We start from the raw sequence: 57671 nt of genomic DNA on the forward strand, positions 1-57671 counted from the left end.
AAGACCGTCTCCGACCAGGGCAGGAAGAACTCGCCGTCGCTGACGGGGAGCCCGAGCAGGGCGAGGAAGAGGTCGGTGGGGTAGCGGATCGCGAACTCGGCGACGAAGTCGCAGCTTCCCTTGGGTTGGAGTTCTTCGATCAGTTCGATGCAGCGTGCGACCGCCATGGGTTCCATGCGGCGGACTGCGGCTGGGGAGAAGAACGGGTTGAGGACCCGGCGGAGTTTGGCGTGGGCTTCCCCGTTGAGGTCTTGGGGCAGCAGTGCCGTGCCGGAACGGGAGTCAGGGTTGATGGCGCTGCGGACTTTGGTGGTCCACGTCTCGTGGTGCTGGAAGCCTTCGACGACGTCGTCGTAGCGCTGGATCATGAGGAAGCCGCGGTCGGTGGTGTCGTTGAACCGGAACCGGCTGGCTTCCCGCTCCGCGTCGAGCATCGCGTAGTGGCCGTAGATTTCCGTGTCCGTGCTGAAGTCGGTGTGGCTGACCGGGCACTGCTGGATGCGGATGGGTGCGGGCATGACAGGCTCCTCCTACTTCTGTGCGGCTGCCATGTCGGGGATGAAGGTGGCGATCTCCGGGACGAGGATGAGGATCACCGCGACAGCGATCGCCATGGGCAGGAACCAGCCGACGGAGACGAACACGTCTTTGAGGCTGATCTTGTGCCCCATGTTCACGTCGGGGTCTTTGACCATTCCGTGGATGATGAAGGCGAGGATGCCGACGGGCGGCGTGACCACGGCGAGTTCTCCCATGAACACGGTGAACACGCCGAACCACAGCAGGGAGATGTCGAGCGAGTTCAGGGTGGGGATCAGGATCGGAATGGTCAGGACCATGATGGCCATGGGGTCCATGAACATGCCGAGGATCAGGTAGACCACCACCATGACCAGCAGGAACTGCACCCGGCCCAGGCCGAGGCTTTCCACGGCGTCGGCCATGCCGGTGCTGATGCCGGTGAGGGTGAGCAGGCTGGTCAGGGCGGCCGCGGCGATGAGGATGAAGAAGATCGCGCCGACGCTGCTGACGGTGGCCACCGCCGATTCCACCACGGCGGCAAACGGCCGGTTCTTGCGCTTCCACATCAGGGCGACGATGAGCGAGAACAGGGCGGCGGCGGCACCCACTTCGGTGGCGGTGAACACACCGGAGAACATGCCGGCGATGATGAGGACGATCAGCAGCGGCACCGGCCAGATCCGGACGAGGCTGACCAGGCGCTCCTTCCAGGTGGTCTGGTCCTGTGCGACTGCCGCGCCTTTGGTCTTGCCGACCAGTTCCGGCCGCACGACGGCGAAGCCGACGATCATCAGGGTGAACATGACGGCCACGAGCAGGCCGGGGCCGATACCGGCGAGCAGTTGCGGGCCGATGGGCACCTCGGCGATGCCGGCGTAGATCACCAGCATGATGCTGGGCGGGATGAGCTGGCCGGGCAGGCCCGCGACGATGACCGCGCCGATCGCCATCCTGCGGTCGTATCCGGCTTTGAGCATCTCGGGGATGCCCATGCGGGCCAGGGCGTAGGCGGTGCCGACGGAGGAGCCGCTCACCGCGGCCAGGCCGGTTCCGGCGACGTTGGTGCCCACGGCGAGTCCGCCGGGCAGCCAGTTGAGCCAGTGGCGTCCCGCCAGGTAGATGCTGTCGGTCATGCCGGACCGCCACAGCAGCAGCCCCATGAGGACGAACATGGGGACCACGCTGAGGGTCCACTCGGCGACACCGTTGTAGACCAGCTTGCTGAAGGTGCTTTCGATCAGCGGCATCCCCCGCAGGGCGTACAGGCCGAGCAGTGAGGGGATGAGCATGGCCACGGCGACCGGCACCCGCAGGAACAGCAGGGCCAGCATCATGACGCAGGCCATGGCCCCGATGGCTTCGGGGACGAGGGGAAGGAACACGCAGACCGCGGAGCCGCCGAGGACGATCAGCGTCACTGCGGCCACGATCCACGGCCGGCGGCCTTCTTTCACCGTTCCGGTGGATTCCGTGGAGCGTGCCGGGTTGGTGTTGTCGAGGGTCGCGCTGGTTTCGGTTGCGCTCGTCATGGTGGTCTCCAACTACGCGGCAGCGGGCTCAGTACCCGGTTGCTCGTCGTCCTCGTCGGCGTCGGGGTGGCGGATAGCCCGCACGGTGGCCCACGCGAACTGCACGGTCAGGCTGGCGAAGGCGAGGGGGACGAGGAAGTAGACGGGCCAGGAGATGACGTCGCTGACCCCGGCGGTCATCGTGATCTCCCAGGCGTGCACGGCTTCCTGCCAGCCGTACCAGGCGAACCCTGCGGCCAGGAGCGCGCTCGCCGCACAGCCCACCGCGGTGACGTAGGGCTTGGCTGCCCGGGGCAGCATGCGGAAGACCAGGTCTGCCGCGATGTGCTGGCCGCGTAGTTGCGCGGCGACGAACCCGAGTAGGGCGACGATCGGCATGTACCAGTACTGCACGTATTCCAACGTGTTGGGCAGCGGGCTGTTGGCGAAGAAGCGCAGCAGGGCGTTGGCCGTGATGTGGAACATCATCACGAACATCACGACTACGGCGGGGACTTCGATGAGGAGTTCGGCGATGCGGCGGCCCTTGGGCTTCGATGGTGCGCTCATGGCATCTCCGCGGAATGGACAGCGGTGAGGAGGCGAGGGGGTCCGGGGCGGGGGTCCGCCCCGGACCGTGCGGGGGTGAGGGGCGTGATCACGACGGGCGGTGTTCGAGGAGGATCTCCTCGAAGACCTTGGCCACGTAGGGGTCGAGGTCGACCGCGTCCTCGGTGTACCACTCGGCGAAGCCGTTGTAGTCGGTCTCGTTGGTGTAGCCGAGCTCGTCTTCGACGATCGTCGACCATTTGGCGGACGCGTCCTTGATCCGCGCGACGAACGCGTCACCGTCCTCGATGGCCGGGGTGGTGCTCAGCTCCTCGAGGAGTTCGGCGTTGACGTCGTTGAGAGCCTTGCGGGCGTCTTCTTCGAAGACTTCGATGGAGCCGCCGGCGTCGGCGGCCTGCTTGGAGGCTTCGACGATGTTCGGCCAGATCTTGTCGGAGATGTTGCTGCTGAGGAAGACGTCGAGACGGTCCCACATGAGCTGCTGGGCGACGAGGGGCAGCGAGTCCCAGGTGGCTTGGCTGATGGCCATGGCGCCGGGGGCCAGCGCGAAGCCTGCCTCGGGGTCGACGACGACGTGCGGGGCGGCTTCGATGAATCCGCCGAGGACACCCACGGTGAGGCTGGAGACGCTGCAGTCGACGACGCCGCGCTGCAGGCTCTCGTACAGCTCGGGGTAGGCGACGGAGGCGGCGGATCCGCCGAGGGCTTCGATCTCCTTGGTCTGGGCTTGTCCGCCGGCCGCGGCCTGCATGCCTTTGAGGTCTTTGAGGCTGCGGCGTTCCTTGCTGCAGAACAGCGCGTTGGAGCCGGAGTTGTAGGACGGCAGCAGGAGTTTGATGCCTTTGTCCTCGTACTCCTGCATGACCTCGGGGGTGTTGAAGGCGACTTCGAGCGGCCAGGCGTTGGACTGCAGGGCGCCGACGACGACGCTGTGGTCGGAGAGGAAGCTGGCTTCGATGAGGGCCGCGTTGGCCGGGTATTCCGCTGGTTCGTAGATCGGCAGGACTTGGGCGATGTCGAGGCGGCCGTCGATCAGCGCGTCGTCGGCTTCAGCGGGGTCGACGATCGCGTTGGCGTAGGCGATGTCGAACTGCAGTTTGCCGCCGGACCATTCGGTGAGGGCTTCGAAGTAGGCTTCGACGTTCGCCCCGGTCACCGAGCCTTTGGGGGCGGGGCTCTGGGTGGTCAGGGTGATGGTGTCCAGGTCGGCGAAGGCGGCCTGGTACTCCTCTTTGCTGGCCCCGTATTCGACGCCCTGGCCGGAGCCGCCACCGGCGCTGGTTGCTGTGTCGGCGCAGGCTGTGAGGGTGAGTGCGCCCACCACGCCGAGGGCGAGACAGGATGCCGCAGTGGCGGCACCCTTGTTTCCACGTCGTGTGACCATGAGTGAACTCCGTTGGTTGGATTTGGGGGGTTGTGAGGCAACGGCTCCGCGGTGCCGACGACGCACAACACTCGACAAACGAGTGATCTATATCACCAAGCTAATGATCATCATTAGCCTTGTTTGGGCGTCGGTCAAGAGTTCCTGAGCAGCAATTTTCACTTCAGCCACTCCGCCCACATGTGATTACTTAGAGTGATATATGCTGGTCACGGCAGACTGAAGCGGTCTCCGTGTTCGTGTTTTCGCCACGGAGCACGCCCGCGTCCGACAGCCCTCGCCTACTCTCGAAGCCCGCGCCAGGCAGTTGTCCCCCCGTCCACGGGAAAAATCCCGCCGGTGACGAAGGAAGCATCGTCGGACGCGAGGAAGCACACCACTTTGGCGACCTCGCTGGGCCTGCCGAAACGGGGGATCAAATGCGCGCCGATCATGGAGCGCAGCCGCGCTTCCCGGTCCTCGCTCGCCTCCAGGTACGCCCGGCTCATCGGAGTCTCAATCGACCCGGGGCAGTAGGCGTTGCAGCGCACCTGCGGTGAGAGCGCAATCGCCATGGAACGGGTGAGCTGGATGACCGCGCCCTTGCTCGACGCGTAGGCCGGGGAACCGTAGCCGGTCATCCCCGCTACCGACGCCGCGTTCACCACAGACGGGCCGTGCTCCGAGGCCCGCAAATGGGGTGCCGCGAACTTGGTGGCCAGCCAGACCGCTTTGACGTTGACGGCATAAACCCGGTCCCATGCCTCCTCCGGCAGCTCCTCCACCGTGGGGGTGTCGGTGAAAGCCGAGTCCAGCACGCCAGCGTTGTTGACGAGTGTGTCCAGCCCGCCTCCCGCAGCCACAGCCTCCTCCACCATGCGCCGCACCTGAGCGGAATCCGCCAGGTCAACGGCGACCGCGTGAGCGCGCGCCCCGACCCCTGCAACCATTTCCGCGGTCTCAGCGGCCGCGGCCGGGTTGAGGTCCGCAACAGTCACCCAGGCCGCGCCCTGCCGGGCCGCTTCCACCGCGATCTCCCGCCCGATCCCGCCGCCAGCCCCGGTGACGAGGACTCTTTTGTCGGTCAGCATGCACGACTCTCCTTTCCCACGGCCGCGGGGGCGGCATCGCGCCAGGTGATGAGCGCGTCCAAGGCTTCGATGCGGTCCCCGGCAACACGCAGCGGATTGATCTCCAGGGATTCCAGGCGCGGCCCGAGCTCCTCGGCGAGCCGGCCGACCGCGCTGACCGTCGCAGACAGTGCGGCAAGATCAGCTGCCTGCTGGTCCCGCACCCCATGCAGCAGGGCGGCGCCGCGCAGACTCTCCACCAAGGCGCGGATCCGGTCCGGGGAGACCGGCAGCGGAGTGAGGGCGACATCGTCGAGGACCTCGACGAACACCCCGCCCAAACCGACAGCCAGCACCAGCCCCCACTGGGGGTCCCGCGTTACGCCCACCAGCAGTTCCAGTCCCGTATCCCGCATCGGGGAGACCAGAACCCCGTCAAGCCGGGCATGCGGGGCTTTCGCCGTGCACTCCGCCAGCAGGCTGTCGTAGCTAGCGGCTGCCGCCGCAGCGTCCACATTCAGCCGTACCCCGCCCACGTCGCTCTTGTGCGGCAGGTCCGCGGAGACGATCTTCATCGCTACCCGGCCCCCGAAGGCGCGGGCTGCCGCCTCGGCCTCCTCCGCCGAGTGGACGTGGCGGGCGGGCACCACGGGAACGCCGGCCTCCTCCAGCAGGGCGCGGACCGCAACCTCCGACAGCGGGACAGGATCCATGTCACGGATGCGCCGTGGCGGCGGCACCACCTCACGGAGGATCTGTTCGCGGTCCTGCGACCAGCGCGCCAGGTGCGCCAGGGCCGTAATGCCCAAGTGCAGGCCGGGGACAACGTGCGCCACCCCGCCCTCGTCGAGGACAGCCCGGGCCTGGGCGCCGATCGGCTGCGTCACCTGGGTGAGGTAGAGGACGGGGGCGGCGGAGCGTGCTGCGCCCGCACCGATCGCGTTCACATACTTCTGCCCGTAGAACGGTTCACTGCTGTCCCGCCAGGGCAGGCTGTTGACCGCGACCACGACCCCCACATTGGGGTCGTTGCCGACCGCGGCGACCGCTTCCTCCCACAGGGACGGGTCAAGGATGGCGGCGCCCGTGATGTCCAGCGGGTTGTGCACGCTCCCGTAGGAGGGCATCACCGTGCGCAGCCGCTCCGTCGTCTCCGCCGTGAACTCGGGGAGGGCTGCTCCAGCGGCCTGGGCGAGGTCCGCGAGAATGTCGCAGGCCCCGCCGGAGATGGAGACCACGCCCACCCCCGGCCGGGCCAAGGGCCCGGTGTGCGCTGCCACCCCGGCGGTGACCAGCATCGACTCGATCGTGTCGACCCGGATGACCCCGTGGCGGGCGAACACGGCGTCGACGACCCGGTCGTCGCCGACCAGCGCCCCGGTGTGTGAGGCAGCGGTCCGCGCAGCCAGTTCACTGCGGCCCGCTTTAAGGACGACCACGGCTTTGCCCGCTTCCGCGGCACGGCGGGCCGCCGCGGCGAACACCTCGGGTTCACGGATCCCTTCCATGAACACCGCGATGGCCCGAGTGTGCTCGTCGTCGACGAGGTAGTCGATCAGATGCCCGACAGTGATCATCGCTTCGTTGCCGACGGTGATCACATAGGACAGTTCCACCCCGGCCAGCGCCGCGAAGTCTTTCATTGCACCGCAGCTCGCGCCGCTCTGCGAAATAAGGGCAACCCCGCCGGGTGTCGTGGGCGGGTCGGCGAGCACCATGGCGGGCACGCCCGCCGCCACGTTGGTGAACCCCAGCACGTTAGGGCCGAGCAGCAGCAGGTCGAGCTCGGCGGCAAGCTCCACCAGTTCACGCTGGCGGCGCCGCCCTTCTTCGCCTGCCTCGGCATAGCCGGAGCTGAGCACGAGCGCGCTGCGCACCCCGGCCGCGGCGGCGTCGCGCAGGGCGTCGCCGACCGCGGGCGCGGGCACCATGACGAAAGCCAGGTCGACGGGGCACCCGATGTCACGGCAGCTCGCATACGCGCGCCGCCCATGAACCTGGTCCGACCGGCGGTTGACCAGGTAGGTCACCTCGCCGTGGCCGGCCGCGACCAGGTTGCGGTACAGCAGCGCGGAGAAGGTCGACTTGTCGCTCGCGCCGATGAGCGCAAACGAACGGGGGTGGAAGAACTCCCGCAACCGCTGGGGGGTCACCACGGCGGTCACTCCTCTCCTCCGATGCGCCGCCCGGCCTCCAGCAGGGCCACGGGCTTTGCGTAGCGTCCCGACGTGTAGGGCGAAGGCCAGCTCGCCCCGGTCAGCCCCGCATCCACCGGCAGGACCGCGCCGGTGACGAACGCGGCGTCGTCGCTGGCCAGGTAGAGGATTCCGGCGGCCACGTCCGCGGGTTGGATGGGGCGCCCCAGGAGCGCGGTGCGGCCCAGCACTTCCTGGGCTCCGGCGAGGTTGTGCGCATCGTCGACGACGATGCCCGCGGTCATGGGGGACACCACCGAGCCGGGGATGATCGTGTTGACCCGGATCCCGTGCTGGCGTAGTTCCGCGGCTACCGAGTTCGACAGGCCGATGATGCCGGCTTTGACCGCGCTGTAGATGTGCGGTCCGATCCCGCCGAGCACTCCAGCCGGGCTGGACGTGGAGATGATGACACCGCTGCGCCGGGGTTTCATGACGCGGGCGGCGTGCTTCATCCCGCAGATGACGCCGCGCAAGTTGACTGCGATGGTGAGGTCGGCGTCGGACATGCGGGTGGCGTCGATTGGGCCGAGCGCACCCATGATCCCGGCGTTGTTGACCATGATGTCGAGCTGCCCGAAGCGGTCCACTGCGGTGTCGACGAGCGCAGCCACGTCCGCTTCCTCGCTGACGTCGGTCCGGACGAACACTGCGCGGTCGCCCAGTTCGTCGGCCAGGCGCCGGCCCGCTTCCGCTTGGATGTCGGCGATGACCACGCTCGCCCCTTCGGTGTGGAAGCGCCGCACGGTGGCTTCCCCGATCCCGCTGGCTCCGCCGGTGATCGCCGCGACACGTCCTCGCAGGCGTTGGGTCATGGTGTCCTCCGAGGTCAGGAGCCGACAGCGATGGACATGGTTTCCAGGTAGGCGTGGAAACCTTCGGGGCCCATCTCCCGGCCGATGCCGGACTGTTTGAAACCGCCGAAAGGCGAGTTGGCGGCCTGGGGCCGACCGTTGATGCTGACCATGCCGGTGCGCATCCGCCGGGCGATCGCCAGCGCGCGTTCCTCGTCGCTGCTCCACACCGATCCGGACAGGCCGTAGACCGAGTCGTTGGCGATAGCGACCGCCTCGTCGTCCCCGTCGTATTCGATGACGGCGAGCACGGGCCCGAAGATCTCCTCTTGGGCGACGCGCATCGAGTTGTGCACTTCGGCGAGCAGGGTGGGGGCGACGAACCAGCCGCCCGCCAGCTCAGAAGGCAGGGAGGGCCGCTCGCCGCCGACAACGACCCGGGCGCCTTCCTGGCGTCCGGTGGCGATGTAGCCTTCGACGCGCTCCTGCTGGCGTCTGCTCACCATGGGGCCGATCTGCGTGGCCGGGTCGATCGGGTCGCCGACCCGCTGCGCAGCCACGGCTTGGGCGAACGCGTCAATGAACTCGTCTTTGCGGGAGCGGGGGACCAGCAGCCGGGTCTGGGCGATGCAGGCCTGGCCGTTGACCATGAACGCCATCGGCAGGAGCGCGGGGACGACCGTGTCGACGTCCGCGTCGTCGAGGATGATCGCAGCGGATTTGCCGCCGAGTTCCAGGGTGACGCGGGCGATCCGTTCAGCGCAGGCGGCCATGATCTTCTTGCCCGCGGCGGAGCTTCCGGTGAAGGCGACCTTGTCGACGTCGGGGTGGCTGACAAGGTAGGCGCCTTCCTCCCGGTCGGCGGGGACGATGTTGAGGACCCCGTCGGGCAGCCCGGCCTGGCTCAGCGCGTCAGCGAGGTTGTAGGCGGTGAGCGGGGTTTCCGGCGGCGGTTTGAGGATGACCGAGCAGCCTGCGGCGAGCGCGGGGGCGACTTTGAGGGACGGGGTGCTCAACGGCCCGTTCCAGGGAGTGATGGCGGCAACGACCCCGATGGGGACCTGGGTGACGAGGCTGGTGTTGGTGCCGTCGCTGCGGCGCTCGTCGTAGGCGAAGTCTTTGGCGAGGGTGCCGTAGTAGCGCAGGTGGCGGATGGGGTTGGGGACGTGGGCGCGCTCACTGAACCAGATGGGGCAGCCCAGTTCCGAGGTGATGAGCTTGGCGAGCTCCGGGGCGCGTTCCTCGAGCAGGTCGGCGGCACGGTGCAGGACAGCGGCACGCTCCTCAGGCGGAGTGTTGGCCCATACCCCGGAGTTGAAACTAGCGCGGGCTGAGGCGACCGCAGCGTCGATGTCGGCAGTCGAAGCCAGGACCGTGCTGCCGACGTAGGCCCCGGTTGCCGGGTTGTGCACGTCGACTTTCCGGCCGCCTTTGCTGTCAACCCAGCGTCCGCCGATGAAGAGCTGGGGACGCTCCGTGAGTGACACCTGTTCCTCCCCTCTCCTCACCCGAAGGTGACTCCCCCACACAAACAATAGTAATGATAATTATGATATTAATCACATTAATGAGGGTGGGTCAAGGGCTTCCGCTGCCCAACCGCCCCAGGAAACCGCCCGTCCGCGCACCCAAAGGAGAGACTGTGACCGCCGCAGACCCCACCCTGCACACCCTGGTAGAACGCCTCCGCCGCCTCGAAGAGATGGAAATCGCCCGCAACCACCTGCACCGCTACGCAGCCACCCTGGACAACCCCACCCCCGAAGCGGTCGCCGCCCTGTTCACCGACGACGGCATCCTCCGCACCGGGCGCGGCACCGCCGTAGGCCGCACCAGCATCGCCGACTTCTACCGCCGACTCCTGGAACGCGACCCCTCTGAGAAACGGCACTTCATCACCTCGCCCCACACCACGTGGCTGGCCCCAGGCCTGGTCGAGATCGCCTCCTACTTCCTCTTCACCGGTCGCGGCACCAACCGTTCGGTCCTCGGCTGGGGCACCTACCTCGACCGCATCCGCATCGTCGACGGCACCCCGCTGATCGCCGAGAAAACCATCGAGCTGCACGTCGGCACCGACCTGCACACCGGCTGGCCCGCCTGAGCCCGCGCCGCCTGGCCGAACCCACCCCGCCAGGCGGCTCTGCTCCACCCAGCCCACGGTCATGCCGCACCCCCGTGAATCACCCGCTGCAGGCCAGTGATGCACTCGGCACACTCCGCCGCCATGTCAGCGACAATCTGCGCTGCAGGACGCAACTCCCCGAACGACCCCACCACCTGGCCAACAAAAAACGACCCCAACGCGTTCGCGCCCGCCACCCCCTGCTCCGCCGCCGCATCAATGCGCTGCCACGCGTCCTTGGCCAGCATCATCTGCAACGGCATCCCCAACGGTTCCGGAGCATCCGGACGCTCCCACTCGTCATGCCAGGCACTCCGCAACTGCCGCGCCGGCTTACCGGTCCGCGTCCGCGACCGCACAGTGTCCGTGCTTTCCGCAGCCTGGAACTTCCGCTTGATGTAGTCGGGGGTAATGTCCTCCACACTGTTGAGCCACACCGACCCGCACCACACACCCGCCGCACCCAGCGCAAGAGCAGCGGCCATTTGCCGTCCGGAAGCGATCCCACCCGCCGCCAGCACCGGGGTAGCTCCCGCCAACTCCACGATCTCCGGGGTGAGCACCATGGTCGCCACCGTGCCGGTGTGTCCCCCCGCCTCCGTGCCCTGAGCGACCAGGAGATCCACCCCCGCATCCAACTGGCGGGCCGCATGCCGCGCATTCCCCACCAGCGCGGCCACCACCACCCCTTCCCGCTTGCCCCGCTCCACCAGGAACGGCGGTGCAGGGCCCAGCGCATTCGCGATCAGCGCAATATCGTGGGAGAACGCCACATCCACGAGGGCCTCCACCCCCTCAGGCGCAACCCCCACCACCTGGTCGTCAGCTGCACCATGTCCCCGGGCCAGATCCCCCGGTTCCACCCCGTACTTCTCCAGCAGTGAGCGGACGAACTCGATGTGCTCGGCAGGGATCTGCGCGCGCAGCCTCGCCACCAGTTCCCGCCGGTCCCCCACTGTCGATGCGGGCACCAGCACATCCACCCCGTAAGGGCGCCCCCGCACCTGCTCCTCAATCCACGTGAGCTGGACGTCCAACTCCTCCGGCCCGTACGCGGTGGCGGCCAGCACCCCCAGCCCGCCGGCCTTCGACACTTCCGCGACCACCGCCGGAGACCGACTGAACCCGACGAGGGGCACGTCGATACCGAACAATTCCGTCAACGCCGTCCGCATCTACCGCCCCTTCGCCCGCACCGCACGCTCTTCCCGCGGCAGCCCCAGGCCGCGCGCGATGATCGCACGCTGGATGTCGTTGGTACCGCCACCGATCACGAACATCGGCGACGTGCGCAAAGCCCGTTCGAACACTCCGTGGCCGGGAACCCCGGGCACTTCTGCTCCCAAAGCAGCCTCCGGCCCCAGCAGCTCCAGCACGCCTTGACCGAAATCCTCGGCAAGCTCCCCGCCCAACACCCCCGCCATGGGGGCAGCCAGATCCGACGCCTTGCCTTCCGCCATCGCCCGGGTCGCTTCCAACACCAAGGCCCGGGTCGCCTGCAGCCGGGCCGCCAACCCTTCCAACCGGTCCCGGGCTGCCGAATCCTCAGCACCGAGCAGCCGCTGCGGATCAGCACGCAGATAACCCAACAGGTCGTCGAGCTGCCGGAGCAGCGTGGCCGCAACCCCGCCCATGACGACCCGCTCGGCGGCCAACGCGTCCGTGATCACCCGCCACCCGCCGTTGACCTCGCCCACGCGCATACTGTCCGGCACCCGCACGTTGTCGTAGAAAACCGTGCAGGACACCTCGCCGGACAGCGCGGTGTGCTGCTGGACCGTGATCCCCGGCGTGTCCATCGGCACCAGGAAAATCGTGATGCCCGCGTGGCGCGGCACCGCATCCGGGTCGGTCCGCACCGCCAACCACACGTGGCTGGCCGTGTGCGCCCGGGTCGTCCACACCTTCTGACCGTTGATCACCCAGTGGTCGCCGTCCCGCACTGCCCGCGTCCGCAGCGACGCCAGATCCGACCCGGCCTCCGGTTCGCTGTAGCCCAAGCAGAAACGCAGCTCACCGCGCCGGATCAACGGCAAGAACTCGGCCTGCTGCTGCGGGGTGCCGTGCCGCAGGATCGAATGTCCGAGCAGCATGGTGGCGCTCATCGCCCGGTCCACCGGGCCGCACGCATACTTCATCTCCTCATTCAGCACGGCCCGCTCGGCAACCCCAGCCCGCCGACCACCCAGCTCCTCAGGCCAGCCGAGACTGAACAGTCCGCGTTCCGCCATGGCTGCGCGCAGACCTTCCCGGTCGTACTCCTCCCGGCCGTGCTCGTCCACCGTGCGGTGCTCGGCAAGCAGCGCACGCACCTCGGCGCGGAACCGCTCCGCAGCCTCCCCCAAGTGGAAGGACGGCAGGGAACGGCCCCGCTCCACCAGGGCACGGCTGACCCGCAGCGCGTACCGGGACACCGCGCGCAACCGGACCACATCGGCGTGCACGCGACGGAACAGCCAAGCCGCCTCGTGCTCCTCGAAAAAACCGACCGCGCCCAGGGTGTGCTGCGCTCCGAACATGATCGACGTAACCACATCGCTGATGTGGCGCACCGCCAGTGCCGCGGCCAGCGTCCACTCCCCGCTGCCCGCCAGGCCGTGGCCGACCGCGTCAGCCACCAGCGCGTTCGAGGCGGCCACGTCGATGTGGCAGGCAGCGGTCCGCTGCTGCACCGCCCCAAAACCGCCGATGACCCTGCCGAACTGCTCCCGCGTGGTGGCGTGGGCGACCGCGAGTTCGTGGCTGCGCTCCGCCGCGGCAAGCGCGCGCACCGCCAGTCCCAGCGTCCACACCGCAAGCGCGTCCTCGACCACCGCAGGCTCAACCCGCATCTCTGCTTCCGGTGCGGCGACCGTCACCCGTGACCAGGACGGCACGGCCAGCCCAGGTGTGGGCTCGACCTGAGCGATCGGGGCGAGCCGCACCCGGCCCGTTGCGGGGTGCAGCAGCAGAACGTGGGTGGCCCACGGCGCGGCCTCGCAGTGGTGGACCGTGTCCGTATCCACCGTGCCGGTGACCGCCACGACCGGTCGCACCTGCCCGGAAGCAATCCGCCGACTAACGTCGGCGCCGAGCAGCAGCCCGGCCACGTAGCCGTCAACGAGCGGCAGCGGGCAGGCGCGGACGCCAAGCGCGCGCACCGCGGCGATGAGGAAGTCCAGAGCCCGCTCAGAGGCGAGTTCGAACCAGCCGTGCTCGACGGCGGCCTGCCACACCCCGGCGAGGTCGCCGTGGGGAGCCGCGGTGGCATTCCCCCACCGGGCGTCGAGAACAGCAGCAACAGTGTGGCCGAAGTCCTCGGCCTCAGCGCGGATTCCGGTAGCCACGTCCCCTCTTTACTGAACGGTTGCCGTACATTAACCCTGATAATGAACGGCACCTGTTCAGTAAGTCAACCCCTGCGACCCGAGATATGCGAGTCTGGAACCCATGAACCTGCCCGCACCCAAAGACCGCGGCGGCCGTCCCCGCGACCCGGACGTCGACCGGCGCATCATCGAAGCCGCCCTGCAGGTGTTCGGCCTCTCCGGCTGGTCCGGCTTCAGCATGGAAGCCGTGGCACGCACCGCCGGAGTCGGCAAAGCCTCCCTCTACCTGCGCTGGAGCAGCAAAGCCGACCTCCTCACCGAAGCCGTCGCCAGCAGATTCGCCCCCATCGCTGAAATCGACAACGGCGACGTCCGCGCCGACCTCGTAGAGTTCGCCGACCTCCTCCTCGACCTGTTCTGCGGCCCCCACGGACTAGCTGCCCGGCGCATGGCCGTCGAATCGCACATCATCCCGGACATCACCGAACGCTGGAACCGGGTCCGCGAATCGCAGATCCGCGCCTCCCGAGCCATCGTCAAACGGGCCGTTGCCCGCGGAGAACTCAGCCCGCACACCCCCATAGGGGTGCTGCTCGACGCCCTCCACGGCGCAATCGTCAACCACTCGATCGCCGCCCCGGAGCACATCCGCTCCCAAACCGACGCGCGGCGCCGCTATGCCCGACAGCTCGTCGACTTCCTCCTCTCCTCCCTGCAGGAGTACACCGCGGAACGCGGCGTTGAGGAATCCGCCCGGCTATAGACACCACACCGATTTGCTGATAATCAAATGAACTGTTTTTGGTGTGTTGTCGGCGTTTTCAGGAGGCACCCATGGCCATTTCAGGCCGTTTGACGGACAAGATCGCACTCATCACCGGAGCCGGATCGGGATTCGGACGCGCCAGCGCCCTGCGTTTCGCAGCTGAAGGAGCCTCCGTGGTCTGCGTCGACCGCAACGCTGACGCTGCCCACAGCGCCGCTGACGACATCGCCGCCGCAGGCGGCACCGCCCTCGCACTCACCGCCGACGTGTCCTCCGCTGCCGACGCGGAACGAATGACTACCACCACGCTGGAACACTTCGGCCGCATCGACATCGTCTTCGCCAACGCGGGCATCCCCGGCTCCGGCGACGCCCACACCACCACCGAAGAAGAATGGGACCGGGTCATCGCCATCAACCTCAAAGGCGTCTGGCTGACCTCCAAATACGCGCTGCCGCACATGGTCGAACGCCGCAGCGGGGTCATCATCAACCAGGCCAGCGTCGGCGGGCTCATCGGCATCCCCGGCATCTTCCCCTACGCCGCAGCCAAAGGCGGCGTGATCTCCATGACCCGGCAAATGGCCGCCGCCTACGCACCCCACAACATCCGGGTCAATGCGATCTGCCCGGGCGGGGTCTACACCCCGCTGGTGGAACTGTCCCGTCAAAAGCGCGGCCTGACCGCCAGCAGCGTCGAGGAAGCCAACGCTATCGCCGCACGCAACTACCCCCTGGGCCGTCTCGGCACAGTGGAGGAGATCGCCTCCCTCGCCCTCTTCCTCGCCAGCGACGAAGCCGCCTGGATCACCGGGGGCATCTACCCCGTTGACGGCGGACGCGGCGCGGTAGGGACCATTCCCACCGACTGACCCTCGTGGCAGCCGCCCCAACTGCTTCCCCATCGTCAATCCGAAGGCGGCTGTTGAGGACGGTATCGATCCGCTATTCAGCGCGCAGCGGACTAACGGGTGCGGCAGGCCCTGCCGGTCGTTGCCGCGCGCTACCAACGCACTAAGGGAAGCGCGGGATGCTCCTCCCCCGCTTCCCGCCACTGATATTCAACGGCTTGAAGATAGCCCGTGAATCCCCACCCCAGCCAACGGACAACAGCCATTCTTAAATACACACAAAAAGGACAAATCAGTCGCGAGAGAGCGCATCCACTGAAAACGATCTAGAGTGATCTGTATGATGAAGCCGCCTGCAAGATTAATAACGAGGAGATAACGCTCCACAAAATTGCAGGTCAGCTTCTGTGAGCCCCACGCACGTGGGGATGGACCCGGTACGGCGCTGCGGCGGTGCTGCGGGCCGCAGTGAGCCCCACGCACGTGGGGATGGACCAGCGGGGGGTTTGACCCCCCGCTCAAACCGCGGTGTGAGCCCCACGCACGTGGGGATGGACCTTGGGGAAAACCGCGGTACCGGGTTGTGCGCTGGTGAGCCCCACGCACGTGGGGATGGACCGGACCACCACACCGGTCTGAAGCTGCTGGAGGTGTGAGCCCCACGCACGTGGGGATGGACCGGCGTGGTCCTGCTATCCGGGACAGGCGACCATGTGAGCCCCACGCACGTGGGGATGGACCGATCACAATCTCGCCGTCGACATCGACGGCGAGGTGAGCCCCACGCACGTGGGGATGGACCGGGAACCGGCCGGGAACAGGTGGTCGCCCCGACGTGAGCCCCACGCACGTGGGGATGGACCGAGGTTTTCCACGGCCCGCTTGGGGACATCGTCGTGAGCCCCACGCACGTGGGGATGGACCGCGGCCCACTCTGACAGCTCCTGGGAGTCGATAGTGAGCCCCACGCACGTGGGGATGGACCGCGGGCGACCGGTTTCCCACAGCCCCGGTCGCCGTGAGCCCCACGCACGTGGGGATGGACCACCCTCGGCGTGACAGCCACCCCGGGGGTGTGCGTGAGCCCCACGCACGTGGGGATGGACCGGATTGGCTCCCACTGGCCCTGGGCGACTTCCTGTGAGCCCCACGCACGTGGGGATGGACCCTGGGCGGAGATGAACCGGGCCCGCTCCAGCCCGTGAGCCCCACGCACGTGGGGATGGACCGGCATGGACCAGGTGCGCATGTGGACGATCGTGGTGAGCCCCACGCACGTGGGGATGGACCGACGACGCTGCTGCACGGGTTGACCGCGACGATGTGAGCCCCACGCACGTGGGGATGGACCCTGGGCGGAGATGAACCGGGCCCGCTCCAGCCCGTGAGCCCCACGCACGTGGGGATGGACCGTGGCGGGGCTGCATCACCTGGGCGTTGACGTCGTGAGCCCCACGCACGTGGGGATGGACCGCTGAGGTCCAGGCGCAGGGTAGCGGTTGAGGTGTGAGCCCCACGCACGTGGGGATGGACCAACGTGCAGCAGGCCCTCCTCCTGGCGGGGGGCGTGAGCCCCACGCACGTGGGGATGGACCTTTCGCGCCAGGTGGGCATAGGCCGGTCCCACACGTGAGCCCCACGCACGTGGGGATGGACCGTACCGGCGCACCGTCAAGTACGTGCAGACCTACGTGAGCCCCACGCACGTGGGGATGGACCGTACCGGCGCACCGTCAAGTACGTGCAGACCTACGTGAGCCCCACGCACGTGGGGATGGACCAACATGGACCGCGTCCCAGTGGGCGATAGGACGGTGAGCCCCACGCACGTGGGGATGGACCGCGCGTCATGGGCGCGGGATACGCACCGGTGGCGTGAGCCCCACGCACGTGGGGATGGACCGGAGGGCTTTATGGGTGATGTCCCGTGTCCGGCTGTGAGCCCCACGCACGTGGGGATGGACCGGTGACGCACGTATCCGGACAGGCTGCGTTTAGGTGAGCCCCACGCACGTGGGGATGGACCGTTACGAAACTGATACTCTATGAATCCCGGATTGTGAGCCCCACGCACGTGGGGATGGACCCTGATCTGCCGCCTAATCGTCTCCTCTGTAGGAGTGAGCCCCACGCACGTGGGGATGGACCAGAAGCACCCGGCCGGCGTCAACGCTCCCCTGGGTGAGCCCCACGCACGTGGGGATGGACCGCGGAGCTGTACAAGGCGCAGATGCGCAAAAACGTGAGCCCCACGCACGTGGGGATGGACCGTCCACAGCAAAGGAAAAGGCCGGGGTGCGGCTGTGAGCCCCACGCACGTGGGGATGGACCGCACCTGCGGATGTGGACGTGTCGGACGAGCAGGTGAGCCCCACGCACGTGGGGATGGACCGGGTGCGCACAAGGTGCCAGGCCAGGGCGGCGCGTGAGCCCCACGCACGTGGGGATGGACCGGGTGCGCACAAGGTGCCAGGCCAGGGCGGCGCGTGAGCCCCACGCACGTGGGGATGGATCGTCAGTGAACTGTGTCATAGAGACGACCGGGCCGCTGTCCCCTAGCCGGAACTATTGGCGCTCTGCACTAAGACGACAGTGCATAGCGGAGCACACACGAATCGCCGGCATAGTTCGGGAACGCTGTCCACTCTTCCCGTAGGTAATGCCGTTCCCGGAATCCGCGCTACGAGAAGAGCGGTCTTTGCTTCTTCGCGCCCCAGACCGACTTTGCGAAGTGATTCCTGGTCTTGTCAGCTCACCCCAGTATTCCTGCCTCGATCCTTGAGCTGCGTCACACCCACTTTTCGTGGAGGGCGTAGAGGCGACTACCTCTCAGGCAGCTTTCGGACCTTTCGGCTCCTGCGGTTTCTCCCCCGCTGCCAGGAGCAGACAGGCCTGGACGCGTTCACCCCGTGGCTGCTTGGTCATGGATGGTGACGGTGTTGTGGGCTGCTACTGGTCTGCCGTCGAGCAACGGAGCAAGGAAAGCCATCGAAGCGCGCAGGTCCTCTACCCCGCCTCCCTCATGGGCGTTGTAGGGCCACACGAGCAGGTCTTTCGGCCCCGCGTAGGCGTTGTAAGCGGCGAACACTGTTGACGGGGGACAGACCGGGTCCATGAGTCCGACGGTGAGCAGTGCAGGAGCGGTAGCACGAGCCGCGAAGTGGACGCCGTCGATATAGGACAAGGTCCGCAGGACGGCGGGTGCTTTAGTGCGGTGGATGGAGAGGTATTTGGTGATCTCCGCGTAGGGGTGGGCGTCGGTGATAGTGATGGCGCGGTCGATGTGGCAAAGGAACGGCACACAAGAGACCACCCCGGCGAGGCCGTCGACGAGTCCGGCGGCAGCGAGCGCCAGCCCGCCGCCTTGGGATCCGCCGACCACCGCCACCCGTTCCGGATCTGCGATGTCGAGGGCCCGTGCGGCTTCTACCGCCCGGACTGCGTCGACGATGACTCGCCGATAGTAGTAGGTGGCGGGGTCTTCGATGCCGCGGGTCATGAAACCGGGATGGGATGGGGCGCTGCCTACCGGGTCAGGGGTGGCCCCGGCACGGCTGCCTGCCGCGCCTTGGCCGCGGGCGTCCATGCTCAGGTGTGCGAACCCGGCACTAGCCCATTCCAGGGATTCCACGACGTCGCCGCGGCCGTTGCCGTAGCCGGGGAATTCAACGACGACCGGCAGCGGACCGGTGGCGTCCTTGGGGGTTTTCAGCCAGGCCCGGATCGGGTGCCCGTCGTAGCCGTGGAAGACGACGTCGTAGGTGTCGAGGGTGCGGATCGGCGTGTCTACCGCAGTGACCTGCAGGCCGAGAGGATGTGTGCGGGCCTCAGCGAGCGACTGTTCCCAAAACTCGGCGAAGTCTGCGGGGGCCTCGCGTTCTGCCCGGTACTCCCGGAGTCGGTCCAGGGGGAGGTCGACGTACATGCCGGTCCTTTCAACCGTTGAGGGCCGCACCGAAACGCCAGCAGGAACACCCGGAGTGGAGTGGGGGTTGGGTGGTGCCCCGCGGCGCACGCGCACCATTATCCGGTTCCCGGCGTAGGGCGTAGTTGCGTCACCGGCCGCTCCCCTACTGTGTCGGCTGGCCGGGTGCACCACCGTGGTTTGACGCCCGCAGCGGTCTGAGTGTGGCCGCATGCCACGGCCACACTCGACGAACATTCTGCGGGGAACGGGCTAGGAGGCGTCGTAGATGTTCTGTTCGACCCAGGCGGTGAGCGACTGGCCTTGGATGGCCGCAGCCATGAGGTCGGGGAACTTGTCGGGGGTGCAGGCGAAGGCAGGCACGCCGAGGGCGGCGAGGGCGGCGGCGTTGTCGTGGTGGTAGGCGGGTGCCCCGTCGTCGGAGAGGGCGAGCAGCACGATGACTTGGACTCCGGCCGCGGTCATTTCTGCGACCCGGCGCAGCATTTCTTCGCGGATTCCCCCTTCGTACAGGTCACTGATGAGCACGAAGATCGAATTGGCGGGGCGGGTGATGAGCCCTTGGCAGTAGGCGATGGCCCGGTTGATGTCGGTGCCGCCGCCGAGTTGGGTGCCGAACAGCACGTCGACGGGGTCGCTCAACTGGTCGGTGAGGTCAACGACAGCGGTGTCGAACACTACGAGGGAGGTGCGCAGGGTTCGGAGTGATGCCAGCACTGCGCTGAACACGCTGGCGTACACCACGGAAGAGGCCATGGAGCCGCTCTGGTCGACGGCGAGGATGACGTCGCGTTGCACGCCGCGGCTGCGGCGAGCGTAGCCGACAAGGGTCTGCGGGACGATGGTGCGGTGTTCCGGCAGGTAGTGCTGGAGATTGCGGCGGATGGTGCGGTCCCAGTCGATGTCGGAGACTCGGCGGGGGCGGGTGGTGCGGGCGGAGCGGTCCAAGGCGCCTTGCACGGTGGAACGGGTGTGGTGGGCGAGTTTCCGTTCCAGGTCGTTGACGACGCGACGCACGACGGTGCGCGCTGTTTCGCGGGCGCTTTCCGGCATGACGTCTTTGAGGGCCAGCAGGGTGCCCACCAGGTGGACGTCGGGTTCGACGGCGTCCATCATTTCCGGTTCGAGCAGCAGGGTGGTGAGGTTGAGCCGGGTGAGCGCGTCGTGTTGGATGACCCGGACCACGCTGCTGGGGAAATAGGTGCGGATGTCGCCGAGCCAGCGGGCCACGGTGGGTGCGGAGGAGTCGAGGCTTGCGCTGCGTTTCCCTGGGCCGCGGAGGCGTCCCCCGGTGTCGGAGTAGTTGTAGAGGGCGGCGAGGGCCGCGTCGATTCGGGCGTCGTCGCGGTTGAGCACGGTGCCTGTGGCGGGGGTTGTGGCTCCGGTTGCTGCGGCGCAGGCGTTTTCGGCGGCTTCGCCGAGGACGAGCCGCCAGCGGCGGGCTCGTTCGGGCAGGAGTGGGGTGGGTTCAGAACGGTTGGTCATGGGTCTTCCGGGTGTCAGGGGTGGGTGGGGAGGCCGAGGAGGGTGGCGACGGTGGCCACTGCGGGGGCGGCCTGCTGGGTGTCGACGGGCTGGTCGGGGGTGTGGCCGTCGAGGCTGCCGTGGATGACGTGCTGGGCGATAGCGCGGCGTTCCGCGGGTTGGAAGCTGCCGAAGGTACGGCGCAGCAGGGGGAGCACGGTGATGAAGGCGGACTCGTTGAGGCTGGTCAGCCATCGGTCGATCAGGGTGAGCAGGGCGGTGTCGTGGACGAGCAGGAGGCCGTTGTTGGCGACGAAGCCTTCGATCCATGCGGCGGTGCGGTCCGGCGGGGTTCCGGGTGAGGAGATCTGGCTGAGCCGCTGGTGCAGGGTGTCGGCGGTGAGGCGGCCGCTGTCGTAGAGGATGCGGTGGATGCGTCCGCTGATCCGGCCGGGGATATTCTCGCGGGGCGCTACTGCTTCGAGGGTGTCGAGCCATTCGGTTTCTGCGTCTCCGCCGAGCAGGATTACCGCGGTGTGGGTGGTGTCGATGTCAGTGGTGACCGCTGTGGCGGCGTCGTCGCTGAGGCCGGTAACGGCGAGGGCGAGGCCCGCGCAGATGCGGCTCAGCAGTTCCGTGGCGATGGTGCGGAGTGCCTTGGCGTCGAAGCGGCGCACGTTGCCGTAGCGGGCGGAGCGGGCCAGCGGGGGTAGGGCGCGCATCAGCCGTTGGATGTCGGTGTCTTCGGCGGCCCGCTGGGCGAGTTGGGCGACGGTGCCGGTGACGGCTTCGGGCAGGTCTGCGAGCAGGCTGTCTTCGAGGAGGCTGGTCAGCGTGGGAAGGTCGGCGTGCTGGGCACGGTCGTGGACGCACGCGGTGGCTGCTGCGGTGACCGTGGTGCCCCAGCGGCTCGCTTCGATGACCGCGATGTCGTATTCGGGTTCCCAGCGCAAGGTCCAGGTTTCGCGGAAGGTGCCGCGGGAGCGCACACTGTCGCGGGTGCGGGTGCCCCAGGGGATGCCGAGCAAGTTCAGCCGGTGCAGGAGGGCGCTGCGTTCCCGGTCCCGTTCTTCGCGCAGGTCGAGGACGAGTTCTCGTTCGAGTGCCTCGGGTTTGAGACGCAGCCGTTTTTGGTGGAGTGCCAGGTCTCGTTGCAGGGGGACGGTGGGGGTGGTGGGGGGAACGGTGCCGAGCCGCTCCCCTACCACCATTGCGTCGTGGACGAGCCGGGCCCGCAGTTCGGCGCCTTCGCAGAGCACTGCGGAGGTGGCGTCCGCGATTTCTTCGAGCCCGGGCAGGGGGCGGCCGCGCAGGGCTGCGAGAGCCTCGCACAGCCGCACTGCTTCGATGACGTGGGAGGAGGAGACGGGCTGGTCGTTGTCGCGTAGCTGTCGCGCCGCCTCGGTGAGCCACCGTTCCACGGGCCGGTCGGGGACGGTGAACAGGTGGTGGTACCAGCCGGGGGAGCGGACGCCGGCGCGGTATCCGGTGGCGGCGGCGAGCCGCCCGTGCGTCCAGGGGATCCACGTTGCGGCGACTTTGGTTTTCGCGAGTCCGCGCAGGAGCCGGGTGTCGGCGGTGGCGGGAGGCAGGTCGAGGAGGGCGGGCACGTGCCAGGCGCCGCAGACCACGGCGATCCGCTCGTATCCGGCGCGCAGCGTGGCGCGGAGCACTTTCCTCATGTGGGCTTCGCGTCGGGCTTCGCGTTCGGTTTCGGGGTCCGGGGCGAGTTCGGCGCGGACCGCGACCATGGCTTCAGCGATGGCGGGGAACGGGGAGGGTCCGCCGTCGCGGCGCTGTTCGATGACGTCGTCCCACCAGCGTTCCGCGTCGTCGTAGCCGGCGGCTTCGGCGAGCACGCTGAGCGGGTCGACGCGGACGCGGGACTCTTCGTGGTCGGTGTCGGGTTCGTCCAGGGCGAGGGTGTGGGCGGCAGGCAGGTCGCAGAAGCGGACGGGGATGCCGTGGGCGGCGGCGTAGCGGAGTGCCTGCCATTCCGGGGAGAAGACCGCGAACGGCCAGATCGCGGCGCGAGACGGGGCGGCCTGGTCGTAGGCGAGGAGGGCGACCGGGGGTTCCAGGCCGGGGACGTGCTCGAGAAGCGCATCCGCTTCCGGGGGTCCTTCGATGAGGATCACGTCGGGGCGGAGTCGGCGCAGCTCCGCGCGGACGGCGCGCGCCGACCCGGGCCCGTGGTGGCGGATGCCGAGGAGGTGGACGCGTTCGGTGTCGATCGGGGCCATCAGTGGGTTGCCTCCCGGCAGGCGGTGTAGAAGTCGTGCCAGTCGTCGCGGTCCCGGATCACGGTTTCCAGGTATTCGTGCCAGACCACGCCGTCGGTGGCGGGGTCTTGGATGACGGCGCCGAGGATGCCGGGCACGACGTCAGCGGGGCGCAGCACACCGTCGCCGAAGTGGGCGGCCAGGGCCATGCCGTTGGTGATGATGGAGATGGCTTCGGCGGTGCTTAGTGTGCCGCTGGGGGTTTTGACTTTGGTGTGGCCGTCTTCGGTGACGCCGTTGCGGAGTTCCCGGAAGACGGTGACGACGCGGCGGATTTCGGTGAGGGAGGCGGGGACTTCCGGCAGGTCGAGGTTGCGGCCTAGTTGGGCGACGCGGCGGGTGACGATGTCGACTTCGTCGTCGGCGGTTTGGGGGACGGGGAGGACGAGGGTGTTGAAGCGGCGGCGGAGCGCGCTGGACAGTTCGTTGACGCCGCGGTCGCGGTCGTTGGCGGTGGCGATGATGTTGAAGCCGCGTTTGGCTTGCACTTCGATGCCGAGTTCGGGGACGGGCAGGGTTTTCTCGGACAGGATGGTGATGAGGGCGTCTTGGACGTCGGAGGGGATGCGGGTGAGCTCTTCGACGCGGGCGAGGCGGCCTTCAGCCATGGCGGTCATGACCGGGCTGGGTACGAGGGCTTGCTCGGAGGGGCCTTCGGCGATGAGCCGCGCGTAGTTCCAGCCGTAGCGGATGGCTTCTTCGACGGTGCCCGCGGTGCCTTGGACGAGCAGAGTGGAGTCGCCGGAGATGGCGGCCGCCAAGTGTTCGGACAGCCAGGTTTTGGCGGTGCCGGGCACTCCGATCAGCAGGAGGGCGCGGTCGGTGGCGAGGGTGGCGACGGCGACTTCGACGAGACGGCGGGATCCCACGTATTTGGGGGTGATTTCGGTGCCGTCGTCGAGGGTGGTGCCGAGGATGTACTGGGTGACGGCCCAGGGGGACAGTTTCCAACCGGGCGGGCGGGGGCGGTCGTCGATTGCGGCGAGGGCAGCGAGTTCGTCGGCGTAGGCCTGCTCGGCGTGGGGACGCAGCACTGCGGTGGTGGTGAGAGTCACATCAGCTCCTTACGCATGGTGTAGCGGTATTCGAGAGTGGTGACGAGATGACGGAATTCGCGGCTTCCTTTGCGCTTCTCGGCAAGCGGGGCGAGGCGCTCGTAGAGGCCGGGGTCAAGCTTGTTTTCCGCGCCCGGCGCGATGACACCGAAGTGGTCAGGCGCGTCAGGGGACGTGAATAGCTGTTCGACGAGTATGTCGTTGAGCCGCCCCACCCAGGGGAATTCGAGCCGGTACAGAAGGTTCCAGGTCTGGGTTTCCGGAATGTCGGGGTCGTCGAGCCAGTGGGCGACCCGGTCGCAGCGTTCTTCAGCGGGAAGCTGGTGCAGGAGCGCGTCGAGCTGCTCGAACCAGTTGTTGGAGGCGAAAGTGTGGCGGCCGACGTCGTCGAGGAATGCCCGCACCCAGTCAAGGTCGCGGTAGCGGACGGCAGCGGCGATGAGGGCGTCGCGGACGGTGTCGTCCATCTTCTTGGACACCACGTCTGCGGGACTGCTGCCGAGGCGGCCGATCCACAGGCGCAGCGGAAGGTGGGAGAGCAGGGTGTGGGCGCGTTCCTCCGGTGTTTTCGTGGTGCGCCGGTTCGGGGAGAGCAGGGAGGCGAATTCGGCGTCGACGTCCCCGGGCGGGGTGAGGGTGATGGTTTCCTGCTCTTGGGCACCAGTGGTGCGGAGGAGGTGGGTAGCGTGGTGGGTGAGCCGTTGGCCGTCGTCACTGTCCGGGAGTTGGATCAGGAGGGCTGCGGCGAGGACGCGCACCGGGTGGCTGCGGTCACGGAGGGCAGTGAGGAGCAGGGGTTCGTCGTCGCGGGACAGGCCGTGCTCCCACGCTTTGAGAAGTTCGTAGCGTGTTTCGGCGCGCTCGTTCGCCCAGGTGCGGGCGACCAGGTCTCGGGCGTGCTCCGGGTCGGTGCGGCGCAGCCGCTCTAGTTGGATGCGGCGTTGGGTGGCGGTGCCGGTGGCCCACAGCTCAGGGTCGAAAAAATCGGGGTGGGCTTCTTCGAAGTCCAGGAGGTAGGACCACACGGAGCAGTGGCGGGCCAGCCAGCGGGCGCGGGCGCCGCCGACACGGGTGAGGGCGCGGGCCGCGATGGTGTTTCCTTTCGCGTGGCTGAGCACGTCAGGCAGGTATTCCGGGGGGAGGAGTTTGCCGGTGGCGGCGGCGTAGTGGAGCCATTCGGCGAGGAACACACGCCGTGTGTCGAGGATGGTGTTCAGCCGTTTCAGGGCTGGCCCGTCCAGGTAGGGGGCGGTTTCCTCGGGGGCGGGAGCGGGGGGCGGGGCGGGTGGCGGGGAGGGGCGCTGGCCGGCGCGGCGCTGGATGGCGGCGAGGGCGGCACGCTCCAGCAGGCGGGCGGCGGGGTCGCCGCTGGGTGTTTCCGCGTGGTCCGCGGCGGGTGGGAGCGGGCGCCGGGAGGTGCCGACCAGTGCGGTGGATACGAGGTCGGACCAGGAATCCGCGTATGTCACGTGACGGTTCCTCTTCTGTGCTTTCGAGGGTGGCGGGTGCGGGTCGGGTAGCCGAGGCGGGTTATGCGGGGAGAATCGGGTGCTTCCGGTGGTCCCACACGGCAAGCGGGCGGAGGCCGTCGGGGGTCCATTCCGCTACCACGGTGACGGGGTGGCCGCCGCTGACGCTGAAGATCTGCCATCCGAATTTCGTGTCTTGCCGCAGCAGAGGGAGGGCGTCTCCGGAGGAGTCGGTGAGCCAGAAGACGTCACCGCGGACACAGGTGACGTCGGTGAGGACCACCGGCCAGGTGTCTCGCCACGGGTCGGCGGCGAGGGCGCGGGCCGCGTCGGCGAGAGCGTCGGCGATGCTGCCGCCGCGCGGGGTGTCCGCGCGTTGTTCGGAGTAGCGGGTGGCGATGACGGCGCGGTTCTCTGCCGGGTAGAAGGCGAGTTCCGCGTCGAGGAGGGTGCCGACGCGGGCGGGGGTGTCGAGGGCGCGTCCTTTCGGGGCGAAGGACAGCAGCAGTGCGGTGCGTCCGGTGGCTTGTCCGCGCAGCCAGATGCGTCGGCCGCGCACCTGGTCAGCGGTGAAGTCGCAGCGTCCGAGCACGTCCCAGTGGTCGCGGACGGTTTCTTCCGGTTCGGGCAGCGGGAAGCCGATGCGGGCGCGGACGGTGGCGCGCAAGGGTGCGGGGAGGGTGTCGCTGCGCTGGTAGCTCACGCAGAGCAGGTGCAGCAGGGCGTATTCGGTGAGGAGACGGTCGGGCCAGTCGTCTTCGGAGGCGACGTGGTTGAGGGAGCGGAGTTGGTGGGCGAGACGGCCCGCTTGCGCGTCGACGAGGCGTGCGGCCATGCCGTCGCGCTGGGTGGAGTCGCGGCGGTTGGTGGCGAGCCCGGCACTGACCTGGTCGATGAGCCAGGTGTCGAGTTCAACGACCCCGTCGGCGACGCGTTGTTCGCGTTGCCGGGCGCGGCGGGCCACAGCGTCCGGGTCGGTGCTGGTCTTCGTGGTTTTCTGGGGTGCGGGTTTAGCCGCTGCTGCCCTGGCGGCACGCTGGTTCAGCCACTCGTCCAGCCAGTCGGGGCCGGTGTCTTCAGCGGCAACGTCTTCCGTCCAGAGGACGAGAAGCGCGAGCACGTGTTTGCAGGGGATTTTGCGGCTGGGGCAACTGCACCGGTAGGCGGGGGTGCCCGGTCCGATTAGGTGTACGGCGACCTGGTAGTGCTTGGCTCCGCTGCCTTTGCATTCGCCCCATACGGCTGTGGCGCCGCCGGGGGCGTCAGTGTCTGGCCCGGCGGGACGCCAGCCGAGCCGCGGCCACGAGTCGGGGTGGGCGATTTTTGTCGCGGCTTTGCGGGACGACACGTCAGGGGCGAGCGCCCACACGTCGTTGGCGGTCCATCGTTCGCTCACGGTAGGCCACCGTAGCGGCGGGGGGTGACAAAACGACCGCAACCGTGGTGAACTGCATCAACGTTCCGGGCGTCTGTGGGAGCTCGGGAGAGGGCTGCGGGTGTCCCCGCCTTCTGGTTGGGGAGCGGCTCGGGGTTGCTCCCCAACCAGAGGATGGCGGGTTAGTTCAGGCGAGCGCGTTCGTAGGGTTTCGGCCAGAGGTTGCCTGCGCGGAGCCGGTCGGCGGCGTGCAGCGGCCAGTGGGGGTCGCGGAGCATGGCGCGACCGAGCAGGACCGCGTCGGCTGATCCGGAGGCGATGATCTCTTCGGCTTGTTCGGGCGCGGTGATCAGACCGACAGCGCCGGTGGGGACGCGGGCTTCGGTTCTGATCTGGCGGGCGAAGGGCACCTGGTAGCCGGGGCGGACCGGGATACGGGCGTCGGGTACCGCGCCGCCGCTGGAGGTGTCGATGAGGTCGACGCCGCGGTCAGCGAGGAGGCGGGCCAGGCGGACCGAGTCGTCGCCGGTCCATCCGCCTTCCACCCAGTCGGTGGCGGAGATGCGGGCGAACAGGGGCCGGTGGGCGGGCCACACTTGGCGGACGGCCTCGGTGATCTCCAACAGCAGCCGGACCCGGTTGTCGAAGCTGCCGCCGTAGCGGTCGGTGCGGTCGTTGACGAGGGGCGAGTAGAACTGGTGGGCCAGGTAGCCGTGGGCGAAGTGGAGTTCGACGACGTCGAAGCCGGCGGTTTCCGCGCGGCGGGCGGCTGCGGCGAAGTGTTCCGGTAGTGCGGCGACTTCGTCGGTGGTGAGCGCCCGGGGCGCGGCGAGACTGCCGAAAGGCTGGTTGGTGGAGCTGACGGTAGGCCAGCCGCCTTCTGTTTCGGGGACGGTGTGTTCGCCTTCCCAGGGCACTGCGGTGGAGGCTTTGCGGCCCGCGTGCGCGAGCTGGATGGCGGGGACAGCACCGTGGGCGCGGAGGAAGTCGGTGATGCGCCGCCAGGCGGAGGCTTGTTCGTCGTTCCACAGTCCCGCGTCGGCGGGGCTGATCCGTCCTTCGGGGACGACGGCCGTGGCTTCGGCGATCACCAGTCCGGCCCCGCCGAGGGCGAATTGGCCGAGGTGGACGAGGTGCCAGTCGTTGGGGACTCCGTTGTGGGCGGAGTACTGGCACATGGGAGAGACCCACACCCGGTTGGGGATGAGGGTGTCGCGCAGTTTCAGTGGTTCGAAGAGGTGGCTCACATTGAGCACGAATCACCGATGGTTTTTTCGCATTCCCGGGTGGGCCGTGACTCTGCTCACAGCAGGATGCCGGGCTGGTTCCAGTCTTGGTGGCGGTGCCGCTCCCCGCTCAGTTTCTCGCAAACACCACACGATTCTCATTTCCTCCCAAACCCGCATACTCCCCCCGGGTCGTGGTAGAGGCTCTCCGACATCAGGTGGCACACGCCGCGGCAGCGGTCCGCGGCACAGCAGCCCACCACCGCGGAGACACGCACAAGGGGAGAGCAATGCAGCACGACGCGTTCATCGGACAAGTGCAGGCGCGGGCTCGACTCGACAGTCGCGGATCAGCGGAAACCGCGACCCGGGCCACTTTGGAGACGCTGGCGGAGCGGATCCCCGCTGACCTTGCCGAGGACCTCGCTGCCCAGTTGCCGCGGGAGATCAGCGAGAACATTCTGCGCATCACGTCCCAGCCCGGGGAAGAACAGGGGCACCGGTTCGACCGGGACGAGTTCATCGCCCGGGTCAAACAGCGCTCGCACACCGACGAGCCGAAGGCTGCGCACATCGCGCGGGTGGTATTCGAGGTCCTCGACGAGGCGACGACCGGCGGCACGATGGAGAAAGTCCGGCAGAGCCTGCCTGAAGACCTGCGTCAACTGGCGTTGGCTGGCAGTAAGGGCTGAGCACCGGCACGGCAGGGCGGTGCCGGGGGTGTGCTGGGGCCGCGGTGCCGCCGCCACGGAGAGGAGAGACATCGTTGATCGCACACCAGGACCTCGTGGACCGTGTCGCCGCCCATGAAGAGATCGCCGACACCGAAGAGGCGCAGCGCGTGGTGCACGCGGTCATCACGTCCCTGTCTCCTCACCTCGCTCCGGAGGCCCGCAAGGACCTGCGGCGGGAGCTCCCGAAATCCCTGTGGGAGGACATGGACCGGGGCCAGGCTGTTTCCCCGCAGCGCTCCGGCACCCTGGCCCAGCAGGTCGGTGAAGAGTTGAACTGTCCGCCGGAGCGGGGACTGCAGTTGGCTCGAGTGGTGGTGTCGGAGCTTTCGCTCGCCTCTCCCATTCTCGGCAGGGAGATCGCAGACTCGCTCCCCGACACGTTCGGCTCCTAACCGGCGGGCCGTGCTGCGTGTGCGGCATTGGGGGTGCGTGGTCTGGGCAGGAGAGCACAGCCGTGGTCCCCGATGCAGCAGCGGCCAGGCGTGCCTTGCGAGGAGAACGGCTGCCGGGACCGGCCTCTGCTCGGGCGGACCGGGGCGGCGACGCCCGGAATCCTGGTGGCTGAGGGGAAGGAGGATCGGGCGGTTGCCGTGGCGGCACAGGGCAGGGGGACTGCTGCCGCCGAGAAGAAACCCACGCTAAGGAGGCACCATGGTGCTGCTCCACGACACTGACGAGGTCCGCAGGGCACTGTTCGACCTCGACTATCCCGCTGCCAAGGAGGCGGTGGTCGCGTGCGCGGAACGCAACCGAGCCGCACCTGAAGTGGTGAAGGCGCTGCGGGCCCTGCCCCTGGGCGAGTATGCCAACGAGGCGGAGGTACTGCGGTCGATTCCGCTGGATCCTGCTGCGCCGCGGCAGCGGACCCCGGCGGAGCGCAACGAGCAGGCCCGGAAAACACGGCACGGCCATCCGGGTGTGGCCGAGCACATGCACGAGGTCTCCCCTCCCCCGATCGAGGAGGAGCTCGGGGAGACGTGGGGACGCTGACCCGGAGGCACGGCCGGGGCGGCACGCTGCGGCCGCCCCGACGCTCCGCGGATCACACGGTGGCGAGCATTCGGCGGCCCATCTCGTGGGTGAAGCGCTCCAGTTTGCCTGCGGTCTCTTCTTCTTGCAGAAGGTTGGTTTCCAGCAGTTGGATGCAGGTGGTCTCCCCCATGAGCATGGCTTTGCCAACAAGTCCCCGGTAGGCGGCGATCTCATAGTGTTCGACCTTGAGGGCCCCGCCGAGCGCGAACATCGTCAGCACTTGCGGTGACGGGTTCATTCCGGCGAACTCTCGGAACTCTTGGCGCAGCGCTTCGATCGCCGCGCAGGGGACTCGCTGCGGTGTCGCACCGATCGCCCGGAAACACTGCTCGAGGTTGGCGATCTGCTGCTGGGTTTCCTGCTGGTGGTGGCGGAGCATGTCGGCGACGTTCTCGTCGGCGACCATACCGGACATCTCGTCGAGCATGTCGGCGATCACCGCCTCACCGGTGCGCATGGCCGACATTTCGTGGACGAACAGGTCTCTCGGGGTTTCCAGTTTCATCGCTGCTCCTTGTCGGATACGTTGCGGCGGCTGCGCGGCTACCCCCGCCCGGCAGCACCTCACCCCTTTTTGTGCGTGCTTTGCGGTTTCTTGAGCGGAATGTCCCACCGCAGTCTTGAGGACCGGGAAGCCGTTTCTGCCCGCGCATGCACCGGGAAGCAGCAAGGACTGCCTATGCGACGAGGGCGTCCACCAAGCGGTGGAGTTCGTCTGCGGTGACTCCGCGGCTCTGGAGGTAACCGTGGGCTCCGCCGTACTCGGCGGCGAGCCGGTCAAGGAAGATCTCCATGGTTTCGGGGAAGGCGCTGAAGGTCTCCTCCGGCATGGCGGCCAGCCGCTGCTGGTAGGCGGGGACCGTGCTGAGCTGGGCGTGGAGTGCATCGAGATGGTCGGCGGTCCGCGCGTAGTCGGCCACGATGTCGTCGCGGTCTGCTCCCGCTGCGGCGAGGATGAGCGCCACCGCGGCCCCGGTGCGGTCTTTGCCTGCAGCGCAGTGCACGAGGACGGGCAGGTTCCGGTGCTCTCCTAGCAGGCGCACGATGCGCGCGAACGTGTCCCCAGAGTGCTCCAGGTAGCCCAGGTAGTGGGCGGCGATGGCGGCACTGCTCGTAGGCTGGGCCTTCGCCATCCGGCGTGCCGCATACAGCGGCAGGTGTGCTGTGGCCATGCCGGTTTCCGCGAGCGCCGGGCTGGCGGCTTCGCGGGCCTCGCGTCGGCCGCGCAGGTCGACTCGGGTGCGCACCCCGAGACCGTGGGCGAGCTGGCGGGCTTCGTCAACGGTGAGGAACTGGGGGGTGGCACTGCGGTAGAGCCGTCCCATGCGAATCCTGCCGCCGTCCGTGGTGCGGACTCCACCCACGTCGCGGAAGTTCATCAGGGCCGTGAAGACGGGGGAAGCGGGGGGTTCACTGATCTGAGTCACTCCGCCATCTTCGCTTACGCCCCAATACGGGACAATCGGCGGTCCTACCGGTGTGGGCGAGAAGTCTCGGCCGCATTGCCGACCGCGTTCCTTCCTGCGGGCAGTGGGGTCACGCCAGCACGTCGCGCGCTCTCGCGAGATGGTCGGGCTCGTCACCATGGCGGGGTGGCCGATGCACGGGGGGCCGGCTGTCTGCTCTCGACAGGATCACGCTGCTGTGCGGAAGGACGATGACGGGGTGCTTCGCGCGGCGCTGCCGCACGCATGCCTGCGCTAGTGCCGGGGGACCATGGGGGCGCGGTGCGGGCCCTGGAGTTTACTGAAGCCCTCGTTTCTTTCCCCTCTGCAACGGAGTGGCCACAATCCCCTCCACGCATGGCGTCCGCTATCACCGGAAATATCCCGCAATACCCGGCGCAACCCACCCCACAAAGCAATTACATAATGAAAAAATCTATTTACCTTCTGTGATAAACATGAGGTTGTGGGCCCGCATTGGAGTCAGGTCAGACTTGGTGCAAAAATCCTCAGCGCCACCCTCACGTTCCTTGCCGGTCTCGCTCTCGCCGGACACGAGGCCGAGCTCTGGCAGTTCTCTCCCCGCGAGGAATTCCGACTCGCCTCGGTCAGCATCACCTTGCTCTTCTTGAGCTTGACCGCCTCAGCGATCCACCAGTGGCGTTCAGAAAAGTCTGAAGTCACCCTCCGCAACATCCGCCAGGGAGTCACCTACTCCCTGCACGCCCTCCTGTTCCGCATCCAAGACGAAACCGGGATCGACGTGCGGGACCTGGGCGCCACCGTGCATCTGCGGGTCCGCACCGGCATATGGCCGTTCCACCACGAACAACTCGTCCCGCTAGCGTGGGCACGGTTCCGAGCCACCAGTGTCTCCGGTATCACCTGGCGGCCCGGGGTCGGCGTCATCGGCCGCTGTGTAACCTTGGGCCGCCTGCTCATCGTGGATGTCGCCGCCCTCGACCGGCAACTGGAGAGCCTCACCGAAGCGGAATGGCACGAACTTGCCCAACGCGAACAGCAAGAACCCCCCGAACAGTCCCGGACACTCGGGATGAGTTACCGTGAATGGCAGCGGGCTCGGGGCAAGTTCAGCGTCATCCTTGCCACCCCACTGATCGGGCGGAGCTCCACCAGGTCGGAGATCCTGGGGTGCGTGTCGATTGATGTCATGACCCCCGATCCCAGCACCGACAGCTACGAGCTGCTGTCCGAGGAAGCCGTCCAATACGCCGTCAGCGCCGCGGCACGCGAGATCAGCAACGTGTTAGCCGCTTTCCTCTGACTCCTCGGACACAGCGGGGACGGAGTGGCAGACCGTGAACGACCGCAGCAGACCGACGCCCCGCATCCTGGTCGCCCAGCCGATGTGGACTGCCGAGTCAGCCAAACTCTTCACCGCGGAAATGGAACGGCTCGGCGCCCCGTCAGCACACGCCGCGGTCTGCTACTTCGACGCCCGCGCAGAGATCCGCAACGACTCTCTGCTGCGCCGCCTGTTCACGCGGCGCCGCCGCTGACACCACCGTCCACACAGCCCCGCCCCGGCCTCGCCAGAAACACCCAGACGGCTCTATCCGCACCCACAGCAAGGACACGGTGCCTGACGGGAGCCCGCCAGGCACCGCAGAAGACATAATCATCCCCTCTCCCGCTGGGGCCTGCCCCTTCCGAGAGGAGCCCGGCAGCATCAGTGCGCGCGACGCATCGTGACAATGCCCACCCACAGGCCGAGCACGGCCGTGACGACCGCCGACAGCGCGCCCCACGCAACCACCGACGTGTCCCACACCCCGTTGAACAAGGCGCGTTCCGCGTTGACCACGTAGGTCAGCGGGTTGAGCAGGGACATGGTACGCAACCATCCAGGACCGCCCTCGACCGGCAGCATGATGCCGGCCAGCAGCACCAGCGGGAACAGCACCGTCTGCTGAACCCCCCAGAACAGCCAGTGCCGGTCCTTGGACACCAGCGCCAGCGCATAGGAGAGAGCACCCACACCGACACTGAACACACTGATGATCAACAGGCCGCCGAGCGCCCCCACCACGTGGGGACGGAACCCGAATGGGATAGTCGCGGCAAGAATGATCACCGTCTGGGCGAGCACCGGCACGATCTCTTTCAACGCCCGCCCCACGATCAGCGACGAACGGCGCAGCGGCGAGACCAGCATGCGCTCGTGCGAACCGAGCTGGATCTCAAACAGCAGGTTCGCTCCGGTCGACATCGTGGCAAACAGGCACGACATCACGATGATGCCGGGCACAAACCACTGCAGGGTCGACTCGCCCGACAGCCCTTCAGGCAGCAGAGGAGCGAACAGGGCGAGGAAAACCAGCGGCTGCACCAGGCTGAAGACCACCGTGAACGGGTCACGCAGCACAGGCCGGAGTTCACGGACGAAAACGGTGATAGTGTCAGTGAGAGGCGTGGTGGGAATGGTCATGCCGGGACCTCCTGGGTAGCGGCAGGCTCCGAAGCAGCGGCGTCGCGGAGGCTGCGGCCCGTCAAGTTGAGGAACACGTCGTCGAGCGTAGGCCGGGCGATCTCCACCGCAGCGACCGGCAGGTCGGCTTCTTCGAGCTCCCGCAGCAGGGCGGGTGCGAGCCGGGAGCCGCCGTCAACCTCCAGCACCACGCGGACACCGTCGTGGGTACCCCGCGCGCTTTCCGCCCGGGCCATGAGATGGCCAAAAGCCCGCTTGGCGTCGTCGGCCCGGTCGAACGTGAGCGTGATGCGGTCGCCCGCGTATTCGGCTTTCAACCGTTCCGGGGTGTCATCGGCGATGATCGTGCCGTGGTCGATCACCACCACACGTTCCGCGAGTTGGTCGGCCTCGTCCAGGTAGTGGGTGGTGAACACGATCGTAGTGTCGTGCCGGGAACGCAGTTCACGGATGTGTTCATGCAGGTTGGCCCGGTTTTGCGGGTCTAGCCCGGTGGACGGTTCGTCGAGGAACAGCAGTGGCGGCGTGTGCATCAGCCCCAGGGCGATGTCCAGCCGGCGTTTCTGGCCTCCCGACAGGGAGGAGGAACGCCGGTCGGCGACATTGCTCAAGTCGAGGGAGGCGATGAGTTCCTCGGCGCGGCGGCGGGCCTGGTCCGTACTCATCCCGTAGGCGCGCCCCTGGCTGATGAGTTCGTCTCGACCGCGCTGGTTGTACCCCGATCCGGTGCCTTGGCCGACGTAGCCGATACGGGAGCGCACTTGGCGCGGTTGGGTGCGGATGTCGGCTCCCGCGACTTGGGCGGTGCCTGAGGTGGGGAGGAGAAGCGTGGTGAGCATCCGCAGGGTGGTGGACTTTCCGGCCCCGTTGGGGCCTAGGATCGCTACCATCTCCCCTGCTTCAACGTTCAGGTCGATGCCGCGGACCGCTTCCACCGTCCGTTTCCGGGTGGTGAAGTGTTTGGTCAACGCACTAGCGTGGATCATTGTCTCATTCACGACAAACCACTCTAAAGGTTATTGCGGTCATCGCGCGTCCGTAATATGCGGCATGCTGAAACCATGGCTAATACGAGCACGCGAATGCTGCGCTTGCTATCCCTGCTGCAGACTCAACGGTATTGGTCCGGTAGGGAACTCGCAGAGCAACTAGGGGTGAGTGAACGTACCCTGCGCCGTGACGTAGACCGGTTGCGGGAACTGGGATACCCGGTCGAGGCAACACGAGGAGTGGCCGGCGGCTACCAACTGCGGTCGGGTACGGCCCTCCCCCCGCTGCTCCTCGACGACGAGGAAGCCGTCGCCATCGCCGTGAGCCTGTGCACGGCCGCGCAGAGCACGGTGACCGGCGTCGAAGAAACAGCGGTGCGAGCCCTCGCGAAGGTCGTCCAGGTGATGCCGCCCCGGCTGAGCAAGCGAGTGGAAGCGCTGCGCCCCTTCACCCTGCCCGCCCTTCGCAGCAACGCACCAGCGGTCAACGCGGTCATCCTCACGGTGCTCGCGCAGACCTGCCGGGACACCGAGATCCTGCGCTTCACCCGCCTTGCCCGCGACGGCACACGGTCCTTGAAACTGGTGGAACCCCACCACCTGGTGTCGCTGTGGCACCGCTGGTACCTGATCGCCTGGGATGTGGGCCGGGGAGACTGGCGCACGTTCCGGGTCGACCGCATCACGGATCCGGAGGCGACAGGGGCACGGTTCATCCCCCGCGAGATTCCCGGCGGTGATCCGGCGGAATTCGTGCGAAAGCACAGCCGGGAGCTGCCCCCGCAGTACCGGGTGGTGGTCGAAGTGGCTGCAGCCGCCGACACCGTCCGGCGGGCTGTGGGTTCGTGGGGAACAGTGGAGGAACTGGACGGCGACCGGTGCCGGCTCACCTTGCACACGGACTTCTTCGACTGGCCGGCCATGCTCCTCGCCTCCCTCGACGCAGACTTCACCGTGGTGGACCCGCCCGAATTCCGCGACTACCTGCAGGCCTGTGCGGGACGGTTCCTGCGCGCCGCCGAGTCGGCTGGACCGCTCCCGTCCGAGTCATGAGCGGCACGGACAGCACGGTGCCGAGCCACCGAGGGCGCGGACCGTCCCGCCTTCGTGCGACAGCACGGAGGACTGTTCGAGGTAGTGGACTCTGGTGTGTTTTTCGGTCGCGATTGTGTGGGCGGTTGCTGGGGGTTGTCTGTAATCTTCACAACCCCCAGCTTTACGTTGTAGATTTTTGATTGGCTGCTGGAGGGCTGCCTGAAGGCGCCGCTCCCTCCCCCAGCTTCGCCGTGTTCCCGAGGTTCTCCCCCGTCGCCCCCCCTGCCTCGCGGCACTTGTTCCTCAAGCTCGACGGCCGCGCAGATGCTGCACTCCAAGGGCAACGAGCCCACACCCCGTCCCCCACGCGGCATTGACCGCGAAGAGCGCAGGGATCGCGAGCGGGTTGGCGACCGGTCCCCGCAACTCCCCCGCCAGAATCGGGGACAGCACCGCGCTCAGCACGAGGGAAGCCAGCGCATACCCCAACCGGTCGCAAGCAGTGTGACGTCCTCCCTTTTTGGAAAGACGGGGATTCCTGCCGTACCGCTTACGCGGCACCAGTGACGGGAACACGGAGACGATCGCGCTGCACTCTGACGTGATGTTCGAGTTTGACCGGGCTGATTTGACGCCGGAAGCCGAAGCCGTGGTGCGGCGGACCGCGGAAACCCTGGAACACAAGTCAACCCTGATCACCCGGCGCGAGATGTTCGCCAAGGTCTGCGCCAGCTTCGAGGCGCGCCTGATCGACGTGGATCTGCTCGCTAAATCCCCGCCGAAGGTCGCGGTGCGACATATCGCCATTACCTGTGGTCGCCTTCATACCTCGCCGCGTCATGCGGTGGCGCACCAACTAGAGATCATCTAGAGGTATATCGAACAGCAACGCTAGCCGCCTCGACCTGAAGACCAGGACTTGCGCTGCAGTCGTTCGAGTCACACACAGCGTGGGTGGGAAGGACCGTGCCGCCCGCAGGTCGACCTACTGTCCAGTACGGAACCCCCTATAGTCGGAGCTGTGACGCCGAACAGTCCCGCGCTGGCCGTGCCCTGGTCTGGCCCCCGTGCCGCCCCTGTGCTCTTGGCCGCGCGGCAGCGCTGCACCGGTGCTGGGGGCGCCTGCGGCGTACCGTGCCGAGGAAGGGGGCACCCGTTGTGCAGGACAGCACCGACGGCCACTGCTGTGGACCGGGGATTGCGGTGCGAGCCTTGGTTGCCTCTCCCCCACTGGCGGGCCGCGAGCCGGACATCCGCGCCCCGGCTCCTTCCCCCACCCTGCCCTGTACCGCGCAGCAGCGCTGGCGGCAATCGGCCACCGCCCCCGAAACTCAGAGAGGGAGTATGACTGCCGATCGCAGCCCTTTTGCCCTGTCCCTGTCCGTCTTCCTGCTTCTTTCGTTTGGCCTGTCGTGGCTGCTTGCGCTCCCGCTGTGGCTCGGCGACGGGCTTGAGGACCCGCTCTTCTACCCCATTGCCGTGGCCATGATGGGTACGCCCGCAATCGCGGCGCTCGTGGTCGTCTTCTTCGTGGAACGCCCACCGCAGCGGGCCCGCTCCCTTGCCCTGTGGCCGCTGACCCCCGCGGGCCGGTTGATCGGCTATCTCGCGCTCGCCTTGGTCGTCCCGATCCTGCTTATCCTGGTCGCACTGCCGGTCGGCGCCCTGCTCGGCGTGTACCCAGCGGACTTTGCCCACCTCTCCGGATTCCAGGAGCTCATCGACGCCGGCGTGGCAGAGCTGGGTATACCCATCCCCGACATTCCGATCGGTGTCCTGCTCGCCTTCCAATTCGTGAACGTCATCATCGGCGCGTTCCTCAACCTCATTCCGGCACTGGGTGAAGAGCTGGGCTGGCGGGGCTGGCTGCTGCCGCGCCTGTACCGGTTCGGTGCCGCACCTGCCCTGCTGATCAGCGGCATCATCTGGGGTCTGTGGCATGCGCCGGTGATCTTGCTCGGCTACAACTACCCGGATGCGCCCGGTTGGCTGGGCCTGCTCATGATGGTGGGAATGTGCGTCATCATCGGCGCTGTCTTCGGCTGGCTGCGCATGCGGTCCGCCTCCGTGTGGCCCGCAGCGCTCGCGCACTCCTCCTTCAATGCCGCGGCCGGATTCCACCTGGTGTTCGCCCAGGCCGGGCAGACAGTCAACACCGTGCACGCCTCCATCCTCGGGTGGAGCGGGTGGATCGTCCCCATCCTGCTCGTTGCGGTGCTGTGGGCTACCGGCCAGTTCCGGCCCGCTCCGGTGGAACCGGAGCGCCCTGAACCTCACAAGGAGCTCGAATAGCCTGGGCGGGCGGTGCCCTCCTCCAGGGCACCGCTCCGCTCTCCTACCGCGACGACAGCGCCGTTCCGGAGCCCAGGAAGTGCCCCGGAGCGGCGCTGTCGTGGTTGGGCCTGGGGCTTCCCTCCCCAGACGTCCCGCTCGCCTGGCCCACGGCGAGGCCGGACGAGCAGAGGTGGTGTCACCGGCGGCTCACAGGGAAGCGAGCAGTTCCCGGCAGACCATCTCGCAGCGGCGGCATGCTTCGGCACACACCCGACAGTGCTCGTGGTGGTCAGCGTGGCGGGCGCACTCGTCCGCACACACTTTGCAGGCTTCGGCGCAGGCCTCCAGGATCGCGCGGGTGAGGTTAGCGTCGTAACCGGTGTGCCGGGACAGCACCCGCCCAGTGGTTTCGCAGATATCAGCGCAGTCCAGATCAGTGCGGATGCACTTGGTGAGTTCCGCAACCCTGTCCTCGCTCAGGCAGGCGTCTGCGCATGCGGTGCACGCCTGAGCGCATTCGAAGCACGCTTCGATGCATGCCCGCAGTTTCTCCTGGTCGACTCCGCCCAGACTCTGCGGATAGGTCTCCAGCATCTGTCCCGCGACACTCATCGTGTTCTCCTTCCCGGGTGTACTGCGGCCTGTGCTGGTCCGGGCTTCGGCCAGACCGGACCGTGACCCATCCGCTATCCGCCTGGGACGGAGCCTAACCTGGTGATCTTTCCCGAGGCGGCCTAGGATTCCTCGGTTTTTGGTCCCCCGGTGGGAAGGCCGATGAGGAGCGCGGTCAGCCAGAGGACGATGGCCGCGGTGAAGCCCACGGCGAGGCGCGCGGTTTCTGCGTGCCCGCTCAGCAGCAGCGCGATCCCTGCGGCCCCGATCGCGCAGAGCAGCAGCCCGGCCCACAGGTACACCGCGCGCCGGAAAACAGCGGCGAGCGGGAGGAAGTGGAGTCCTACGAGAGCGCAGATGATTCCGGAGGCCAGCTCGGTCTGGTCCAGGAAGACGAGGACAGCCCCGGCCGCGATGCTCACCACAATCTGGCTTGCCGCGATGAGAATGAACCAGCGCCGCTGTTTTCGAGGGGTGGCTACAACCGATGTTTCGAAGATCCCCCCGCGGGTCCCCATCACGACGACGATGAAAGTAGCCAGAATCGATCCGCCGAGGGCGATCAGCAGCGATGCCGTGTCGGCCAACATGGAACTGGCACTCATCGCCGCGAAAAATCCGAGCAGGGCCATGAGAACCACACCTCGCGGCTGTGCGCGGTTCTCCGGAACCGATGAAGTAACGGGAGGTGAATCCATATCGCCCCTTCTTCCCCAACAATTTCCCGGAAAACCACTATCTCTTACTGTTGACCCTGTTTCGTCACTCGCTGTCACAGAAGTTCGCTGCTCTTCGTTTTTGTACGGTATCTCTGGCCACTTTCGGCCAACCTTTGTTGGCGAAAAACCGAAAAGAACGCTCTTCGGAGAATGGTGTTCTAGGGGTTGGGCGTGCTCTTCCCCGCAGGCGAACGGCGGCTTTTCCTTTGACTGGTTCTTCGCTTTGAGGCGTTTCCGCGGCTGGTGTGGGCTGCGCGGAACAGTTCTGCCCCGCAGTCACTTGCCCCTTGTCCGGCGGTGCGATGCTGCGGCCGCCGCCCCCGGTCTGGCGGGACGGTGTGTGCCGGGTCTCCCCTGCCATCAGGGGCGCGGGGTGCTAGGGCCTGGGCGGACTGTGGACTGCTGTGCTCTGCGGCAGTCAGCGCAGCCCGAAGATGGGCCGCTCCCGCTCACCGGTGAGGGAATCGGCGATGTCTTCGAAGACGACGAGGGCCCCGGGGACGGGAAGTACTCGCACCTGGGAGATCCCGGTGGCGGGGAGCATCCCCTCGAGTTCCAAGGTCAGCGGTTCGGTTTTGCTGTCCCACGCCGTCACGTCCACGTCGTATCCGCCTCCGGTCGCCGCGTCCTTGCTGAGGTGCACCATGACGGCGGCGTCAGCGAGATCCACCCACGAGGTTCCTGCGAGCACATGCGGATAGGGGGCGCCACTGGCGGCGCTCTGCACAAGCTGGCCGTCCAGGGAGCGGCGCTCGTGCACCAGCCGCCCGCCGTCTTCTGTGTCGATCCGTACCACGGAGACCGTGTCCGCGGTGAAATGTGCGCTGTGGCCGTGTTCGGTGAGGTCCAGGTCGTCGACCAGGATCTCGCCGGTGGCCCGGTCGACCACCAGGTAGCGGATGTCGGACCCCCATTTCTCCACGGCGACGACCGAGCCGTCGGAGGTGACCGGGTGGAGGTGGGAGCGGTAGCCGGTGTGGTGGTAGCTGATCTCCGGGTTAGGGCCGACCGGGCCTTCCCCCGGATATTCGGTGCGCCACAGCTCCTGGCCGGTGGCCGCGTCGAACGCGGTCAAGCGGCTCGTTCCTCCCCGCAGTTCGGTCCGTCCGCCGAGCACCCCGTCCTCCCAGTCGGTAGCGAGTCTGGTGGGGGCGCCCAATTCGTCGTGGCAGTCCTGGGAGACCACGACAGCGTCGGGGAAGGCGCGGATCCAGGTCCGCGGCCGCCGGTCGACCAGGCAGTGAGGGTCGAGCGGCGCGGTCCAGCGCTGGGCGTCGGTGTCGAGGGCGCGGGCGGTGAGCTGCCAGCCGTCGTCGCCGTGGTCCAGCAGGATCCGCGCATCCTTGGTGAGAAGGTCGATAGGGGCGATGCCTCCGATCCGACTGATCCGGCGCCGCTGTTCGGCGTCCCGCCCCAGGTTCATCGGAGTGCTGCTGCGGACCTGGCCAGTGGCGGCGTCCAAGGTGAGCAGCGTGTCCCGGTATCCCCGGTGGTCGTAGACGGTGAAGAAGAGGACGACGGTGCGGCCGTCAGGGGTGACGTTGGCGGTCACCTCTGAGCCCAGTCGGCGGTAGTGCCACGTCTCCTTTCCGGTGACGGTGTCCAGGGCGATCACCCCGTCGCCGACGTCGACGACCGCGCCGGCGGCAGTGGCCAGCACGCGGTGAGTGCGTGCCCCGTGCGGCGGGTGCCAGCGCCAGGCCACCCGTTCCACGGTGGTGGGGACGGGGCGTGCCTCTGCTGCGGTGGCGGTGGTGTGCGAGACGAGGGCGTCCGCGGCGGCCGCCCACACCCCGGTGGCCAGGAGCAACGCTGTTGCGGTGCCGCACGCCAGTCCAGTCAGGGGCATTCCCAGTGAGCGGGGCCGGTGGTTGCGGCCGCACACCGCCATGATCGTCGCGCCCCCGGTCATGGCCACCAGCCCGGTCCATCCCACCACCGACCAGGGGGTGCTGCCGGGGCCGGGGGTGGTGAGGCCGAACAGCCACCGCGGGGTCTCTACCAGGGCCATGAGCGCGGTCACGCCGACGAGGACCCAGCACAGGAGTACCGGGCGCCGCGAGGCCGCGTTCTGGTGCTCTTCCGGGACGCGTTCGAAGAGTTGCAACAGGGTCAGCCAGCCGAGGAGTCCGGCCAGCGCCCAGAAGAAGACGCGGATGATGGGGAGAAGGTCCGGGCCTTCGCCGCTGTCTCCGAAGAGCAGAGGGCTGACCAGGCCGACCAGGGCGCCCACCGTTAACAATCCCATGCCGACCCAGGTGAGGAAACGGCGGAGGGTATGGGAGAGGTGTAGCGGTACAGGGGGCATGGTCGTGGTTCGGCTCCTCGGCGGATATTCAGTGGTGCGGCGACGAGGGCTGCCGGGGGTGTGCCTCCATCGTCGACGAACCGACGAATTCCCGCCAATGGAACCGAACACGGATGGCGGAGTCCTCGTGGCCAGTTGGGTGGTCCCGCCACGGCGCTAGGAGGCCGCAGGTCGAAACCCCGCACCGTTTCCCGGGTGCATCGGCCACCGCGGTCATCGGTTCAGACGGAAGGCTTCGGCAGTCATCTTTCCCACCGTTTCTCCTATTGAAGGAAGTTTACGAGGATTTTGTCTCTGCGACTACCGTTGCGGGGAACTCTTTGCACTATTTCCGGGGGTGCGGCGAGTCTTCGCAGAGCCGCGGCTTCCGTATTCTCGCGTGAATTCCTGGAAAACAGTCCCGGCACCGGATCTGATGTCGTTTCCGGTGCGGGGCAGCACGGTGGGCCTGGGATGCACCCAGGCCCACGGCCACTTTTCGTCACCTGCGTGCCCGGAAGGCGGCGCGGCGACGGGGGTTAGAAGCGTTCGCGGCGTACGACGGTGCGGCGTCCTTTAATCGTGCTTTTCTTCAGTGCCGCGATCACACCGTCGGCAGTGGATTCGGGCACTTCCACCAGGGAGAAGCGGTCAGCGATTTCGATCGCGCCGATGTCCCGTCCGCTCAATGCGGTCTCCCCGGCGATCGCTCCCACAAGGTCTTGGGGGCGGACCCGGGCGTTGCGTCCAATGCCGACGAAGAGGCGGGTCATGCCGTCGGAGGGGCCTCGGCCGCGCCGTTCACCGCGGCCCGGTCCGCCGCGCCGTCCACGGCGTTCGCGGCGTTCGCTCCGCTCGGGGCGGAGCACCGGTTCGGGGATCTCCTCCTCTTCGGTGACGGCGCCGCTGGCTTCATGCGCCAGTTTCACCGCGGCCAGCGCGATCTCCATGATGTCGAACTCTTCGGCGAGCGACTCCACGACCACGCGGAACGCCTCGCGGTCGTCGTCCTCCTCCTTCAGAGCTTCGTGGAGCGCAGCACGGGTCAGTTCGACGCGGCGGGCCCGCAGGTCCGCGACGGTGGGGAGCTTCTCGACGCTGATCGGGCCGCTCGTGCTGCGCTGAATGGTTTTGAGCATCCGGTGTTCCCGCGGCTCGACGAGGGTGATCGCGACGCCTTCTCGGCCGGCCCGCCCCACGCGGCCGATGCGGTGCACGTAGGTTTCGGTTGCCGACGGCACATTGTAGTTGACCACGTGGGTGAGGTGTTCGATGTCGAGTCCGCGGGCGGCGACGTCCGTGGCGATGAGGAGGTCGGCGGTTCCTCCGCGGAGGCGCGCCATGACCCGGTCGCGCTGTTCCTGGCTCATGCCGCCGTGGAGCGCTTCAGCGCGGTATCCCCGAGCGTTGAGCGTCTCGGTGAGCTGGTCGACTTCCTCACGGGTGCGGCAGAACACGAGGGCCGCGGTGGGGGATTCCATGTCGAGGACGCGTCCCAGGGCCGCGGGTTTGTAGGGGCGGGCCACGATGTAGGCGTTCTGCCGGACTTTCGGCTCTTCTCCGGGTGCGGGAGAAGTGCGGGCGATGCGTACGCGCACCGGGTCGGTGAGGTGGCGTCGGGCGATGCCTTCGATGCGGTCGGGCATGGTTGCCGAGAACAGCACTGTCTGGCGGTTCTCCGGCACTTCTTCGATGATCGCCTCGATGTCTTCGGCGAAGCCCATGTCGAGCATCTCGTCGGCTTCGTCCAAGACGACCGTGCGCACCGTGTCCAGGACGAGGGTGCCGCGGCCGATGTGGTCGAGGGCCCGTCCCGGGGTGGCGACGACGACGTCGACACCGCGTTCCAGGGCCCGCAACTGGCGGCCGATGGGCTGGCCGCCGTAGATGGGGAGGATGCGTGCCTTCAGGTGGCGGCCGTAGCGGTGGAGTGCTTCCGATACTTGCAAGGCCAGTTCCCGGGTGGGCACCAGGATGAGCGCCGAGGGAGTGTCCCCGCGGTCGCTGTCCGGCAGCCGGTGCAGGATCGGCAGGGAGAAGGCTGCGGTCTTCCCCGTACCGGTTGCGGCCTGGCCGAGCAGGTCACGGCCTTCCAACAGCGAGGGGATCGCCTCGCGTTGGATGGCCGTGGGCTCCTCGTAGCCGACCTCGGCGAGGGCATCGAGCAGTTCCGGCCGGAGGCCAAGGTCGGCGAAACTGAACTGTTCTGTAATGGTCTTCTCCGTCAATTGCGGCTCCTCGTCGCTGAACACACACGCACGGGACTGGCCGACTGCGTCGGCGTCTCCCCGCGCTCACAACGGCCCCTTACCGTGCGCGATCTATCCCTCGTTCAGCACGGTCAGCAGCCGCTCACCCGTGGCGCGCGGAAGAACCGGGGATCAGGGACATCCGCGTCCGCCGTGGGGTGAGACGCGGAGAAGACCGCTCAATCAAGAAGCCGCTGTAGGTTTACCATTCTCCGCGTTGGAGGGCGGAGTCATGGGCCTACCGGCTCGGGTTCTCCTTCCAGATCGCGCCTGTGCGGCTTCGGCCGCTCCACTGAGCATGGCCGAGACGATCCACTCGTAAACGGTGACCCACGCCGAGCCTACTGAGGGAGCCCACTCAAGAGAGATGTCGCGGGCCGCCTCGATCAGCGCGTGTCCGACGCAGCGGTACTCCTCCAGTCCCAGTCCCCATCGGACGTAGTGGTACTCACCGAGCTTACGTAGGGTATCCCAAGTCTTTTCGGGTTCGTCGAGATGGTTGACGACTTCGACGAGGACGCGGGCCATCCGGACGTGCTGTTCCCCCATGTCCTCGGGGAACAGGTCGCGGCAGCTGGGCAGCAGCCGGAACAGGTGGTGGTAGAAGCGGTCAGCCAGGACTTCTGGCTGGTCCAAGAGGTCGGCGCAGAGGGCCTGGACGAGGCTGACCGTCCGGAGGTCGGGGCGCGGCAGCTCTCGGGTCACCGCAATAGCCATAACGTTTTCCTCCCCTTTTCTCCTATCCCCCAGAAATATCTTTTTGTCTCCCAGCAAATTTTCCAGGCAGCACAAATAGTTCCGGAAAATAAAACAGGATGTCGAATACCATCAAAAAATAGGAACGACAAACCTCTTGGAGACCTAGTCCTTGCTGGTGGGACAGGCTCTGACAGCTACTTTAGACCGTCGTTCACCGTGCTTTAATCCGGGGCACCCTTCGCGGACAGGAGGGTTTTTTCACACCGAAATTCCATGGTCTTTTTGCGGGACTTTGGACTCTAGTGCTCCCGCCTTGCTATCCGCTCTCTTTTCGGTGTTTCCGATACGCTGTGGAGCCTGTTCGATACTCAACAGGAAGATTTGCCAGAAAAGAGAAGAGTTTCCCCTGTTGTCCCTTCGGTTTTTTGTGAGGGAAGTCACGGGGGCCGAGCTGTGCACTCTTATGATCCGGAGTCAGCGTCTCGGTACTCCCCGCGCCTGAGGACGCTCCTGGGGGTACGTGCCGCGTGTGTCGTCTGTGCGGCCGTCCGGCGCTCCAAAGGGAATGCGGTGGTGCCGTGCCAGGCATGCCTGGCACGGCACCACCGCAGTGTTGAGGGTTAGGAAGGGGAGTCGTCCGCGGGCGGTGAGGTGTCCTGCTTGCGGGGGCGGCCCCGGCGGGGGATCGCTTTGACTCCCTGAGGCATACGGCCCGCGTCGATGAGCGCCCGACGTAAAAGAAACTCGATCTGCGCGTTCGTGCTGCGCAGCTCGTCACTAGCCCATTTGGCAAGCGCGTCATACACCGCCGGGTCGAGCCGGAGCAGAATTTTCTTACGCTCGCTTGCCACCGAACCAACCTCTACGAGTACAGCGTTCCTGTGTTGACGACCGGCTGGGTGGGACGGTCGCCGCACAGCACGACGAGCAGGTTGCTGACCATTGCGGCCCTGCGCTCCTCGTCGAGGTCCACCACACCCTGCTCAGCCAGCCGGTTGAGCGCCAGTTCCACCATGCCGACCGCGCTCTCCACGATCTGCTGGCGTGCTGCGATGACCGCCCCCGCCTGCTGGCGCTGCAACATCGCCTGGGCGATCTCCGGCGCGTACGCGAGGTGGGTAAGACGGGACTCGATGATGCGCACCCCCGCCGAGGCTACGCGTTCGGCGAGTTCCGCAGAGAGCTTCTCGGTGATCTCATCGGCATTGTCCCGCAGGGACAGGCGGTCAGTGCCCTCGTGGTTGTCGTAGGGGTAGTTGTTGGCGATGTGCCGGACGGCCGCCTCGGTCTGCGTGCTGACGAACTGGACAAAGTCGTCGACTTCGAAGACGGCGCGAGCGGTGTCCTCGACCTGCCAGACCACGACAGCGGCGATCTCGATGGGGCTTCCGTCCGCGTCGTTGACTTTCATGACGGCGGTCTCGTGGTTGCGGATCCGGGTGGACACCGGCTTGCGGGTCGTCAGCGGGTTGACCCAGCGCAGCCCGTCAATGCGGAGCGTACCGATGTAGCGGCCGAAGAGCTGCACGACACGTGCCTGGTTGGGGTCGATCATGGTCAACCCGCACAGGAGGAAGAGACCGGCGAGGAACAGCAGCGCGCCCACCACGATCAGCGCGACCGCGCTCACATCAGCCGCGTCCAGCGTGTTGATCCGCACCACTCCGCCGATGACCCCGCCTGCCCCGGCCAGCATCATGACCAGGGAGAAGATGAGGACCGGTATGCCGGATGCGCCTTCGATCAGGCGCTCTTCCACTTGAGTTTCCAGGTTCTCCACCGCCACCGCGGCTTCCCGAGCCATCCATCAGCTCCTCTCACTATCAGACTGATGACTCAAGTCTAGCATTGTGATATCACTTTTTTAAACTCGTTCGGAGGAAAGGGACAAGCGCGGTGATCCACGTACACAACCTCACCAAGCGCTATGGCGCCACCACTGTCGTCGACGGCCTCACCTTCACCGTCGCCCCCGGGAGGGTCACCGGCTTCCTCGGCCCCAACGGCGCCGGGAAGAGCACCACGATGCGGATGATCCTCGGCCTGACCTCACCCACCTCTGGCACGGCCACGATCAACGGCCGCCGCTACCGCACTCTTCCTGCGCCCCTGCGCGAGGTGGGCGCGCTCCTCGACCCCGAAGCAGCCCACCCCGGGCGCACTGCCCGCGCCCACCTGCTGTGGCAGGCCCGCGGCGCCGGACTGCCCCGCCGCCGCGTCGACGAAGTCCTCGAACTGGTCGGCCTGGCCGCTGTCGCCCACCAGCGCATCGGCAGTTTCTCCCTGGGCATGCGCCAGCGCCTCGGCATTGCCTCCGCCCTCCTCGGCGATCCCGCCGTGCTGCTGTTCGACGAACCCGTCAACGGCCTCGACCCCGAGGGCATCCGATGGTTCCGCGGCCTGCTGAGCCAACTAGCCGCCGAAGGCCGCACGGTGCTGGTCTCCAGCCACCTCATGCACGAGATCCAAACCGTCGCAGACCACGTGATCGTCATCGGCCGCGGCCGGCTGCTCGCCGACATGAGCATGGCTGAGCTAGCCGCCCGCTACACCGGCGGCATCCGGGTGGTCGCCTCGGACACCACCCCTCTGACCGCGGCACTCGTCTCCGCGGGTGCCGAAGTCCGCTCCGCGGACGGCGCCCTCCTCGTCAGCGGGCTGGAAGCCGCGCACGTCGGGGAGATCGCGCTGCGCTGCGGCATCGCATTGCGGGAACTCACCCCCCAGCACACCAGCCTGGAAGAGGTCTTCATGGAACTCACTGCCGCCGCCACACCCCACCGTTCCGGCAGCATCCCCGCCTCGGAAAGGAGCCAGGCATGACCGCATCCGCCACTGCTGTTTCCAGCCCTGCCCGTCCCCCGGCCTCCCCTGGCCTAGGGGCAGCTGTGCTCGCCGAGTGGACCAAGCTCACCTCGGTGCGCGCCACCTACGTCTGCCTCGCGGTCACACTGCTGCTCGGCGTCGGCTTGAGCTCCCTCGCCGCGTTGGGTATCGGCGCAGCCGGTACCGAAGCCCTTCCTCCCGGAGTGGACCCGGTCGAGCAGGCTGCCGCGCTCGCCCACGTCGGCCCAGTGTTCGGGGTGATCCCGCTCGTCGTCCTCGCCGCCCAGTTCTCGGCCCGGGAGTACCCCAGCCAGCTCAGGCTCACCTTCGCCGTCCACCCGCGCCGCGGACGTGTCCTGCTCGCCAAGACCGTGGTCCTCGTCGGCACCGTCCTCGCCGTGGGGGCGGTGACCGTGGCGGCTGCTTTCGCTGCCTCGCAGGCCATCCTCGAATCCTTCGCCATGCCCACGGTCAGCCTTGCCGAGCAGTGGCGCACCACGCTGGCCTTGGGGGTGACCCTGCCGGTCTTCCCCCTGCTCGCCTTGGGCCTGGGGACCATGCTGCGCAGTGTGGCGGGCACAACCGCCGCCGTCCTGGCGGCACTGCTGCTCCCCCCGATGGTCAGCACGCTGCTTCCCGACTCGGTGCAGCGGCACGTGCTCCGCTACCTGCCGACCGGCGCCTGGGACAACGTGGTGGGCGCCACCGCAGCAGAATCCCCGCTCCACATGGACCCGTGGGCGGCGCTCGCGGTCCTCACGGGCTGGCTCGCCCTCTGCTGGGGTGCGGCCTTGCGGACGCTGCACCGCACCGACGTCTGACTACTCCGGCGGCGGTCCCGGGCACGCACCGCCGCCGGAGTCACTCGTCCCCGGGACCGATCCCATAGGCGCGGAGCGTGTCACGCGCCTGCGCCACCTGCTGCGGGGTCAACAGCAGCGGGGGTTCTGCGGCCCCCGCTGCCCGCTCCCCCGTATCGACCGTGCCGTCCTGGTGCATCGCGGCAAACCGCACCGGGTAGGAGGCGTTGCGGAACTGCAGGTTCTGGCCTTCGTCGGAGAGCACGAATTCCACCCACAACCGGGCCGCTGCCGGGTGCGGGGCCTCCTGGTTGACCGCCTGGCAGACCAGTCCGCCGACCGTGGGTGAGGGGACGACCACCTCCCATTCGCGCACGCCACGCAGATCTGCTGCCCGCTGCAGGTTGGCGTGCTCCCAGTCGATGACCGCGGTGGTCGCCCCGGAGGCCAAATCAGCGCGGCGGGGAGTGCCCCACCGGAGCTGACCGGCCCGGTCCAGTTCGTCGAGCAGCGCCGCGCCAGGGGCGAGGTCTGCGGGCCCACCCCCGGCTGCGAGTGCGGTCAACACCACTCCGAGCAGGGCAGCCTCTTCCTTTTGGGGGTCGCCGGCCAAGGCCACTTCCCCCTGTCCTTCCCCCAGGTCGGACACGGTTCGGAGGGCTTGTCCGGTGTCGGCGGCGAACCCGAGCGACAAGCGGGCAGCCGCCCCGCCGACATACCGGGCTTTCGGATCCCTGCTGTCGGCTGGGACCTCCTCCCAGGTGCGCACCCGGTATTCCGCAAAATGCTCGGCGGCATGGGCCGCTGCCGTGTCCTGCCCCACCATGAAGACGTCGGGGGCGCGGTCGGTTCCCGCATAGCGGACCGCGGCCGCGATCTGCTCCTCGTCTGAAGCGTGCGGGGCGGCCACGTTGACGCGGATGTTGTATGCGGTTTCGAAAGCAGAGATCAGCTCGCGGTGATCCGCCTCCGGCGAAGCTGCAGCGACGATGTTGAGCTCTCCTTCAGCCTGCGCTGCGGTGATGAGCTCCGCCATTCCGCCCAGGTCCGCGGCTGTGGTGGCGGCCGCTGCCGCCCCGTACTCCGAGCCGTCCACGGGCGGCGGCTCGGGCCCGCATCCCACGACGCATAGCAGGACACTCAACGCGGCAGCGCACACCACCCCTGCCGGGGTGGAACGCTCTCCCGTGGCCCGCATACCCCCTCCCTGGTTGCGCGCCTTGCGCGGTGTCCGTGCGGCTCTCTCACCCCCAGTGCCTCTTCCTTACCCAAGCCTGCACTAACGAGCACGGCTTGGTGACAACTTGACGGTAACTCTGGCGGAACAGCCAGAACACCAACTATTTTTCCGCGGCAACATGTCCAACAGAGAGTCCGCGACCCAGATCACTGTATGTAGTGCTCTGTGTCTCAAATTGGGCTTGCCTAATTCCACCGATCGCGGTTAGCTCAAAGACCCAGACGGACTCTCCGTTTCCCGGGCGGACAGGACCGCACCTCCCGTCTGCCCACCACAGAGCTATCCCCCCGTCCGCACTCAGAGCGAGTCCATGACCAAAGAGCAGCGCCGTCCCTTCCTCCGCTGGTTGCGCCATCTGTCCGCGGAGCAGCGCGGAACGATCCGTGTGCGACTCCTCGCGTTAGCCCTCATTCCGAGCACCGCTCTGCTGATCCTCTGGATCGGTGCCACCGTCACACCAGTGGGCACCCTGCTCTCTATCAACCGAAGCACCACGTTCCTGGAGCAGGCAGGCCTTCCCGCCCTGGACGTCATCTCCGCCTTGCAAGCGGAGCGCCAGGCCGCGATGGAGCACCTGGCCCAGTCAGAGAAGAACCGCAAGGGCTCGTTGACGTCCACACTCCGCGAGGACCGGGCCGCCACGGACGCGGCCATCGAGAACTTCCGCACCGGAATCGAGGACGCCGGTCTCACCAGCTTCCCGGAGGAGACCCGCGAGCGTATCGAACGCTTCCTGGACACGCTGGAGGTGCTTCCCATGCACCGGGAAGTCCTAGACACCTCCTCCCCGGTGCGAGAAGGCGCGGCCTCCACCTACAACGAGGCCATCGAAGCCGGCCTGCAGCTGTGGGACATTCAGGAGAAACTAGTCGCCGAGGAACAGGCGCACCAGATGCGCAGCCTCGCCGCACTGCTCCGTGCTGACGAGCTGCTCTCCCAGGAAGACGGAATGCTGTCCTACAGCAATCTCGCCGGGATGTTCAACACCGCCGACCATATCGACTTCGCTGCCGCGGTCGGCGCCCAGCGCTACCTGTACGAGCAGATCGCCCCTGAACTCTCTGGGCAAGAGCGGATCGGATACGACAAGGTCATCGGAAGCGCAGAGTTCCGCACCATCCAAGCGCTGGAAAACGAGGTGATCCGGGCGGGCGCTATTTCGGGCGACCCTCCGATCGACATCGAGCAGTGGAGCGCTGCCTGGTCGAAGCTGGACGAGTCCTTGAGTGAGGTGACGGACAGCCAGATCGAGGCGCTGACTGAGCAGGCCCGGTCCGAAGCGCTGCAGCTCACCGCCCTCCTCACCCTGTTCAGCGTGGCCACCCTGGCCGTGGTGGTGGCGTCCGTGTTCTTCAGCACGCGGACCGTCACCTGGCTCAACCGCCGGCTTGGCACGCTCCGCGAAGCCACTCTGGACTACGCGCACCGCCGCCTGCCGGAGATCACTGCCCGGCTGCGCGCCGGAGAAAAAGTGGACGTGGCCACCGACGCTCCCCCCATCCCGGTGGACATCAACGACGAGCTCGGCCAGGTCACCGAGGCGTTCAACACGGCCCAACGCGCGGCCGTGGAGTCAGCCACCCAGGAGGCGAAGCTGCGTGAAGGTGTGCGCAACATCTTCCGCAACATCGCGCGGCGCGCCCAGACGCTGGTCCACCGCCAGCTCAGCCTCCTGGACTCGCTGGAACAGGCCGAAACCGACCCGAAGGTGCTGGAGTCGCTGTTCCGTATCGACCACCTGAGCACCCAGATGCGGCGCAACGCGGAGAACCTGATGCTGCTCACCGACGACCGCCCGTCCCGCAAGGCAGGCGAACCGCTGTCGCTGGCCCAGGCCGTGCGCGCCGCCTCCAGCGAGATCGAGGACTACTCGCGGATCAAGCTGCTGCCGATGCCCATGGTGCACATCAAAGGCTCGGTCGCCAACGACAGTGTGCGGATGCTGGCGGAGCTGCTGGAGAACGCCACCTCGTTCTCCCCGCCCAGTACTGTGGTGACCGTGCGTGGTGAGGCCCTGCCTCACGGCAGCTACGCTTTGGAGATCGAAGACCGCGGCTTGGGCATGCTCCCTGAGGCGTACCAGCAGGCCAACGAGCTGCTCAGCGGCAATTCCCAGCGGTTCAACCTCGCGGACATGCGGGAGGACTCCCAACTGGGGCTTATCGTGGTGGCCACCATCGCTCAGCGACACAACCTCAAGGTGACCTTGCGTCCCTCCCCCTACAACGGGACCCAGGCGATCATTGTGTTCCCGCCCGAGGCCATCGACACGACTCTGACCGCCCCACGCGCGGTCGCAGCCAAGCCAGCGCCGGCCCCCGCGGAGCTGGAGGCGCCTTCCGCGGCGGTCTCCGCCACTCCCGCACCGGCCGCCCCCGCACCTCCTCCTTCGGTGCCTTCCACTCCCAGCGCACCTGAGCCGGCGCTGGCATCCTCCCAGCCCACCGAGCCTGGATCTCCGCTCCCAGCTGCCGCGTCGGGGGACACGGCCGACACGTACAAGGGCTTGCCGCGCCGGAGACGGTCCCAGCGACGTTCCCAGCAAGCACCGCAGGCGCCCGCACCGTCCATCTCCCGGCCCGTCAACCCTGACCGATCGCTGGAGGAAATCCGGCAGATGATGAGTGCCTTCCAGCGAGGCACCCGGAGTGGACGCGCCGAAGGCAACACTGATTACCCCACCAGGGAGACACGATGACCGAGCAGACAACTTCCACGCCCCGTTCCACCTCCTCTGAACTGAACTGGCTGCTGAGCGACCTGGTTTCCCGCACTGAGGGAGCCCGCGAGGCGGTACTGCTGTCCGCAGACGGCTTGCTGCTGTCGGCTTCCGACGGCATGGATCGGGAACGCGCCGAGCGGATCAGCGCGATCGCTTCGGGCTTCTCCAGCCTGGCCCGAGGTGCGAGCAAGCAGTTGGGCGCGGCAGAGGTCCGGCAGACCGTTGTGGAGATGGACAATGTTTTCCTGTTCGTCCTCTCCGCCGGGCACGGCGCCTGCCTGGCCTTGGTGGCCGACTCCTCCTGCGATGTCGGGTTGGTCGCCTATGAGATCAACCGACTGGTGCGCCAGGTCGGTCCGCACCTGTCCACGCTGCCGCGCAACCGTCGTCCCATGCAAGGTCGGTCCGCTGAAGGGCTGTGAGCGCCATGTCCAGCTCTCCTGACGACAGCGGCCGCCTTATTCGGCCGTATTCCTTGACTCGCGGACGCACCCGCCCTTCGCGTTCGGACTTCGCGATGACCTCCCAGGTGGTGGCGGTGCCGCAGGTGGGTCAGCCCGCCGAGCTGGAACCGGAGCACCACGCGATCCTGGAGGTGTGCGCCGCACCCGTCTCAGTAGCTGAGCTGGCCTCACGTACCAAACTGCCGCTTGGTGTGCTGCGTATCCTGCTGTCCGACCTGCTTGATGGCGGATACGTCATGGTGCACGAATCGCAGTGGCAGCGTAGGCGACCGGATGTCCATACTCTGCGAACGGTCCTCGACCGCATCCGTGCGCTGTGAAAGGAGACTTCTGCATGTCCGACAGTGTCGGGCCCGTTCCCGACGCGCTGAAGATCCTGGTCGCCGGCGGGTTCGGCGCTGGGAAAACCACCCTGGTGTCCGCGCTCAGCGAGGTGGAGTCGCTCCACACCGAGGAGGTGATGACCGCTGAAAGCGTGGGCGTGGACGATCTGGACGGGGTGGAGTCCAAGACGACGACGACCGTGGCGCTGGACTTCGGTCGTATCACCTTGGACGAGCGCACCGTGATCTACATGTTCGGCACCCCCGGCCAGAAGCGTTTCTCGTTCATGTGGGAGGAGTTGGCCGAGGGGGCGCTCGGCGCCATTGTGCTGGCTGACACCCGACGTTTGGAGGACTGCTTCGACACCATCGACTTCTTCGAGCAGCGCGACATTCCGTTTGTCGTGGCGGTGAACTGCTTCAACGGGGTGCGCACCCACATGCCCGCTGATGTGCGTATCGCCCTGGACGTGGAACCGCACGTTCCGGTTCTGTTGTGCGATGCACGGGAACGGGAATCGGTCAAGCGGGTCATGGTGGAGCTCGTTTCCCACGTGCTGGAGCTGGAACTGTCCCGAGCGTGAGTGGGGGCGGCGCGGCCGCCACGACAGTGGTGGCACTGTTCGGGGAGCCGCGCCGCGAGGATCTCTCTTTTCTGCTTGCTGCTCGTCACCGGTCCAGCGGCGGTCAGTCACAACCGCAGACCCCGGTGATGGGCCCTTCTTCGTAGCGCTGTCGAGCGGTATGGACGAGTGCCGCTTCCACGATCGGGTAGATCTCGAAGTCCCGGTCCATCCGTAGCGCGGTGAGTACCCGTTGGGCTGCTGCCGAGGGTTCGGCCAGCACCATGTGACGCCCCTCCCATGTCAGTACCCGGCAGCACTCGTAGAGCGCACGCACGCCGCTGAGGTCGATGAACTGGACTTTGGACAGGTCAACGATCAGACACTGGCACTCGGACCGGTCGGTGGCGTGCAGCAGTGCCGCGCACAGTTGAGTGGCGTTGGCAATGTCGATCTCACCGCGCACGGTGAATACGACCGCCTCACCACACGGAAAAGACTCCTGGGTGTGTCCGGACACGCCGCCGCGTCCTCCCTTGTAACAACGTATTCCCTCCCCCCGTGCCCCATGATCGTATCTGGCTGGAGGACGGTGCACAGGAAGAAGCACGAAACTGAAGGAATATGTGCGGCTTTCACACACTCGAGCACAGAATTTTGTCTGTTTCGTCCGCTATCTTGCGTTTCTGCGGCGTCTTCCTGCCCGGAGAATTCTGCATTAACGCTCTTCAGAGGTGGTTTTCGGTCCTGTTATTCGGAGGACAAGGATCGCCCCTTCGAGGCTTTGCTCACCTATTGCGCCATGGTTACTCGCGGAATGGCGCATTACCTGCGGACCGTTTCAGTAACGGGAGAGCACAGCAGGGCAAGGGGAGGATTGCGGAACGGACCAGTCCCTTATCTCGCATCCGGAAAGTCTTTGCCGGGGCCGGCAGCTCCGGGCTGCGGGAGCCCGCCTGGGGTTCGTGGCCAGGGGAAGGGGCAGCGCGGCTGCCGCCGCTCTCTTCAGCCGTGTTCTCCTGCAAACGGCGCCCTTGTCCCGGTGCGGCGCGTAGGGTCGCCGCACCGGGACAAGGGCGGGCCTCATAGCCAGCCTCGGCGTTTGAAGATCGCGTACAGGGCGACGCTGACCGCCACCATCAGGCCGATCGCCATCGGGTAGCCGTACTTCCAGTGGGTTTCCGGCATCACGTCGAAATTCATGCCGTAGATACCGCCGACCACGGTAGGAGCGAACAGGATAGCCGCCCAGGAGGAGATCTTCTTCACTTCCTCACTTTGGGCGTAACTGGCTTCGGTGAGGTGTTTCATCTCCTCGTTCTGGGCCTGGCTGACCAGGGTGGCGTTGACCGCGAGAATGGAGTTGAGCAGTTGACGGAAACCGTCGACCCGTTCCGCGACCGTGGTGGCGTGGTCGGCGACGTCACGCAAGTAGCGCTGGAGTTCTTCGCTGGTGCCGTACTTGTCGAATCCGGCTTCCAGGTCGGAGAGGATGCCCAGCAGAGGGCGGGCCGCCCGCTGGAATTCGATGACTTCGCGGGACAGTTCGTAGATGCGCCGGGACACCCGGGGGTCCCGGTTGAACACCTGGGTTTCGATTTCGTCGATGTCGTTCTGCAGTCCGGCAATGACCGGTGCATAGCCGTCGACGACCGCGTCCATCACCGCGTACAGCACCGCTTCGGGGCCCAGCTTCAACAGGTCAGGGTCGTCTTCGAGACGGCGGCGTACCGCGGACAGGTCGGGGGCCTGACCGTGGCGCACGGTGATGACGAAGTCGGTGCCGACGAACAGGTAGATCTCCCCGAAGCTCACCTCTTCGGTGGTGTCGAGGTAGCGGGCTGCCCGTAGCACGACGAACAGGGTGTCGCCGTAGCGTTCGAGCTTGGGCCGCTGGTGGGCGACGATGGCGTCTTCGACGGCGAGCTCGTGCAGACCGAACTGGTCGGCAAGAGCGAGCAGTTGGGCTTCGGAGGGCTGGTGCAGTCCCAGCCAGGCCATCGCTCCTGGCTGCTGGGCGACCTGGTCGCGCAGCCGGGCCAGTTCGACTTCGCAGGGTTGGCGGCGGCCGTCGATGTAGATCGCGGCGTCGACGACGCTGGCTTCGACTGGCGGGGTGGTCGCTTCGTGGTCCCTTCGAGGGTCCATGACGTATTCGGGCGTGTCGGTGTGCGCTTTGCTTACCGAGGCAACGGGACGCAGGCTGGGCAGCCACGAACGCATACGACGTTGCGACATGGGAGCTCCCGGATGAGTTCGACGGTTCGGGATAACCGGTGGGGTGCGTCTCCACCGCAGCAAACGGGACGCACGCCACAAAGAGAGAGTTGGAGAAAAGGGCTAGGGAACTAGTGCCGTGCCCTGCGACGCCCTCCGGAGACGGGGGCGGATATCACAGCGGAAGTCTGTGTGGGCTGGAGAGAACCAGCGCGGAACGTGAGAAATGGGGCACCGCACTAGTTGGTACTAGGAGGTTGGCTCATGGTTGGCCTCACCTCCTACAGTCCACGGCCGACGGCCTCGAGTCTCGCTATGCCCAACCTTAATACGGCCCCTGTGGTAATGGGAGCTGCGCGGATTCGCTTCCGTGAGGGATGGTCCGCAGCAGCGTGCGGGACAGCGGCCCGGCGCCGCGGCGTGATCGTCAGTGGCGGGCAGTAGGGTGCCGGGGGCCGCGCTGCGCGACGTTTCCGGGACCGGTCCCCGTGCCCACCAGGAAGGATGCGGGCTGTGGCGGGCCGGTGCGCGGCGCGGCGAGCGGGGCCGTGTGCTTCCTCCTCCGGTGGAGGGGTCCGGCCTTTCTGCGCTGCGGTGTGGAATTCGCCACGCCACCCAGCAATGAAGTGATATGCGTCACAATTTTGTTTTGGTGGTTGAGGAGGCCGCTCGCTATGGACGAACCGCTCTTCTCCCCGGGCCGGGTCGAGGTCGCCCCGGGTGCCGTCCACGTTCCCGGATGGCTGGACCTGGAGGAGCAGCGCGCTTTAGTGGACTTGTGCCGCGAGTGGATGCGCGGCCCCGGCGGTATGACCCGGCACCGCACCCGGGGCGGGACCATGAGTGTCGCGATGACCTCGCTGGGCTGGTATTGGCGCCCCTACCGCTATTCGGCGACCCTGCCGGACGGCCGACCGGTGCCCCCGCTGCCCCCGGTGCTGTCCACGCTGGCGTTGCGGGGTCTGGCCGCCGCCTACGGCACGGTCCCTGCCCCGGCTCCCGCCTACGATGTTGCGCTGGTGAACTTCTATGCGGCCACAGCCACGATGGGGATGCACCGGGACACGGACGAACGCACCGATGCCCCGGTGGTTTCGGTGAGCCTGGGGGACACCTGCGTGTTCCGGTTCGGGAACACCGCTACCCGCACCCGCCCGTACACCGACGTGGAGCTGCGCAGCGGCGACCTTTTCGTCTTCGGCGGCCCGTCCCGCTGGGCTTACCACGGCGTGCCGCGTGTCTTCGCTGGCACAGCCAACCCGGCACTCGGATTGGAGTCGGGGCGGATCAACATCACCGTGCGTGCTTCCGGGCTGCCCCCGGCTGAGCGGGGCCCAGCCGGGGCGTCGTCCTCGGAAGCGGTTTGAGGGCTGCTCACCGGCGGAGCAGGTCGCGCACGTTGAGGTAGAGCAGGCTGACGACCGCCAAAGTCATCGGCACGAGGACGGTGATCCGCCAGTTGATGAGGAAGGCCGCGATCACCGCGCCCACGACGCCGAGCGCGAGGGCGAGGAAGGCCGAGCCGATCAGGAAGGTGAGGAAGCGGCGGCGGGCGAGCGCGTCGAAGGCGGCGAACAGCACGACGACGCCGACCGCGGCCAGCAGTGCCAGGCTGCCGCGCAGTACCACCATGACCACGCCCAGCGCGGTGAGCAGCAACGGTGTGCTCATCGCCGCCCACACGTGGAGGAACCGGGTGGTGTGCTGCCGGCCGGAGGCGTACGGCAGGTGGGGGGAGCGGAGGTGGGCCTGCGGCGGGGGTTCGAGGACGTCGCCGTTGGCCAGTGCGGCGCGGTGCATTTCCCGCTCGTCCACGAGGTGGGTGCGTTCCCGGTAGCGGGCGGCGAGGGAGCGTTCCAGTTCGGCGATCCGGGCGCGGTACTCCTTGGCGCGCGCTTTAGCGCTGGCGTGGCGACTCAGCACCATTTCGGCTGCGGCCAGGCGGCGCAGGGCAGCCCGCTCTTCTTCGATCTTGGCGTCGGCTTCGGCGATGCGGGCGTCGAGATCGTCCAGGTGGGCTTGGAGGCTGGCCCGCGTATCCTCGGGGGTCGGCGGGACTTTGTGGAGCCCGACCCACCACAGGGGGTCGGCCCAGGAGCGGCGGACGGTGCCGTCGCGTTCGTA

49 protein-coding genes, 1 pseudogene and 1 CRISPR repeat array (1 of these 51 running past the window's edge) are annotated in these 57671 nt (G+C 67.4%); of the genes and pseudogenes, 18 read left to right on the forward strand and 32 right to left on the reverse strand.

Annotated features, from left to right (window positions below; translation table 11 throughout):
• The 8 genes and pseudogenes from TF1_RS00380 to TF1_RS00415 form a co-directional block, all read right to left on the reverse strand.
• Positions 1-518, reverse strand: a pseudogene (locus TF1_RS00380) (cytochrome P450); the annotation flags it as partial.
• Positions 519-530: 12 nt separating this feature from the next.
• Positions 531-2051, reverse strand: a complete 1521-nt coding sequence (locus TF1_RS00385; protein WP_016188669.1) for a TRAP transporter large permease — start codon at positions 2049-2051, stop codon at positions 531-533.
• Positions 2052-2063: 12 nt separating this feature from the next.
• On the reverse strand, positions 2064-2600 hold the full coding sequence (locus TF1_RS00390; protein ID WP_011291907.1) for a TRAP transporter small permease: 537 nt from the start codon (positions 2598-2600) through the stop codon (positions 2064-2066).
• Positions 2601-2688: 88 nt separating this feature from the next.
• Positions 2689-3984, reverse strand: a complete 1296-nt coding sequence (gene dctP / locus TF1_RS00395) for a TRAP transporter substrate-binding protein DctP (RefSeq protein ID WP_061783502.1) — start codon at positions 3982-3984, stop codon at positions 2689-2691.
• A gap of 281 nt (positions 3985-4265) precedes the next feature.
• Complete coding sequence (locus TF1_RS00400) at positions 4266-5054, reverse strand: SDR family NAD(P)-dependent oxidoreductase (protein ID WP_061783503.1); 789 nt, start codon at positions 5052-5054, stop codon at positions 4266-4268.
• A complete protein-coding gene (locus tag TF1_RS00405) occupies positions 5048-7198 on the reverse strand; it encodes an acetate--CoA ligase family protein (protein ID WP_061783504.1) in 2151 nt (716 codons plus the stop codon). The genes TF1_RS00400 and TF1_RS00405 overlap by 7 nt, the downstream gene beginning before the upstream one ends.
• Complete coding sequence (locus tag TF1_RS00410) at positions 7195-8043, reverse strand: SDR family oxidoreductase (RefSeq protein WP_016188668.1); 849 nt, start codon at positions 8041-8043, stop codon at positions 7195-7197. Before TF1_RS00410 ends, TF1_RS00405 begins: the two co-directional genes overlap by 4 nt.
• A 14-nt stretch (positions 8044-8057) precedes the next feature.
• Positions 8058-9509 carry an aldehyde dehydrogenase gene (locus TF1_RS00415; protein WP_061783505.1) on the reverse strand — a complete coding sequence of 484 codons (1452 nt, stop codon included), beginning with the start codon at positions 9507-9509 and terminating at the stop codon, positions 8058-8060.
• 155 nt (positions 9510-9664) lie between these two features.
• Between TF1_RS00415 and TF1_RS00420 the strand changes: the two genes are divergently transcribed.
• Positions 9665-10126 carry a nuclear transport factor 2 family protein gene (locus tag TF1_RS00420; protein WP_011291901.1) on the forward strand — a complete coding sequence of 154 codons (462 nt, stop codon included), beginning with the start codon at positions 9665-9667 and terminating at the stop codon, positions 10124-10126.
• A 59-nt stretch (positions 10127-10185) separates the two neighbouring features.
• On the opposite strand, the gene TF1_RS00425 is transcribed toward TF1_RS00420, so the two are convergent.
• Both TF1_RS00425 and TF1_RS00430 read right to left on the reverse strand, forming a co-directional pair.
• Positions 10186-11322: an NAD(P)H-dependent flavin oxidoreductase gene (locus TF1_RS00425; RefSeq protein ID WP_061783506.1), complete on the reverse strand. Its 1137-nt coding sequence runs from the start codon at positions 11320-11322 to the stop codon at positions 10186-10188.
• Positions 11323-13473, reverse strand: coding sequence for an acyl-CoA dehydrogenase family protein (locus TF1_RS00430; protein ID WP_011291899.1), 2151 nt, complete (start codon positions 13471-13473; stop codon positions 11323-11325).
• 103 nt (positions 13474-13576) lie between these two features.
• Here TF1_RS00430 and TF1_RS00435 point away from each other — a divergent pair, with 103 nt between their 5' ends.
• Entirely contained in the window at positions 13577-14218 is a 642-nt protein-coding gene (locus tag TF1_RS00435) for a TetR/AcrR family transcriptional regulator (RefSeq protein ID WP_011291898.1), read from the forward strand.
• A gap of 71 nt (positions 14219-14289) precedes the next feature.
• On the forward strand, positions 14290-15093 hold the full coding sequence (locus TF1_RS00440) for an SDR family NAD(P)-dependent oxidoreductase (RefSeq protein ID WP_061783507.1): 804 nt from the start codon (positions 14290-14292) through the stop codon (positions 15091-15093).
• Between the two features lie 386 nt (positions 15094-15479).
• Positions 15480-17586: a CRISPR direct-repeat array (repeat unit 28 nt; unit sequence GTGAGCCCCACGCACGTGGGGATGGACC).
• Between the two features lie 388 nt (positions 17587-17974).
• On the opposite strand, the gene TF1_RS00445 is transcribed toward TF1_RS00440, so the two are convergent.
• The 7 genes from TF1_RS00445 to TF1_RS00475 form a co-directional block, all read right to left on the reverse strand.
• The gene (locus TF1_RS00445; protein ID WP_041427982.1) at positions 17975-18997 is read right to left on the reverse strand and encodes an acetylxylan esterase; all 1023 of its coding nucleotides are present in this window, start codon (positions 18995-18997) and stop codon (positions 17975-17977) included.
• Between the two features lie 252 nt (positions 18998-19249).
• Positions 19250-20482: a VWA domain-containing protein gene (locus TF1_RS00450; RefSeq protein WP_011291895.1), complete on the reverse strand. Its 1233-nt coding sequence runs from the start codon at positions 20480-20482 to the stop codon at positions 19250-19252.
• A 14-nt stretch (positions 20483-20496) separates the two neighbouring features.
• Positions 20497-22704, reverse strand: coding sequence for a DUF5682 family protein (locus tag TF1_RS00455; RefSeq protein ID WP_011291894.1), 2208 nt, complete (start codon positions 22702-22704; stop codon positions 20497-20499).
• On the reverse strand, positions 22704-23798 hold the full coding sequence (locus TF1_RS00460) for an ATP-binding protein (protein ID WP_016188662.1): 1095 nt from the start codon (positions 23796-23798) through the stop codon (positions 22704-22706). Before TF1_RS00460 ends, TF1_RS00455 begins: the two co-directional genes overlap by 1 nt.
• On the reverse strand, positions 23795-25267 hold the full coding sequence (locus TF1_RS00465) for a DUF5691 domain-containing protein (RefSeq protein ID WP_016188661.1): 1473 nt from the start codon (positions 25265-25267) through the stop codon (positions 23795-23797). Before TF1_RS00465 ends, TF1_RS00460 begins: the two co-directional genes overlap by 4 nt.
• Before the next feature lie 61 nt (positions 25268-25328).
• Positions 25329-26663 carry an SWIM zinc finger family protein gene (locus TF1_RS00470; protein WP_061783508.1) on the reverse strand — a complete coding sequence of 445 codons (1335 nt, stop codon included), beginning with the start codon at positions 26661-26663 and terminating at the stop codon, positions 25329-25331.
• Positions 26664-26824: 161 nt separating this feature from the next.
• Positions 26825-27889 carry an NADH:flavin oxidoreductase/NADH oxidase gene (locus TF1_RS00475; protein WP_061783509.1) on the reverse strand — a complete coding sequence of 355 codons (1065 nt, stop codon included), beginning with the start codon at positions 27887-27889 and terminating at the stop codon, positions 26825-26827.
• Between the two features lie 269 nt (positions 27890-28158).
• Between TF1_RS00475 and TF1_RS00480 the strand changes: the two genes are divergently transcribed.
• The 3 genes from TF1_RS00480 (at position 28159) to TF1_RS00490 (ending at position 29592) form a co-directional block, all read left to right on the forward strand.
• A complete protein-coding gene (locus tag TF1_RS00480) occupies positions 28159-28560 on the forward strand; it encodes a DUF2267 domain-containing protein (protein ID WP_011291889.1) in 402 nt (133 codons plus the stop codon).
• A gap of 74 nt (positions 28561-28634) precedes the next feature.
• On the forward strand, positions 28635-28994 hold the full coding sequence (locus tag TF1_RS00485; RefSeq protein WP_104613072.1) for a DUF2267 domain-containing protein: 360 nt from the start codon (positions 28635-28637) through the stop codon (positions 28992-28994).
• A 259-nt stretch (positions 28995-29253) separates the two neighbouring features.
• On the forward strand, positions 29254-29592 hold the full coding sequence (locus TF1_RS00490) for a DUF2795 domain-containing protein (protein ID WP_011291887.1): 339 nt from the start codon (positions 29254-29256) through the stop codon (positions 29590-29592).
• 52 nt (positions 29593-29644) lie between these two features.
• Here TF1_RS00490 and TF1_RS00495 read toward each other — a convergent pair whose 3' ends face one another.
• Entirely contained in the window at positions 29645-30139 is a 495-nt protein-coding gene (locus TF1_RS00495) for a YciE/YciF ferroxidase family protein (RefSeq protein WP_011291886.1), read from the reverse strand.
• Between the two features lie 172 nt (positions 30140-30311).
• Positions 30312-31061, reverse strand: a complete 750-nt coding sequence (locus tag TF1_RS00500) for a tyrosine-protein phosphatase (RefSeq protein ID WP_016188658.1) — start codon at positions 31059-31061, stop codon at positions 30312-30314.
• Between the two features lie 484 nt (positions 31062-31545).
• On the opposite strand from TF1_RS00500, the gene TF1_RS00505 reads away from it, so the two are divergent.
• Together TF1_RS00505 and TF1_RS00510 are read left to right on the forward strand one after the other, a co-directional pair.
• The gene (locus TF1_RS00505) at positions 31546-32364 is read left to right on the forward strand and encodes a hypothetical protein (RefSeq protein ID WP_061783510.1); all 819 of its coding nucleotides are present in this window, start codon (positions 31546-31548) and stop codon (positions 32362-32364) included.
• Between the two features lie 34 nt (positions 32365-32398).
• Entirely contained in the window at positions 32399-32599 is a 201-nt protein-coding gene (locus TF1_RS00510; RefSeq protein WP_011291883.1) for a hypothetical protein, read from the forward strand.
• A gap of 170 nt (positions 32600-32769) precedes the next feature.
• On the opposite strand, the gene TF1_RS00515 is transcribed toward TF1_RS00510, so the two are convergent.
• Together TF1_RS00515 and TF1_RS00520 are read right to left on the reverse strand one after the other, a co-directional pair.
• Positions 32770-33528, reverse strand: a complete 759-nt coding sequence (locus TF1_RS00515) for an ABC transporter permease (RefSeq protein ID WP_011291882.1) — start codon at positions 33526-33528, stop codon at positions 32770-32772.
• Positions 33525-34514, reverse strand: coding sequence for an ATP-binding cassette domain-containing protein (locus TF1_RS00520; RefSeq protein WP_011291881.1), 990 nt, complete (start codon positions 34512-34514; stop codon positions 33525-33527). The genes TF1_RS00515 and TF1_RS00520 overlap by 4 nt, the downstream gene beginning before the upstream one ends.
• A gap of 75 nt (positions 34515-34589) precedes the next feature.
• Here TF1_RS00520 and TF1_RS00525 point away from each other — a divergent pair, with 75 nt between their 5' ends.
• The 3 genes from TF1_RS00525 (at position 34590) to TF1_RS00535 (ending at position 37844) form a co-directional block, all read left to right on the forward strand.
• Positions 34590-35570: an HTH domain-containing protein gene (locus TF1_RS00525; protein WP_082797677.1), complete on the forward strand. Its 981-nt coding sequence runs from the start codon at positions 34590-34592 to the stop codon at positions 35568-35570.
• A gap of 583 nt (positions 35571-36153) precedes the next feature.
• A complete protein-coding gene (locus tag TF1_RS16610) occupies positions 36154-36423 on the forward strand; it encodes a hypothetical protein (RefSeq protein ID WP_016188655.1) in 270 nt (89 codons plus the stop codon).
• Positions 36424-36896: 473 nt separating this feature from the next.
• The gene (locus TF1_RS00535) at positions 36897-37844 is read left to right on the forward strand and encodes a CPBP family intramembrane glutamic endopeptidase (RefSeq protein ID WP_016188654.1); all 948 of its coding nucleotides are present in this window, start codon (positions 36897-36899) and stop codon (positions 37842-37844) included.
• Between the two features lie 189 nt (positions 37845-38033).
• Here TF1_RS00535 and TF1_RS00540 read toward each other — a convergent pair whose 3' ends face one another.
• The 7 genes from TF1_RS00540 to TF1_RS00570 all read right to left on the reverse strand — a co-directional run bounded on the left by TF1_RS00540 (position 38034) and on the right by TF1_RS00570 (position 46196).
• Positions 38034-38438, reverse strand: coding sequence for a four-helix bundle copper-binding protein (locus tag TF1_RS00540; protein ID WP_011291877.1), 405 nt, complete (start codon positions 38436-38438; stop codon positions 38034-38036).
• Positions 38439-38560: 122 nt separating this feature from the next.
• Positions 38561-39070: a hypothetical protein gene (locus TF1_RS00545; protein WP_104613075.1), complete on the reverse strand. Its 510-nt coding sequence runs from the start codon at positions 39068-39070 to the stop codon at positions 38561-38563.
• Positions 39071-39575: 505 nt separating this feature from the next.
• Positions 39576-41465: an outer membrane protein assembly factor BamB family protein gene (locus TF1_RS00550; RefSeq protein ID WP_104613076.1), complete on the reverse strand. Its 1890-nt coding sequence runs from the start codon at positions 41463-41465 to the stop codon at positions 39576-39578.
• 518 nt (positions 41466-41983) lie between these two features.
• Entirely contained in the window at positions 41984-43672 is a 1689-nt protein-coding gene (locus TF1_RS00555; protein WP_011291874.1) for a DEAD/DEAH box helicase, read from the reverse strand.
• Positions 43673-43876: 204 nt separating this feature from the next.
• Entirely contained in the window at positions 43877-44410 is a 534-nt protein-coding gene (locus TF1_RS00560; protein WP_011291873.1) for a globin domain-containing protein, read from the reverse strand.
• A gap of 602 nt (positions 44411-45012) precedes the next feature.
• Complete coding sequence (locus TF1_RS00565) at positions 45013-45243, reverse strand: hypothetical protein (RefSeq protein ID WP_011291872.1); 231 nt, start codon at positions 45241-45243, stop codon at positions 45013-45015.
• Positions 45244-45254: 11 nt separating this feature from the next.
• Entirely contained in the window at positions 45255-46196 is a 942-nt protein-coding gene (locus tag TF1_RS00570) for an SPFH domain-containing protein (protein ID WP_061783512.1), read from the reverse strand.
• Positions 46197-46288: 92 nt separating this feature from the next.
• Between TF1_RS00570 and TF1_RS00575 the strand changes: the two genes are divergently transcribed.
• On the forward strand, positions 46289-47215 hold the full coding sequence (locus tag TF1_RS00575) for an ABC transporter ATP-binding protein (protein WP_011291870.1): 927 nt from the start codon (positions 46289-46291) through the stop codon (positions 47213-47215).
• Positions 47212-48039 (forward strand): hypothetical protein, encoded by an 828-nt coding sequence (locus tag TF1_RS00580; protein ID WP_061783513.1) that lies wholly within the window; start codon positions 47212-47214, stop codon positions 48037-48039. Before TF1_RS00575 ends, TF1_RS00580 begins: the two co-directional genes overlap by 4 nt.
• Positions 48040-48079: 40 nt before the next feature.
• On the opposite strand, the gene TF1_RS00585 is transcribed toward TF1_RS00580, so the two are convergent.
• Positions 48080-49216 (reverse strand): ABC transporter substrate-binding protein, encoded by a 1137-nt coding sequence (locus TF1_RS00585; protein WP_011291868.1) that lies wholly within the window; start codon positions 49214-49216, stop codon positions 48080-48082.
• A gap of 352 nt (positions 49217-49568) precedes the next feature.
• Here TF1_RS00585 and TF1_RS00590 point away from each other — a divergent pair, with 352 nt between their 5' ends.
• The 4 genes from TF1_RS00590 to TF1_RS00605 are packed head-to-tail and all read left to right on the forward strand — an operon-like array spanning position 49569 to position 53351.
• A complete protein-coding gene (locus tag TF1_RS00590; protein ID WP_061783514.1) occupies positions 49569-51956 on the forward strand; it encodes a sensor histidine kinase in 2388 nt (795 codons plus the stop codon).
• On the forward strand, positions 51953-52402 hold the full coding sequence (locus tag TF1_RS00595) for a roadblock/LC7 domain-containing protein (protein ID WP_011291866.1): 450 nt from the start codon (positions 51953-51955) through the stop codon (positions 52400-52402). Before TF1_RS00590 ends, TF1_RS00595 begins: the two co-directional genes overlap by 4 nt.
• A 5-nt stretch (positions 52403-52407) precedes the next feature.
• Positions 52408-52764, forward strand: coding sequence for a DUF742 domain-containing protein (locus tag TF1_RS00600; protein ID WP_011291865.1), 357 nt, complete (start codon positions 52408-52410; stop codon positions 52762-52764).
• Between the two features lie 14 nt (positions 52765-52778).
• Positions 52779-53351, forward strand: a complete 573-nt coding sequence (locus TF1_RS00605) for a GTP-binding protein (RefSeq protein ID WP_011291864.1) — start codon at positions 52779-52781, stop codon at positions 53349-53351.
• A 103-nt stretch (positions 53352-53454) separates the two neighbouring features.
• Here TF1_RS00605 and TF1_RS00610 read toward each other — a convergent pair whose 3' ends face one another.
• Both TF1_RS00610 and TF1_RS00615 read right to left on the reverse strand, forming a co-directional pair.
• Positions 53455-53850, reverse strand: a complete 396-nt coding sequence (locus tag TF1_RS00610) for an STAS domain-containing protein (protein WP_011291863.1) — start codon at positions 53848-53850, stop codon at positions 53455-53457.
• Positions 53851-54413: 563 nt separating this feature from the next.
• Positions 54414-55568 (reverse strand): magnesium and cobalt transport protein CorA, encoded by a 1155-nt coding sequence (locus TF1_RS00615; protein ID WP_011291862.1) that lies wholly within the window; start codon positions 55566-55568, stop codon positions 54414-54416.
• A gap of 653 nt (positions 55569-56221) precedes the next feature.
• Between TF1_RS00615 and TF1_RS00620 the strand changes: the two genes are divergently transcribed.
• Positions 56222-56914: an alpha-ketoglutarate-dependent dioxygenase AlkB family protein gene (locus TF1_RS00620; RefSeq protein ID WP_011291861.1), complete on the forward strand. Its 693-nt coding sequence runs from the start codon at positions 56222-56224 to the stop codon at positions 56912-56914.
• A gap of 7 nt (positions 56915-56921) precedes the next feature.
• On the opposite strand, the gene TF1_RS00625 is transcribed toward TF1_RS00620, so the two are convergent.
• Positions 56922-57671, reverse strand: partial view of a hypothetical protein gene (locus tag TF1_RS00625; RefSeq protein WP_016188645.1) — the end only. The gene runs 1050 nt beyond the window's last position; 750 of the gene's 1800 nt are visible here — the last part of the coding sequence; its start codon lies off the right edge, out of view; the stop codon is at positions 56922-56924.

Source organism: Thermobifida fusca NBRC 14071 = JCM 3263, assembly GCF_001592045.1.
Taxonomy (GTDB): Bacteria; Actinomycetota; Actinomycetes; order Streptosporangiales; family Streptosporangiaceae; genus Thermobifida; species Thermobifida fusca.

Coding starts and splice junctions, on each gene's coding strand:
- TF1_RS00385 (WP_016188669.1), bottom strand. CDS start 2,051: ATGACGAGCGCAACCGAAACCAGCGCGACCCTCGACAACACCAACCCG.
- TF1_RS00390 (WP_011291907.1), bottom strand. CDS start 2,600: ATGAGCGCACCATCGAAGCCCAAGGGCCGCCGCATCGCCGAACTCCTC.
- dctP (WP_061783502.1), bottom strand. CDS start 3,984: ATGGTCACACGACGTGGAAACAAGGGTGCCGCCACTGCGGCATCCTGT.
- TF1_RS00400 (WP_061783503.1), bottom strand. CDS start 5,054: ATGCTGACCGACAAAAGAGTCCTCGTCACCGGGGCTGGCGGCGGGATC.
- TF1_RS00410 (WP_016188668.1), bottom strand. CDS start 8,043: ATGACCCAACGCCTGCGAGGACGTGTCGCGGCGATCACCGGCGGAGCC.
- TF1_RS00425 (WP_061783506.1), bottom strand. CDS start 11,322: ATGCGGACGGCGTTGACGGAATTGTTCGGTATCGACGTGCCCCTCGTC.
- TF1_RS00435 (WP_011291898.1), top strand. CDS start 13,577: ATGAACCTGCCCGCACCCAAAGACCGCGGCGGCCGTCCCCGCGACCCG.
- TF1_RS00440 (WP_061783507.1), top strand. CDS start 14,290: ATGGCCATTTCAGGCCGTTTGACGGACAAGATCGCACTCATCACCGGA.
- TF1_RS00445 (WP_041427982.1), bottom strand. CDS start 18,997: ATGTACGTCGACCTCCCCCTGGACCGACTCCGGGAGTACCGGGCAGAA.
- TF1_RS00450 (WP_011291895.1), bottom strand. CDS start 20,482: ATGACCAACCGTTCTGAACCCACCCCACTCCTGCCCGAACGAGCCCGC.
- TF1_RS00455 (WP_011291894.1), bottom strand. CDS start 22,704: ATGGCCCCGATCGACACCGAACGCGTCCACCTCCTCGGCATCCGCCAC.
- TF1_RS00480 (WP_011291889.1), top strand. CDS start 28,159: ATGCAGCACGACGCGTTCATCGGACAAGTGCAGGCGCGGGCTCGACTC.
- TF1_RS00490 (WP_011291887.1), top strand. CDS start 29,254: ATGGTGCTGCTCCACGACACTGACGAGGTCCGCAGGGCACTGTTCGAC.
- TF1_RS00495 (WP_011291886.1), bottom strand. CDS start 30,139: ATGAAACTGGAAACCCCGAGAGACCTGTTCGTCCACGAAATGTCGGCC.
- TF1_RS00515 (WP_011291882.1), bottom strand. CDS start 33,528: ATGACCATTCCCACCACGCCTCTCACTGACACTATCACCGTTTTCGTC.
- TF1_RS00520 (WP_011291881.1), bottom strand. CDS start 34,514: ATGATCCACGCTAGTGCGTTGACCAAACACTTCACCACCCGGAAACGG.
- TF1_RS00525 (WP_082797677.1), top strand. CDS start 34,590: ATGGCTAATACGAGCACGCGAATGCTGCGCTTGCTATCCCTGCTGCAG.
- TF1_RS00535 (WP_016188654.1), top strand. CDS start 36,897: ATGACTGCCGATCGCAGCCCTTTTGCCCTGTCCCTGTCCGTCTTCCTG.
- TF1_RS00540 (WP_011291877.1), bottom strand. CDS start 38,438: ATGAGTGTCGCGGGACAGATGCTGGAGACCTATCCGCAGAGTCTGGGC.
- TF1_RS00545 (WP_104613075.1), bottom strand. CDS start 39,070: ATGGCCCTGCTCGGATTTTTCGCGGCGATGAGTGCCAGTTCCATGTTG.
- TF1_RS00550 (WP_104613076.1), bottom strand. CDS start 41,465: ATGCCCCCTGTACCGCTACACCTCTCCCATACCCTCCGCCGTTTCCTC.
- TF1_RS00560 (WP_011291873.1), bottom strand. CDS start 44,410: ATGGCTATTGCGGTGACCCGAGAGCTGCCGCGCCCCGACCTCCGGACG.
- TF1_RS00570 (WP_061783512.1), bottom strand. CDS start 46,196: ATGGCTCGGGAAGCCGCGGTGGCGGTGGAGAACCTGGAAACTCAAGTG.
- TF1_RS00580 (WP_061783513.1), top strand. CDS start 47,212: ATGACCGCATCCGCCACTGCTGTTTCCAGCCCTGCCCGTCCCCCGGCC.
- TF1_RS00585 (WP_011291868.1), bottom strand. CDS start 49,216: ATGCGGGCCACGGGAGAGCGTTCCACCCCGGCAGGGGTGGTGTGCGCT.
- TF1_RS00590 (WP_061783514.1), top strand. CDS start 49,569: ATGACCAAAGAGCAGCGCCGTCCCTTCCTCCGCTGGTTGCGCCATCTG.
- TF1_RS00595 (WP_011291866.1), top strand. CDS start 51,953: ATGACCGAGCAGACAACTTCCACGCCCCGTTCCACCTCCTCTGAACTG.
- TF1_RS00600 (WP_011291865.1), top strand. CDS start 52,408: ATGTCCAGCTCTCCTGACGACAGCGGCCGCCTTATTCGGCCGTATTCC.
- TF1_RS00605 (WP_011291864.1), top strand. CDS start 52,779: ATGTCCGACAGTGTCGGGCCCGTTCCCGACGCGCTGAAGATCCTGGTC.
- TF1_RS00615 (WP_011291862.1), bottom strand. CDS start 55,568: ATGTCGCAACGTCGTATGCGTTCGTGGCTGCCCAGCCTGCGTCCCGTT.
- TF1_RS00620 (WP_011291861.1), top strand. CDS start 56,222: ATGGACGAACCGCTCTTCTCCCCGGGCCGGGTCGAGGTCGCCCCGGGT.